51 protein-coding genes and 1 pseudogene (2 of these 52 running past the window's edge) are annotated in these 57,671 nt (G+C 48.8%); 35 read left to right on the top strand and 17 right to left on the bottom strand.

The features are described from left to right. From mnmG to ACJHXB_RS17690, 20 genes and pseudogenes are all read left to right on the top strand, one after another. Positions 1–1,645 carry the 3' portion of a tRNA uridine-5-carboxymethylaminomethyl(34) synthesis enzyme MnmG gene (mnmG, locus tag ACJHXB_RS17785; RefSeq protein WP_000499761.1) on the top strand. 245 nt of this gene lie to the left of the window's left edge, so only the last 1,645 of its 1,890 coding nucleotides appear in the window; the start codon falls outside the window, past its left edge; its stop codon occupies positions 1,643–1,645. Between the two features lie 63 nt (positions 1,646–1,708). Continuing rightward, entirely contained in the window at positions 1,709–2,332 is a 624-nt protein-coding gene (rsmG, locus tag ACJHXB_RS17780) for a 16S rRNA (guanine(527)-N(7))-methyltransferase RsmG (protein WP_000932863.1), read from the top strand. A 616-nt stretch (positions 2,333–2,948) separates the two neighbouring features. Beyond that, positions 2,949–3,329 (top strand): F0F1 ATP synthase subunit I, encoded by a 381-nt coding sequence (gene atpI / locus ACJHXB_RS17775; RefSeq protein WP_000116695.1) that lies wholly within the window; start codon positions 2,949–2,951, stop codon positions 3,327–3,329. Between the two features lie 8 nt (positions 3,330–3,337). Next, a complete protein-coding gene (gene atpB / locus ACJHXB_RS17770; RefSeq protein ID WP_000135618.1) occupies positions 3,338–4,153 on the top strand; it encodes a F0F1 ATP synthase subunit A in 816 nt (271 codons plus the stop codon). A 46-nt stretch (positions 4,154–4,199) separates the two neighbouring features. Further along, positions 4,200–4,439: a F0F1 ATP synthase subunit C gene (atpE, locus tag ACJHXB_RS17765; protein WP_000429386.1), complete on the top strand. Its 240-nt coding sequence runs from the start codon at positions 4,200–4,202 to the stop codon at positions 4,437–4,439. Between the two features lie 61 nt (positions 4,440–4,500). Next, the gene (gene atpF, locus ACJHXB_RS17760; protein WP_001052219.1) at positions 4,501–4,971 is read left to right on the top strand and encodes a F0F1 ATP synthase subunit B; all 471 of its coding nucleotides are present in this window, start codon (positions 4,501–4,503) and stop codon (positions 4,969–4,971) included. A gap of 14 nt (positions 4,972–4,985) precedes the next feature. Beyond that, positions 4,986–5,519 (top strand): F0F1 ATP synthase subunit delta, encoded by a 534-nt coding sequence (gene atpH / locus ACJHXB_RS17755; RefSeq protein ID WP_001288587.1) that lies wholly within the window; start codon positions 4,986–4,988, stop codon positions 5,517–5,519. A 12-nt stretch (positions 5,520–5,531) separates the two neighbouring features. Next, a complete protein-coding gene (gene atpA, locus ACJHXB_RS17750) occupies positions 5,532–7,073 on the top strand; it encodes a F0F1 ATP synthase subunit alpha (protein ID WP_001176745.1) in 1,542 nt (513 codons plus the stop codon). Between the two features lie 50 nt (positions 7,074–7,123). After that, positions 7,124–7,987 (top strand): F0F1 ATP synthase subunit gamma, encoded by an 864-nt coding sequence (atpG, locus tag ACJHXB_RS17745; RefSeq protein WP_000896498.1) that lies wholly within the window; start codon positions 7,124–7,126, stop codon positions 7,985–7,987. Between the two features lie 26 nt (positions 7,988–8,013). Continuing rightward, complete coding sequence (gene atpD / locus ACJHXB_RS17740; protein ID WP_000190506.1) at positions 8,014–9,396, top strand: F0F1 ATP synthase subunit beta; 1,383 nt, start codon at positions 8,014–8,016, stop codon at positions 9,394–9,396. Positions 9,397–9,416: 20 nt separating this feature from the next. Then, complete coding sequence (locus tag ACJHXB_RS17735; RefSeq protein WP_001251965.1) at positions 9,417–9,836, top strand: F0F1 ATP synthase subunit epsilon; 420 nt, start codon at positions 9,417–9,419, stop codon at positions 9,834–9,836. Between the two features lie 352 nt (positions 9,837–10,188). Then, positions 10,189–11,559, top strand: a complete 1,371-nt coding sequence (gene glmU / locus ACJHXB_RS17730) for a bifunctional UDP-N-acetylglucosamine diphosphorylase/glucosamine-1-phosphate N-acetyltransferase GlmU (protein ID WP_000933736.1) — start codon at positions 10,189–10,191, stop codon at positions 11,557–11,559. A gap of 161 nt (positions 11,560–11,720) precedes the next feature. Continuing rightward, on the top strand, positions 11,721–13,550 hold the full coding sequence (glmS, locus tag ACJHXB_RS17725) for a glutamine--fructose-6-phosphate transaminase (isomerizing) (protein ID WP_000334086.1): 1,830 nt from the start codon (positions 11,721–11,723) through the stop codon (positions 13,548–13,550). Between the two features lie 313 nt (positions 13,551–13,863). Continuing rightward, positions 13,864–14,904: a phosphate ABC transporter substrate-binding protein PstS gene (pstS, locus tag ACJHXB_RS17720; RefSeq protein WP_000867162.1), complete on the top strand. Its 1,041-nt coding sequence runs from the start codon at positions 13,864–13,866 to the stop codon at positions 14,902–14,904. Between the two features lie 86 nt (positions 14,905–14,990). Next, the gene (gene pstC, locus ACJHXB_RS17715) at positions 14,991–15,950 is read left to right on the top strand and encodes a phosphate ABC transporter permease PstC (protein ID WP_000741620.1); all 960 of its coding nucleotides are present in this window, start codon (positions 14,991–14,993) and stop codon (positions 15,948–15,950) included. Then, positions 15,950–16,840: a phosphate ABC transporter permease PstA gene (gene pstA, locus ACJHXB_RS17710; RefSeq protein ID WP_001251991.1), complete on the top strand. Its 891-nt coding sequence runs from the start codon at positions 15,950–15,952 to the stop codon at positions 16,838–16,840. Before pstC ends, pstA begins: the two co-directional genes overlap by 1 nt. Positions 16,841–16,930: 90 nt before the next feature. Further along, entirely contained in the window at positions 16,931–17,704 is a 774-nt protein-coding gene (gene pstB / locus ACJHXB_RS17705; RefSeq protein ID WP_000063125.1) for a phosphate ABC transporter ATP-binding protein PstB, read from the top strand. Between the two features lie 14 nt (positions 17,705–17,718). After that, complete coding sequence (gene phoU, locus ACJHXB_RS17700) at positions 17,719–18,444, top strand: phosphate signaling complex protein PhoU (protein ID WP_000377785.1); 726 nt, start codon at positions 17,719–17,721, stop codon at positions 18,442–18,444. A 426-nt stretch (positions 18,445–18,870) separates the two neighbouring features. Continuing rightward, positions 18,871–19,006, top strand: a pseudogene (locus ACJHXB_RS17695) (hypothetical protein). Beyond that, positions 18,973–21,393: a type III effector protein gene (locus tag ACJHXB_RS17690; RefSeq protein ID WP_077636485.1), complete on the top strand. Its 2,421-nt coding sequence runs from the start codon at positions 18,973–18,975 to the stop codon at positions 21,391–21,393. The pseudogene ACJHXB_RS17695 and the gene ACJHXB_RS17690 overlap by 34 nt, the downstream one beginning before the upstream one ends. A gap of 472 nt (positions 21,394–21,865) precedes the next feature. On the opposite strand, the gene ACJHXB_RS17685 is transcribed toward ACJHXB_RS17690, so the two are convergent. Continuing rightward, entirely contained in the window at positions 21,866–23,053 is a 1,188-nt protein-coding gene (locus tag ACJHXB_RS17685) for a pentapeptide repeat-containing protein (RefSeq protein WP_000369291.1), read from the bottom strand. Between the two features lie 305 nt (positions 23,054–23,358). Between ACJHXB_RS17685 and espY4 the strand changes: the two genes are divergently transcribed. Further along, complete coding sequence (gene espY4, locus ACJHXB_RS17680; RefSeq protein WP_000279310.1) at positions 23,359–25,767, top strand: T3SS effector EspY4; 2,409 nt, start codon at positions 23,359–23,361, stop codon at positions 25,765–25,767. Between the two features lie 136 nt (positions 25,768–25,903). Here the strand turns inward: espY4 and yieH are convergent, their stop codons facing one another. Beyond that, positions 25,904–26,569, bottom strand: coding sequence for a 6-phosphogluconate phosphatase (gene yieH / locus ACJHXB_RS17675; protein WP_000078045.1), 666 nt, complete (start codon positions 26,567–26,569; stop codon positions 25,904–25,906). A 166-nt stretch (positions 26,570–26,735) separates the two neighbouring features. On the opposite strand from yieH, the gene adeP reads away from it, so the two are divergent. After that, entirely contained in the window at positions 26,736–28,073 is a 1,338-nt protein-coding gene (gene adeP, locus ACJHXB_RS17670; RefSeq protein ID WP_000082693.1) for an adenine permease AdeP, read from the top strand. Positions 28,074–28,126: 53 nt separating this feature from the next. On the opposite strand, the gene yieF is transcribed toward adeP, so the two are convergent. The 7 genes from yieF to tnaC form a co-directional block, all read right to left on the bottom strand. Next, positions 28,127–28,693: a class I chromate reductase YieF gene (gene yieF, locus ACJHXB_RS17665; RefSeq protein WP_001291117.1), complete on the bottom strand. Its 567-nt coding sequence runs from the start codon at positions 28,691–28,693 to the stop codon at positions 28,127–28,129. A 21-nt stretch (positions 28,694–28,714) separates the two neighbouring features. After that, positions 28,715–29,464, bottom strand: a complete 750-nt coding sequence (locus tag ACJHXB_RS17660; protein ID WP_001469005.1) for a 4'-phosphopantetheinyl transferase family protein — start codon at positions 29,462–29,464, stop codon at positions 28,715–28,717. 156 nt (positions 29,465–29,620) lie between these two features. Then, entirely contained in the window at positions 29,621–30,580 is a 960-nt protein-coding gene (gene yidZ / locus ACJHXB_RS17655; protein WP_001469006.1) for an HTH-type transcriptional regulator YidZ, read from the bottom strand. Beyond that, entirely contained in the window at positions 30,555–31,730 is a 1,176-nt protein-coding gene (mdtL, locus tag ACJHXB_RS17650; protein WP_000086006.1) for a multidrug efflux MFS transporter MdtL, read from the bottom strand. The genes yidZ and mdtL overlap by 26 nt, the downstream gene beginning before the upstream one ends. Positions 31,731–31,861: 131 nt before the next feature. Continuing rightward, positions 31,862–33,109, bottom strand: a complete 1,248-nt coding sequence (gene tnaB / locus ACJHXB_RS17645) for a low affinity tryptophan permease TnaB (protein ID WP_000131908.1) — start codon at positions 33,107–33,109, stop codon at positions 31,862–31,864. A 90-nt stretch (positions 33,110–33,199) separates the two neighbouring features. Continuing rightward, entirely contained in the window at positions 33,200–34,615 is a 1,416-nt protein-coding gene (gene tnaA, locus ACJHXB_RS17640) for a tryptophanase (protein ID WP_001469007.1), read from the bottom strand. Positions 34,616–34,835: 220 nt separating this feature from the next. Continuing rightward, entirely contained in the window at positions 34,836–34,910 is a 75-nt protein-coding gene (gene tnaC / locus ACJHXB_RS17635) for a tryptophanase leader peptide (RefSeq protein WP_001364348.1), read from the bottom strand. A 399-nt stretch (positions 34,911–35,309) separates the two neighbouring features. Between tnaC and ACJHXB_RS17630 the strand changes: the two genes are divergently transcribed. Beyond that, on the top strand, positions 35,310–37,487 hold the full coding sequence (locus ACJHXB_RS17630) for a ShET2/EspL2 family type III secretion system effector toxin (protein WP_000228229.1): 2,178 nt from the start codon (positions 35,310–35,312) through the stop codon (positions 37,485–37,487). 147 nt (positions 37,488–37,634) lie between these two features. Here the strand turns inward: ACJHXB_RS17630 and mnmE are convergent, their stop codons facing one another. From mnmE to ACJHXB_RS17600, 6 genes are all read right to left on the bottom strand, one after another. Continuing rightward, entirely contained in the window at positions 37,635–38,999 is a 1,365-nt protein-coding gene (gene mnmE / locus ACJHXB_RS17625) for a tRNA uridine-5-carboxymethylaminomethyl(34) synthesis GTPase MnmE (protein ID WP_001282361.1), read from the bottom strand. 105 nt (positions 39,000–39,104) lie between these two features. After that, on the bottom strand, positions 39,105–40,751 hold the full coding sequence (yidC, locus tag ACJHXB_RS17620; RefSeq protein ID WP_000378258.1) for a membrane protein insertase YidC: 1,647 nt from the start codon (positions 40,749–40,751) through the stop codon (positions 39,105–39,107). A 2-nt stretch (positions 40,752–40,753) separates the two neighbouring features. Continuing rightward, a complete protein-coding gene (yidD, locus tag ACJHXB_RS17615) occupies positions 40,754–41,011 on the bottom strand; it encodes a membrane protein insertion efficiency factor YidD (protein WP_001307474.1) in 258 nt (85 codons plus the stop codon). After that, a complete protein-coding gene (gene rnpA / locus ACJHXB_RS17610) occupies positions 40,975–41,334 on the bottom strand; it encodes a ribonuclease P protein component (RefSeq protein ID WP_000239730.1) in 360 nt (119 codons plus the stop codon). The genes yidD and rnpA overlap by 37 nt, the downstream gene beginning before the upstream one ends. A 16-nt stretch (positions 41,335–41,350) precedes the next feature. After that, positions 41,351–41,491: a 50S ribosomal protein L34 gene (rpmH, locus tag ACJHXB_RS17605; RefSeq protein WP_000831330.1), complete on the bottom strand. Its 141-nt coding sequence runs from the start codon at positions 41,489–41,491 to the stop codon at positions 41,351–41,353. Between the two features lie 229 nt (positions 41,492–41,720). After that, positions 41,721–41,801, bottom strand: a complete 81-nt coding sequence (locus tag ACJHXB_RS17600) for a hypothetical protein (protein ID WP_122134670.1) — start codon at positions 41,799–41,801, stop codon at positions 41,721–41,723. Between the two features lie 296 nt (positions 41,802–42,097). Between ACJHXB_RS17600 and dnaA the strand changes: the two genes are divergently transcribed. The 6 genes from dnaA (at position 42,098) to yidA (ending at position 49,687) form a co-directional block, all read left to right on the top strand. Next, the gene (gene dnaA / locus ACJHXB_RS17595; RefSeq protein WP_000059111.1) at positions 42,098–43,501 is read left to right on the top strand and encodes a chromosomal replication initiator protein DnaA; all 1,404 of its coding nucleotides are present in this window, start codon (positions 42,098–42,100) and stop codon (positions 43,499–43,501) included. Between the two features lie 4 nt (positions 43,502–43,505). Next, positions 43,506–44,606 carry a DNA polymerase III subunit beta gene (gene dnaN, locus ACJHXB_RS17590; RefSeq protein ID WP_000673464.1) on the top strand — a complete coding sequence of 367 codons (1,101 nt, stop codon included), beginning with the start codon at positions 43,506–43,508 and terminating at the stop codon, positions 44,604–44,606. Next, positions 44,606–45,679: a DNA replication/repair protein RecF gene (gene recF, locus ACJHXB_RS17585; RefSeq protein ID WP_000060112.1), complete on the top strand. Its 1,074-nt coding sequence runs from the start codon at positions 44,606–44,608 to the stop codon at positions 45,677–45,679. The genes dnaN and recF overlap by 1 nt, the downstream gene beginning before the upstream one ends. A gap of 28 nt (positions 45,680–45,707) precedes the next feature. Beyond that, a complete protein-coding gene (gene gyrB, locus ACJHXB_RS17580) occupies positions 45,708–48,122 on the top strand; it encodes a DNA topoisomerase (ATP-hydrolyzing) subunit B (protein WP_000072067.1) in 2,415 nt (804 codons plus the stop codon). A gap of 239 nt (positions 48,123–48,361) precedes the next feature. Then, positions 48,362–48,760: a YidB family protein gene (locus ACJHXB_RS17575; RefSeq protein ID WP_000522208.1), complete on the top strand. Its 399-nt coding sequence runs from the start codon at positions 48,362–48,364 to the stop codon at positions 48,758–48,760. Positions 48,761–48,874: 114 nt separating this feature from the next. After that, entirely contained in the window at positions 48,875–49,687 is an 813-nt protein-coding gene (gene yidA / locus ACJHXB_RS17570) for a sugar-phosphatase (RefSeq protein WP_410233522.1), read from the top strand. A gap of 43 nt (positions 49,688–49,730) precedes the next feature. Here yidA and ACJHXB_RS17565 read toward each other — a convergent pair whose 3' ends face one another. Beyond that, positions 49,731–50,387 carry a hypothetical protein gene (locus tag ACJHXB_RS17565; protein ID WP_000772949.1) on the bottom strand — a complete coding sequence of 219 codons (657 nt, stop codon included), beginning with the start codon at positions 50,385–50,387 and terminating at the stop codon, positions 49,731–49,733. Between the two features lie 277 nt (positions 50,388–50,664). Between ACJHXB_RS17565 and dgoR the strand changes: the two genes are divergently transcribed. The 5 genes from dgoR to ACJHXB_RS17540 all read left to right on the top strand — a co-directional run bounded on the left by dgoR (position 50,665) and on the right by ACJHXB_RS17540 (position 55,387). After that, positions 50,665–51,354 (top strand): D-galactonate utilization transcriptional regulator DgoR, encoded by a 690-nt coding sequence (dgoR, locus tag ACJHXB_RS17560; protein WP_000174306.1) that lies wholly within the window; start codon positions 50,665–50,667, stop codon positions 51,352–51,354. Further along, positions 51,351–52,229, top strand: a complete 879-nt coding sequence (dgoK, locus tag ACJHXB_RS17555; RefSeq protein ID WP_000127073.1) for a 2-dehydro-3-deoxygalactonokinase — start codon at positions 51,351–51,353, stop codon at positions 52,227–52,229. The genes dgoR and dgoK overlap by 4 nt, the downstream gene beginning before the upstream one ends. Then, on the top strand, positions 52,213–52,830 hold the full coding sequence (gene dgoA, locus ACJHXB_RS17550) for a 2-dehydro-3-deoxy-6-phosphogalactonate aldolase (protein WP_001198714.1): 618 nt from the start codon (positions 52,213–52,215) through the stop codon (positions 52,828–52,830). Before dgoK ends, dgoA begins: the two co-directional genes overlap by 17 nt. Beyond that, positions 52,827–53,975: a galactonate dehydratase gene (dgoD, locus tag ACJHXB_RS17545; protein WP_000705001.1), complete on the top strand. Its 1,149-nt coding sequence runs from the start codon at positions 52,827–52,829 to the stop codon at positions 53,973–53,975. Before dgoA ends, dgoD begins: the two co-directional genes overlap by 4 nt. Positions 53,976–54,049: 74 nt before the next feature. Further along, positions 54,050–55,387 (top strand): MFS transporter, encoded by a 1,338-nt coding sequence (locus tag ACJHXB_RS17540; RefSeq protein WP_410233521.1) that lies wholly within the window; start codon positions 54,050–54,052, stop codon positions 55,385–55,387. On the opposite strand, the gene cbrA is transcribed toward ACJHXB_RS17540, so the two are convergent. Continuing rightward, entirely contained in the window at positions 55,384–56,448 is a 1,065-nt protein-coding gene (cbrA, locus tag ACJHXB_RS17535; RefSeq protein ID WP_001604976.1) for a colicin M resistance lipid reductase CbrA, read from the bottom strand. The genes ACJHXB_RS17540 and cbrA overlap by 4 nt on opposite strands. A 100-nt stretch (positions 56,449–56,548) precedes the next feature. Between cbrA and ACJHXB_RS17530 the strand changes: the two genes are divergently transcribed. Next, positions 56,549–57,671, top strand: the 5' portion of a protein-coding gene (locus tag ACJHXB_RS17530) for a DUF3748 domain-containing protein (protein ID WP_001469008.1). 92 nt of this gene lie beyond the right edge of the window; the window shows 1,123 of its 1,215 coding nt (coding positions 1–1,123); the start codon lies at positions 56,549–56,551; its stop codon lies beyond the right edge, outside the window.

Here is a 57,671-nt window from a genome sequence, read left to right as displayed (position 1 = left end):
GATACTAAACGCAAGCAAGGGACCAGCGGTTCGCGCTACCCGTGCTCAGGCGGATCGTGTGCTCTACCGGCAGGCGGTACGTACGGCGCTGGAGAACCAACCGAACCTGATGATCTTCCAGCAGGCGGTTGAAGATCTTATTGTCGAAAACGATTGCGTGGTTGGTGCTGTTACCCAAATGGGACTGAAGTTCCGTGCCAAAGCCGTCGTGCTCACCGTTGGGACGTTCCTCGACGGTAAAATTCATATCGGTCTGGATAACTACAGCGGTGGTCGTGCTGGTGATCCGCCGTCCATTCCGCTCTCTCGCCGTTTGCGTGAACTGCCGCTGCGCGTTGGTCGTCTGAAAACCGGGACACCGCCGCGTATTGATGCGCGTACTATCGACTTCAGCGTGCTGGCGCAACAGCATGGCGATAACCCAATGCCGGTATTCTCGTTTATGGGTAATGCGTCCCAGCATCCACAGCAGGTGCCGTGTTATATCACCCATACCAACGAGAAAACCCATGATGTGATCCGCAGTAACCTCGATCGTAGCCCAATGTATGCAGGGGTGATCGAAGGTGTCGGCCCACGCTACTGCCCGTCGATCGAAGACAAAGTCATGCGCTTCGCCGACAGAAATCAGCATCAGATCTTCCTTGAACCGGAAGGGCTGACCTCAAACGAAATTTATCCGAACGGTATCTCCACCAGCCTGCCGTTCGATGTGCAGATGCAAATCGTCCGCTCCATGCAGGGGATGGAAAACGCGAAGATCGTGCGTCCGGGTTATGCCATTGAGTATGACTTCTTCGATCCACGCGACCTGAAACCGACGCTGGAGAGCAAGTTTATCCAGGGGCTGTTCTTTGCTGGTCAGATTAACGGCACTACCGGTTACGAAGAAGCCGCTGCGCAAGGTTTGCTGGCTGGTCTTAACGCTGCCCGTCTGTCTGCTGACAAAGAAGGTTGGGCTCCGACGCGTTCTCAGGCGTATCTCGGCGTACTGGTTGATGACCTGTGCACTTTAGGAACCAAAGAACCGTATCGTATGTTTACCTCGCGCGCAGAATATCGTCTGATGCTGCGCGAAGATAATGCAGATCTGCGTTTGACTGAAATCGGTCGTGAACTGGGCCTGGTGGATGACGAACGTTGGGCGCGCTTTAACGAGAAACTTGAGAATATCGAGCGTGAGCGTCAGCGCCTGAAATCGACCTGGGTAACCCCGTCGGCGGAAGCTGCAGCCGAAGTGAATGCTCACCTGACTGCGCCGCTTTCCCGTGAAGCCAGTGGTGAAGATCTGCTGCGTCGTCCGGAAATGACTTATGAAAAATTAACCACGCTGACGCCGTTTGCCCCTGCGTTGACAGACGAACAGGCGGCGGAACAGGTTGAGATTCAGGTTAAATACGAAGGTTATATCGCGCGCCAGCAAGATGAGATCGAAAAGCAGCTGCGTAACGAGAACACCCTGCTACCAGCGACGCTGGATTACCGCCAGGTATCCGGTCTTTCTAACGAAGTGATCGCCAAACTTAACGATCACAAACCGGCCTCTATCGGTCAGGCTTCGCGTATTTCTGGCGTCACGCCTGCGGCCATCTCCATTCTGCTGGTGTGGCTGAAAAAACAGGGTATGCTGCGTCGTAGCGCATAACGCATTAAAAATGCCTGGTAAGCACCCGCTTACCGGGCAACGCATCAAGAACAGGTAATCACCGTGCTCAACAAACTCACCTCTCTGCTGAAAGACGCAGGAATTTCGCTTACCGATCACCAGAAAAACCAGCTAATTGCCTACGTGAATATGCTGCATAAATGGAATAAAGCGTACAACCTGACTTCGGTCCGCGATCCTAATGAGATGCTGGTACGCCATATTCTCGATAGCATTGTGGTGGCACCGTATCTGCAAGGTGAACGGTTTATCGATGTCGGCACCGGACCAGGACTGCCTGGCATTCCACTCTCTATCGTACGTCCTGAAGCCCACTTCACGTTGTTGGATAGCCTTGGTAAACGCGTGCGTTTCCTTCGTCAGGTGCAACATGAGCTTAAACTGGAGAATATTGAGCCAGTACAGAGCAGGGTAGAAGAGTTTCCTTCTGAGCCGCCATTTGATGGCGTAATTAGCCGCGCTTTTGCCTCTCTGAACGATATGGTGAGCTGGTGCCACCATCTTCCTGGTGAGCAAGGTCGTTTCTACGCGCTGAAAGGCCAAATGCCGGAAGATGAAATCGCTTTGTTGCCCGAAGAATATCAGGTCGAATCAGTGGTTAAACTTCACGTTCCGGCCCTGGATGGCGAACGTCATCTGGTGGTGATTAAAGCAAATAAAATTTAATTTTTATCAAAAAAATCATAAAAAATTGACCGGTTAGACTGTTAACAACAACCAGGTTTTCTACTGATATAACTGGTTACATTTAACGCCACGTTCACTCTTTTGCATCAACAAAGTAACGTGGCTTTTTTTGGTAAGCAGAAAATAAGTCATAAGTGAAAATATCAGTCTGCTAAAAATCGGCGCTAAGAATCATCATTGGCTGTTAAAGCATTATTAAAAATGTCAATGGGTGGTTTTTGTTGTGTAAATGTCATTTATTAAAACAGTATCTGTTTTTAGACTGAAATATCATAAACTTGCAAAGGCATCATTTGCCAAGTAAATAAATATGCTGTGCGCGAACATGCTCAATATGTGATCTGAAGCACGCTTTATCACCAGTGTTTACGCGTTATTTACAGTTTTTCATGATCGAACATGGTTTGCAGAAAAGTCGCAATTGTATGCACTGGAAAAATATTTAAACATTTATTCACCTTTTGGCTACTTATTGTTTGAAATCACGGGGGCGCACCGTATAATTTGACCGCTTTTTGATGCTTGACTCTAAGCCTTAAAGAAAGTTTTATACGACACGCGGCATACCTCGAAGGGAGCAGGAGTGAAAAACGTGATGTCTGTGTCGCTCGTGAGTCGAAACGTTGCTCGGAAGCTTCTGCTCGTTCAGTTACTGGTGGTGATAGCAAGTGGATTGCTGTTCAGCCTCAAAGACCCCTTCTGGGGCGTCTCTGCAATAAGCGGGGGCCTGGCAGTCTTTCTGCCTAACGTTTTGTTTATGATATTTGCCTGGCGTCACCAGGCGCATACACCAGCGAAAGGCCGGGTGGCCTGGACATTCGCATTTGGCGAAGCTTTCAAAGTTCTGGCGATGTTGGTGTTACTGGTGGTGGCGTTGGCGGTTTTAAAGGCGGTATTCTTGCCGCTGATCGTTACGTGGGTTTTGGTGCTGGTGGTTCAGATACTGGCACCGGCTGTAATTAACAACAAAGGGTAAAAGGCATCATGGCTTCAGAAAATATGACGCCGCAGGATTACATAGGACACCACCTGAACAACCTTCAGCTGGACCTGCGTACATTCTCGCTGGTGGATCCACATAACCCCCCAGCCACCTTCTGGACAATCAATATTGACTCCATGTTCTTCTCGGTGGTGCTGGGTCTGTTGTTCCTGGTTTTATTCCGTAGCGTAGCCAAAAAGGCGACCAGCGGTGTGCCAGGTAAGTTTCAGACCGCGATTGAGCTGGTGATCGGCTTTGTTAATGGTAGCGTGAAAGACATGTACCATGGCAAAAGCAAGCTGATTGCTCCGCTGGCCCTGACGATCTTCGTCTGGGTATTCCTGATGAACCTGATGGATTTACTGCCTATCGACCTGCTGCCGTACATTGCTGAACATGTACTGGGTCTGCCTGCACTGCGTGTGGTTCCGTCTGCGGACGTGAACGTAACGCTGTCTATGGCACTGGGTGTATTTATCCTGATTCTGTTCTACAGCATCAAAATGAAAGGCATCGGCGGCTTCACGAAAGAGTTGACGCTGCAGCCGTTCAATCACTGGGCGTTCATTCCTGTCAACTTAATCCTTGAAGGGGTAAGCCTGCTGTCCAAACCAGTTTCACTCGGTTTGCGACTGTTCGGTAACATGTATGCCGGTGAGCTGATTTTCATTCTGATTGCTGGTCTGTTGCCGTGGTGGTCACAGTGGATCCTGAATGTGCCGTGGGCCATTTTCCACATCCTGATCATTACGCTGCAAGCCTTCATCTTCATGGTTCTGACGATCGTCTATCTGTCGATGGCGTCTGAAGAACATTAATTTACCAACACTACTACGTTTTAACTGAAACAAACTGGAGACTGTCATGGAAAACCTGAATATGGATCTGCTGTACATGGCTGCCGCTGTGATGATGGGTCTGGCGGCAATCGGTGCTGCGATCGGTATCGGCATCCTCGGGGGTAAATTCCTGGAAGGCGCAGCGCGTCAACCTGATCTGATTCCTCTGCTGCGTACTCAGTTCTTTATCGTTATGGGTCTGGTGGATGCTATCCCGATGATCGCTGTAGGTCTGGGTCTGTACGTGATGTTCGCTGTCGCGTAGTAAGCGTTGCTTTTATTTAAAGAGCAATATCAGAACGTTAACTAAATAGAGGCATTGTGCTGTGAATCTTAACGCAACAATCCTCGGCCAGGCCATCGCGTTTGTCCTGTTCGTTCTGTTCTGCATGAAGTACGTATGGCCGCCATTAATGGCAGCCATCGAAAAACGTCAAAAAGAAATTGCTGACGGCCTTGCTTCCGCAGAACGAGCACATAAGGACCTTGACCTTGCAAAGGCCAGCGCGACCGACCAGCTGAAAAAAGCGAAAGCGGAAGCCCAGGTAATCATCGAGCAGGCGAACAAACGCCGCTCGCAGATTCTGGACGAAGCGAAAGCTGAGGCAGAACAGGAACGTACTAAAATCGTGGCCCAGGCGCAGGCGGAAATTGAAGCCGAGCGTAAACGTGCCCGTGAAGAGCTGCGTAAGCAAGTTGCTATCCTGGCTGTTGCTGGCGCCGAGAAGATCATCGAACGTTCCGTGGATGAAGCTGCTAACAGCGACATCGTGGATAAACTTGTCGCTGAACTGTAAGGAGGGAGGGGCTGATGTCTGAATTTATTACGGTAGCTCGCCCCTACGCCAAAGCAGCTTTTGACTTTGCCGTCGAACACCAAAGTGTAGAACGCTGGCAGGACATGCTGGCGTTTGCCGCCGAGGTAACCAAAAACGAACAAATGGCAGAGCTTCTCTCTGGCGCGCTTGCGCCAGAAACGCTCGCCGAGTCGTTTATCGCAGTTTGTGGTGAGCAACTGGACGAAAACGGTCAGAACCTGATTCGGGTTATGGCTGAGAATGGTCGTCTTAACGCGCTCCCGGATGTTCTGGAGCAGTTTATTCACCTGCGTGCCGTGAGTGAGGCTACCGCTGAGGTAGACGTCATTTCCGCTGCCGCACTGAGTGAACAACAGCTCGCGAAAATTTCTGCTGCGATGGAAAAACGTCTGTCACGCAAAGTTAAGCTGAATTGCAAAATCGATAAGTCTGTAATGGCAGGCGTTATCATCCGAGCGGGTGATATGGTCATTGATGGCAGCGTACGCGGTCGTCTTGAGCGCCTTGCAGACGTCTTGCAGTCTTAAGGGGACTGGAGCATGCAACTGAATTCCACCGAAATCAGCGAACTGATCAAGCAGCGCATTGCTCAGTTCAATGTTGTGAGTGAAGCTCACAACGAAGGTACTATTGTTTCTGTAAGTGACGGTGTTATCCGCATTCACGGCCTGGCCGATTGTATGCAGGGTGAAATGATCTCCCTGCCGGGTAACCGTTACGCTATCGCACTGAACCTCGAGCGCGACTCTGTAGGTGCGGTTGTTATGGGTCCGTACGCTGACCTTGCCGAAGGCATGAAAGTTAAGTGTACTGGCCGTATCCTGGAAGTTCCGGTTGGCCGTGGCCTGCTGGGCCGTGTGGTTAACACTCTGGGTGCACCAATCGACGGTAAAGGTCCGCTGGATCACGACGGCTTCTCTGCTGTAGAAGCAATCGCTCCGGGCGTTATCGAACGTCAGTCCGTAGATCAGCCGGTACAGACCGGTTATAAAGCCGTTGACTCCATGATCCCAATCGGTCGTGGTCAGCGTGAATTGATCATCGGTGACCGTCAGACCGGTAAAACCGCACTGGCTATCGATGCCATCATCAACCAGCGCGATTCCGGTATCAAATGTATCTATGTCGCTATCGGCCAGAAAGCGTCCACCATTTCTAACGTGGTACGTAAACTGGAAGAGCACGGCGCACTGGCTAACACCATCGTTGTGGTAGCAACCGCGTCTGAATCCGCTGCACTGCAATACCTGGCACCGTACGCTGGTTGCGCAATGGGCGAATACTTCCGTGACCGCGGTGAAGATGCGCTGATCATTTACGATGACCTGTCTAAACAGGCTGTTGCTTACCGTCAGATCTCCCTGCTGCTCCGTCGTCCGCCAGGACGTGAAGCATTCCCGGGCGACGTATTCTACCTCCACTCTCGTCTGCTGGAGCGTGCTGCGCGTGTTAACGCCGAATACGTTGAAGCCTTCACCAAAGGTGAAGTGAAAGGGAAAACCGGTTCTCTGACTGCGCTGCCGATTATCGAAACTCAGGCGGGTGACGTTTCTGCGTTCGTTCCAACCAACGTAATCTCCATTACCGATGGTCAGATCTTCCTGGAAACCAACCTGTTCAACGCCGGTATTCGTCCTGCGGTTAACCCGGGTATTTCCGTATCCCGTGTTGGTGGTGCAGCACAGACCAAGATCATGAAAAAACTGTCCGGTGGTATCCGTACCGCTCTGGCACAGTATCGTGAACTGGCAGCGTTCTCTCAGTTTGCATCCGACCTTGACGATGCAACACGTAAACAGCTTGACCACGGTCAGAAAGTGACCGAACTGCTGAAACAGAAACAGTATGCGCCGATGTCCGTAGCGCAACAGTCTCTGGTTCTGTTCGCAGCAGAACGTGGTTACCTGGCGGATGTTGAACTGTCGAAAATCGGCAGCTTCGAAGCCGCTCTGCTGGCTTACGTCGACCGTGATCACGCTCCGTTGATGCAAGAGATCAACCAGACCGGTGGCTACAACGACGAAATCGAAGGCAAGCTGAAAGGCATCCTCGATTCCTTCAAAGCAACCCAATCCTGGTAACGTCTGGCGGCTTGCCTTAGGGCAGGCCGCAAGGCATTGAGGAGAAGCTCATGGCCGGCGCAAAAGAGATACGTAGTAAGATCGCAAGCGTCCAGAACACGCAAAAGATCACTAAAGCGATGGAGATGGTCGCCGCTTCCAAAATGCGTAAATCGCAGGATCGCATGGCGGCCAGCCGTCCTTATGCAGAAACCATGCGCAAAGTGATTGGTCACCTTGCACACGGTAATCTGGAATATAAGCACCCTTACCTGGAAGACCGCGACGTTAAACGCGTGGGCTACCTGGTGGTGTCGACCGACCGTGGTTTGTGCGGTGGTTTGAACATTAACCTGTTCAAAAAACTGCTGGCGGAAATGAAGACCTGGACCGACAAAGGCGTTCAATGCGACCTCGCAATGATCGGCTCGAAAGGCGTGTCGTTCTTCAACTCCGTGGGCGGCAATGTTGTTGCCCAGGTCACCGGCATGGGGGATAACCCTTCCCTGTCCGAACTGATCGGTCCGGTAAAAGTGATGTTGCAGGCCTACGACGAAGGCCGTCTGGACAAGCTTTACATTGTCAGCAACAAATTTATTAACACCATGTCTCAGGTTCCGACCATCAGCCAGCTGCTGCCGTTACCGGCATCAGATGATGATGATCTGAAACATAAATCCTGGGATTACCTGTACGAACCCGATCCGAAGGCGTTGCTGGATACCCTGCTGCGTCGTTATGTCGAATCTCAGGTTTATCAGGGCGTGGTTGAAAACCTGGCCAGCGAGCAGGCCGCCCGTATGGTGGCGATGAAAGCCGCGACCGACAATGGCGGCAGCCTGATTAAAGAGCTGCAGTTGGTATACAACAAAGCTCGTCAGGCCAGCATTACTCAGGAACTCACCGAGATCGTCTCGGGGGCCGCCGCGGTTTAAACAGGTTATTTCGTAGAGGATTTAAGATGGCTACTGGAAAGATTGTCCAGGTAATCGGCGCCGTAGTTGACGTCGAATTCCCTCAGGATGCCGTACCGCGCGTGTACGATGCTCTTGAGGTGCAAAATGGTAATGAGCGTCTGGTGCTGGAAGTTCAGCAGCAGCTCGGCGGCGGTATCGTGCGTACCATCGCAATGGGTTCCTCCGACGGTCTGCGTCGCGGTCTGGATGTAAAAGACCTCGAACACCCGATCGAAGTCCCGGTAGGTAAAGCGACTCTGGGCCGTATCATGAACGTACTGGGTGAACCGGTCGACATGAAAGGCGAGATCGGTGAAGAAGAGCGTTGGGCAATTCACCGCGCAGCACCTTCCTACGAAGAGCTGTCAAACTCTCAGGAACTGCTGGAAACCGGTATCAAAGTTATCGACCTGATGTGTCCGTTCGCTAAGGGCGGTAAAGTTGGTCTGTTCGGTGGTGCGGGTGTAGGTAAAACCGTAAACATGATGGAGCTTATTCGTAACATCGCGATCGAGCACTCCGGTTACTCTGTGTTTGCGGGCGTAGGTGAACGTACTCGTGAGGGTAACGACTTCTACCACGAAATGACCGACTCCAACGTTATCGACAAAGTATCCCTGGTGTATGGCCAGATGAACGAGCCGCCGGGAAACCGTCTGCGCGTTGCTCTGACCGGTCTGACCATGGCTGAGAAATTCCGTGACGAAGGTCGTGACGTTCTGCTGTTCGTTGACAACATCTATCGTTACACCCTGGCCGGTACGGAAGTATCCGCACTGCTGGGCCGTATGCCTTCAGCGGTAGGTTATCAGCCGACCCTGGCGGAAGAGATGGGCGTTCTGCAGGAACGTATCACCTCCACCAAAACTGGTTCTATCACCTCCGTACAGGCGGTATACGTACCTGCGGATGACTTGACTGACCCGTCTCCGGCAACCACCTTTGCGCACCTTGACGCAACCGTGGTACTGAGCCGTCAGATCGCGTCTCTGGGTATCTACCCGGCCGTTGACCCGCTGGACTCCACCAGCCGTCAGCTGGACCCGCTGGTGGTTGGTCAGGAACACTACGACACCGCGCGTGGCGTTCAGTCCATCCTGCAACGTTATCAGGAACTGAAAGACATCATCGCCATCCTGGGTATGGATGAACTGTCTGAAGAAGACAAACTGGTGGTAGCGCGTGCTCGTAAGATCCAGCGCTTCCTGTCCCAGCCTTTCTTCGTGGCAGAAGTATTCACCGGTTCTCCGGGTAAATACGTCTCCCTGAAAGACACCATCCGTGGCTTTAAAGGCATCATGGAAGGCGAATACGATCACCTGCCGGAGCAGGCGTTCTACATGGTCGGTTCCATCGAAGAAGCTGTGGAAAAAGCCAAAAAACTTTAACGCCTTAATCGGAGGGTGATATGGCAATGACTTACCACCTGGACGTCGTCAGCGCAGAGCAACAAATGTTCTCTGGTCTGGTCGAGAAAATCCAGGTAACGGGTAGCGAAGGTGAACTGGGGATCTACCCTGGCCACGCACCGCTGCTCACCGCCATTAAGCCTGGTATGATTCGCATCGTGAAACAGCACGGTCACGAAGAGTTTATCTATCTGTCTGGCGGCATTCTTGAAGTGCAGCCTGGCAACGTGACCGTTCTGGCCGACACCGCAATTCGCGGCCAGGATCTCGACGAAGCGCGAGCCATGGAAGCGAAACGTAAGGCTGAAGAGCACATTAGCAGCTCTCACGGCGACGTAGATTACGCTCAGGCGTCTGCGGAACTGGCCAAAGCGATCGCGCAGCTGCGCGTTATCGAGTTGACCAAAAAAGCGATGTAACACCGGCTTGAAAAGCACAAAAGCCAGTCTGGTAACAGGCTGGCTTTTTTTTACGCGTATTGACCCGTCCTGAAGAGCGTTCACATAGATCCTGCTGATATAAAACACCCTGTTTTCCCGTTTATTCATTGATCGAAATAAGAGCAAAAACATCCACCTGACGCTTAAATGAAGGTACTGCCTTAATTTTCTGCAGACAAAAGGTGTGACGATGGTCGAAAATGGCGCTTTCGTCAGCGGGGATAATCCGTTATTGAACAATTTATCCTCTGTCCATTTCACGATGAAAAAAATGTAGTTTTTTCAAGGTGAAGCGGTTTAAATTCGTTCTCAAATTACAGTCAGGACGCGTATGTTGAATAATGCTATGAGCGTAGTGATCCTTGCCGCAGGCAAAGGCACGCGCATGTATTCCGATCTTCCGAAAGTGCTGCATACCCTTGCCGGGAAAGCGATGGTTCAGCATGTCATTGATGCTGCGAATGAATTAGGCGCAGCGCACGTTCACCTGGTGTACGGTCACGGCGGCGATCTGCTTAAACAGGCGCTGAAAGATGACAACCTGAACTGGGTGCTTCAGGCAGAACAGCTGGGTACAGGTCATGCGATGCAGCAGGCCGCACCTTTCTTTGCCGATGATGAAGACATTTTAATGCTCTACGGCGACGTGCCGCTGATCTCTGTCGAAACACTCCAGCGCCTGCGTGATGCTAAACCGCAGGGTGGCATTGGCCTGCTGACGGTAAAACTGGATGATCCGACCGGTTATGGACGTATCACCCGTGAAAACGGCAAAGTTACCGGCATTGTTGAGCACAAAGACGCCACCGACGAGCAGCGTCAGATTCAGGAGATCAACACCGGCATTCTGATTGCCAACGGCGCAGATATGAAACGCTGGCTGGCGAAGCTGACCAACAATAACGCTCAGGGTGAATACTACATCACCGACATTATTGCGCTGGCGTATCAGGAAGGGCGTGAAATCGTCGCCGTTCATCCGCAACGTTTAAGCGAAGTAGAAGGCGTGAATAACCGCCTGCAACTCTCCCGACTGGAGCGCGTTTACCAGTCCGAACAGGCTGAAAAACTGCTGTTAGCAGGCGTTATGCTGCGCGATCCGGCGCGTTTTGATCTGCGCGGTACGCTTACTCACGGGCGCGATGTTGAAATTGATACTAACGTTATCATCGAGGGCAACGTGACTCTCGGTCATCGCGTGAAAATCGGCACCGGTTGTGTGATTAAAAACAGCGTGATTGGCGATGATTGCGAAATCAGTCCGTATACCGTTGTGGAAGACGCGAATCTGGCAGCGGCCTGTACTATTGGCCCGTTTGCCCGTCTGCGTCCTGGTGCTGAGTTGCTGGAAGGTGCACACGTTGGTAACTTCGTTGAGATGAAAAAAGCGCGTCTGGGTAAAGGCTCGAAAGCCGGGCATCTGACTTACCTGGGCGATGCGGAAATTGGCGATAACGTTAACATCGGCGCGGGAACCATTACCTGCAACTACGACGGTGCGAATAAATTTAAGACAATTATCGGCGACGATGTGTTTGTCGGTTCCGACACTCAGCTGGTGGCCCCGGTAACAGTAGGCAAAGGCGCGACCATTGCTGCGGGTACAACTGTGACGCGTAATGTCGGCGAAAACGCCCTGGCGATCAGCCGTGTGCCGCAGACTCAAAAAGAAGGCTGGCGTCGTCCGGTAAAGAAAAAGTAATTCTGGCTGGGAAATCCGGTCATATGGGATGAGGAGATAACATAATCTCCCGCCCACAAGCAGTAACTATAAAAATAACCCCACTCTCTACAAGGCTCGGGGCGCCCGAAAAAACGGGCATACAGGTTGACCGACAACGATATAAATCGGAATCAAAAACTATGTGTGGAATTGTTGGCGCGATCGCGCAACGTGATGTAGCAGAAATCCTTCTTGAAGGTTTACGTCGTCTGGAATACCGCGGATATGACTCTGCCGGTCTGGCCGTTGTTGATGCAGAAGGTCATATGACCCGCCTGCGTCGCCTCGGTAAAGTCCAGATGCTGGCTCAGGCAGCGGAAGAACATCCTCTGCATGGCGGCACCGGTATTGCTCACACTCGCTGGGCGACCCACGGTGAACCTTCAGAAGCTAACGCGCATCCGCATGTTTCTGAACACATTGTGGTGGTGCATAACGGCATCATCGAAAACCATGAACCGCTGCGTGAAGAGTTAAAAGCGCGTGGCTATACCTTCGTTTCTGAAACCGACACCGAAGTGATTGCACATTTGGTGAACTGGGAGCTGAAACAAGGCGGTACTCTGCGTGAGGCTGTTCTGCGTGCTATCCCGCAACTGCGTGGTGCGTACGGTACAGTGATCATGGACTCCCGTCACCCGGATACCCTGCTGGCGGCACGTTCTGGTAGCCCGCTGGTGATTGGTCTGGGCATGGGCGAAAACTTTATCGCTTCTGACCAGCTGGCGTTGCTGCCGGTGACCCGTCGCTTTATCTTCCTTGAAGAGGGCGATATTGCGGAAATCACTCGCCGTTCGGTAAACATCTTCGATAAAACTGGCGCGGAAGTAAAACGTCAGGATATCGAATCCAATCTGCAATATGACGCGGGCGATAAAGGTATTTACCGCCACTATATGCAGAAAGAGATCTACGAACAGCCGAACGCGATCAAAAACACCCTTACCGGGCGCATCAGCCACGGTCAGGTAGATTTGAGCGAGTTGGGACCGAACGCCGACGAACTGCTGTCGAAGGTTGAGCATATTCAGATCCTCGCCTGTGGTACTTCTTATAACTCCGGTATGGTTTCCCGCTACTGGTTTGAATCGCTGGCAGGTATTCCGTGCGACGTCGAAATCGCTTCTGAATTCCGCTATCGCAAATCTGCCGTGCGCCGTAACAGCCTGATGATCACCTTGTCACAGTCTGGCGAAACCGCGGATACCCTGGCGGGCCTGCGTCTGTCAAAAGAGCTGGGTTACCTTGGTTCACTGGCAATCTGTAACGTTCCGGGTTCTTCTCTGGTGCGCGAATCCGATCTGGCGCTCATGACCAATGCCGGTACGGAAATTGGCGTGGCGTCCACTAAAGCATTCACCACCCAGTTAACCGTGCTGTTGATGCTGGTGGCGAAGCTGTCTCGTCTGAAAGGTCTGGATGCCTCCATTGAACATGACATCGTGCATGGTCTGCAGGCGCTGCCGAGCCGTATTGAGCAGATGCTGTCTCAGGACAAACGCATTGAAGCACTGGCAGAAGATTTCTCTGACAAACATCACGCGCTGTTCCTGGGCCGTGGCGATCAGTACCCAATCGCGCTGGAAGGCGCATTGAAGCTGAAAGAGATCTCTTACATTCACGCTGAAGCCTACGCTGCAGGCGAACTGAAACACGGTCCGCTGGCACTGATTGATGCCGATATGCCGGTTATCGTCGTTGCACCGAACAACGAATTGCTGGAAAAACTGAAATCCAACATTGAAGAAGTTCGCGCGCGTGGCGGTCAGTTGTATGTCTTCGCCGATCAGGATGCGGGTTTTGTAAGTAGCGATAACATGCACATCATCGAGATGCCGCATGTGGAAGAGGTGATTGCACCGATCTTCTACACCGTTCCGCTGCAGCTGCTGGCTTACCACGTTGCGCTGATCAAAGGCACCGACGTTGACCAGCCGCGTAACCTGGCAAAATCGGTTACGGTTGAGTAATAAATGGATGCCCTGCGTAAGCGGGGCATTTTTCTTCCTGTTATGTTTTTAATCAAACATCCTGCCAACTCAATGTGACAAACCGTCATCTTCGGCTACTTTTTCTCTGTCACAGAATGAAAATTTTTCTGTCATCTCTTCGTTATTAATATTTGTAATTAACTGAATATAAACGCTTATTTAAATCAGACTGAAGACTTTATCTCTCTGTCATAAAACTGTCATAAACCTTACATATAACTGTCACCTGTTTGTCCTATTTTGCTTCTCGTAGCCAACAAACAATGCTTTATGAATCCTCCCAGGAGACATTATGAAAGTTATGCGTACCACCGTCGCAACTGTTGTCGCCGCGACCTTATCGATGAGTGCTTTCTCTGTGTTTGCAGAAGCAAGCCTGACAGGTGCAGGTGCAACCTTCCCTGCGCCGGTGTATGCCAAATGGGCTGACACTTACCAGAAAGAAACCGGTAATAAAGTTAACTACCAGGGTATCGGTTCTTCCGGTGGCGTAAAACAGATTATCGCTAATACCGTTGATTTTGGTGCCTCTGACGCGCCGCTGTCTGACGAAAAACTGGCTCAGGAAGGCCTGTTCCAGTTCCCGACCGTGATTGGCGGCGTGGTACTGGCGGTTAACCTGCCGGGTCTGAAATCAGGCGAGCTGGTGCTGGATGGTAAAACCCTTGGTGACATCTACCTCGGCAAAATCAAGAAGTGGGATGATGAAGCCATCGCCAAACTGAATCCGGGTCTGAAACTGCCGTCACAGAACATTGCTGTAGTACGCCGCGCAGATGGCTCCGGGACGTCCTTCGTCTTCACCAGCTACCTGGCGAAAGTGAACGAAGAGTGGAAAAACAACGTTGGTACGGGCTCTACCGTAAAATGGCCGATTGGTCTGGGCGGTAAAGGTAACGACGGTATCGCCGCGTTCGTTCAGCGTCTGCCGGGTGCAATTGGTTACGTTGAATATGCTTACGCGAAGCAGAACAACCTGGCGTATACCAAACTGATCTCCGCTGATGGTAAACCGGTTAGTCCGACCGAAGAAAACTTCGCTAATGCAGCAAAAGGCGCAGACTGGAGCAAAACATTCGCTCAGGATCTGACTAACCAGAAAGGCGAAGATGCATGGCCTATTACCTCAACCACGTTCATTCTGATCCACAAAGATCAGAAGAAACCAGAACAAGGCACCGAAGTGCTGAAGTTCTTCGACTGGGCATACAAAACCGGGGCTAAACAGGCGAACGACCTGGATTACGCCAGCCTGCCGGATAGCGTAGTTGAACAGGTTCGTGCTGCGTGGAAGACCAATATTAAAGACAGTAGCGGTAAGCCGCTGTACTAATAAAACTCCAGGCCGGGTACGGTGTTTTACGCCGCATCCGGCATTACAAAATGACTTTGTAAACGCGTTTAACTGAAGAGTAACTTATGGCTGCAACCAAGCCTGCTTTTAACCCACCGGGTAAAAAGGGCGACATAATTTTCAGCGTGCTGGTAAAACTGGCGGCGCTGATTGTGCTATTGATGTTGGGTGGCATTATTGTCTCTCTGATCATCTCCTCCTGGCCGAGCATTCAGAAATTTGGTCTGGCTTTCCTGTGGACCAAAGAGTGGGATGCGCCGAACGATATCTACGGGGCGCTCGTGCCGATCTACGGTACGCTGGTGACCTCGTTTATCGCGCTGCTGATCGCCGTCCCGGTGAGTTTCGGTATCGCCCTGTTCCTGACCGAGCTTGCGCCTGGCTGGCTGAAGCGCCCGCTGGGTATCGCCATTGAGCTGCTGGCAGCCATTCCAAGTATCGTTTACGGCATGTGGGGCCTGTTTATCTTTGCGCCGCTGTTCGCCGTTTACTTCCAGGAGCCGGTTGGCAATATCATGTCGAATATCCCGATTGTTGGCGCGCTGTTCTCCGGCCCGGCCTTTGGTATCGGTATCCTCGCGGCAGGCGTGATCCTCGCCATCATGATTATTCCGTACATTGCGGCGGTAATGCGCGATGTGTTCGAGCAAACCCCGGTAATGATGAAAGAGTCGGCCTACGGTATCGGTTGCACCACCTGGGAAGTTATCTGGCGTATCGTTCTTCCGTTCACCAAAAATGGTGTTATCGGCGGCATTATGCTGGGTCTGGGGCGCGCGCTCGGTGAAACCATGGCGGTGACCTTTATCATCGGTAACACCTACCAGCTCGACAGCGCCTCGCTGTACATGCCGGGCAACAGTATCACCTCTGCGCTGGCCAACGAATTTGCGGAAGCGGAATCCGGTCTGCACGTTGCCGCACTGATGGAACTGGGCCTGATCCTGTTTGTGATTACCTTCATCGTCCTCGCCGCATCGAAGTTTATGATTATGCGCCTGGCTAAGAATGAGGGGGCACGTTAATGGCTATGGTTGAAATGCAAACCACTGCGGCGCTGGCAGAATCCCGCCGCAAAATGCAGGCGCGTCGTCGCCTCAAAAACCGTATTGCACTGACGCTCTCAATGGCGACGATGGCCTTCGGCCTGTTCTGGCTGATCTGGATTTTAATGTCCACCATCACTCGCGGTATCGATGGTATGTCGCTGGCGCTGTTCACCGAAATGACGCCGCCGCCAAATACGGAAGGCGGTGGTCTGGCGAACGCCCTGGCGGGTAGCGGCCTGTTAATTTTGTGGGCCACGGTATTCGGTACGCCGCTGGGCATTATGGCGGGGATTTATCTGGCGGAATATGGTCGTAAATCCTGGCTGGCAGAAGTGATTCGCTTCATTAACGACATTCTGCTCTCCGCACCGTCGATTGTGGTTGGTCTGTTTGTTTACACCATCGTGGTGGCGCAGATGGAGCACTTCTCCGGCTGGGCGGGCGTGATTGCGCTGGCGCTGTTGCAGGTGCCGATTGTTATCCGCACCACCGAGAACATGCTGAAACTGGTGCCAGACAGCCTGCGTGAAGCGGCTTATGCGCTGGGTACGCCGAAGTGGAAGATGATCTCCGCGATCACGCTGAAAGCGTCGGTGTCCGGGATCATGACCGGTATTCTGCTGGCGATTGCCCGTATTGCCGGTGAAACCGCGCCGCTGCTGTTTACCGCGCTCTCCAACCAGTTCTGGAGCACGGACATGATGCAGCCGATCGCCAACCTGCCGGTGACGATCTTTAAGTTTGCGATGAGCCCGTTTGCGGAATGGCAACAACTGGCCTGGGCCGGGGTGTTGATCATTACCCTGTGCGTCCTGCTGCTGAACATTCTGGCGCGCGTTGTTTTTGCGAAGAATAAACACGGTTAACACTTTGCTGGATGCGGCGTAAACGCCTGATCCGGCCTACGGTAAGCCTGATTAGCGAAGAGCATCAGGCACGATGAGGAAAAGATTGCAATGAGTATGGTTGAAACTGCCCCGAGTAAAATTCAGGTTCGTAATTTGAACTTCTACTACGGCAAATTCCATGCCCTGAAAAACATCAACCTGGATATCGCCAAAAACCAGGTTACGGCGTTTATCGGGCCGTCCGGCTGCGGTAAATCGACGCTGCTGCGTACCTTCAATAAGATGTTTGAACTGTACCCGGAACAGCGTGCGGAAGGTGAAATTCTGCTCGATGGCGACAACATCCTGACCAACTCTCAGGATATCGCCCTGCTGCGTGCGAAAGTGGGCATGGTGTTCCAGAAACCGACGCCGTTCCCGATGTCCATCTATGACAACATCGCCTTTGGTGTGCGTCTGTTTGAGAAGCTCTCCCGTGCCGACATGGACGAGCGCGTGCAGTGGGCATTGACCAAAGCCGCATTGTGGAACGAAACCAAAGATAAATTGCACCAGAGCGGTTACTCTCTCTCTGGTGGTCAGCAACAGCGTCTGTGTATTGCGCGTGGTATCGCCATTCGCCCGGAAGTGCTACTGCTCGACGAACCATGTTCGGCGCTCGACCCTATCTCTACCGGGCGTATTGAAGAGCTGATCACCGAACTGAAGCAGGATTACACCGTAGTGATCGTCACCCACAACATGCAGCAGGCTGCGCGTTGTTCCGACCACACGGCGTTTATGTACCTGGGCGAATTGATTGAGTTCAGCAACACGGACGATCTGTTCACCAAGCCAGCGAAGAAACAAACAGAAGACTACATCACCGGTCGTTACGGTTGATTCAGGAGTGCGTTATGGACAGTCTCAATCTTAATAAACATATTTCCGGCCAGTTCAATGCCGAACTGGAAAGCATCCGCACGCAGGTGATGACCATGGGCGGCATGGTGGAGCAGCAGCTTTCTGACGCGATCACCGCAATGCACAACCAGGACAGCGATCTGGCGAAGCGCGTCATCGAAGGCGACAAAAACGTCAACATGATGGAAGTGGCGATCGATGAAGCCTGTGTGCGCATTATCGCCAAACGTCAGCCGACGGCGAGCGACCTGCGTCTGGTTATGGTGATCAGTAAAACCATTGCCGAACTGGAGCGTATTGGCGATGTGGCGGACAAAATCTGCCGTACTGCGCTGGAGAAATTCTCCCAGCAGCATCAGCCGTTGCTGGTAAGTCTGGAGTCGCTGGGCCGTCATACCATCCAGATGCTGCACGACGTGCTCGACGCGTTCGCGCGGATGGACATTGACGAAGCGGTACGTATTTATCGTGAAGATAAAAAAGTCGATCAGGAGTACGAAGGTATTGTTCGTCAACTGATGACCTACATGATGGAAGATTCGCGCACCATTCCAAGCGTACTTACCGCGCTATTCTGCGCACGTTCAATCGAACGTATCGGCGACCGCTGCCAGAATATCTGTGAGTTTATCTTCTACTACGTGAAAGGTCAGGATTTCCGTCATGTAGGCGGTGATGAGCTGGATAAACTGCTGGCCGGAAAAGACCCGAAAGAGTAACGCTAACTGTAGGTCAGATAAGGCTTTTACGCCGCATCTGGCAATCAGCCCGGTCATACATAGTTACCGGGCTGATAAACTTTCTCCCTGAAATATTGCCACACAAACTCACCTCGAAACTCTCCCCAGTGCAATGCAAATATATTATTTCATTTGGATTATTTTACTTTTAATGTAGTGCCCCGCTATAAAAACATTTTTATTATTCCTTTCATTTATATCGCTGCCTGCACAGAGAATGGAAAAGAAAACAAAAACCAGGGTAAAAGCCCTATATCGAAACATAAAAAATGAGCGATTTTTTACAGTATTCATAGGTGGTTTAGTCATAATCGTAGCAAACCAACACCCAAGTATGCTTTTTTAAGACAAATCGGCAATGTGTTGTGCTCGGGCGAATAAATATTGTGTTCAGGAGAAATGATTATGGCTATATCATCATATAATACAGTTACAGATAATTTTTCTACGCTGACTAAAATGACAGATGAAAATAATAGATTACAAAAAAAGTCAGAAAAATTTTGTTTGTCTGTTGGTAATGAGGAGAAGTATTCAATAACCCATAAAGATATAACAAACCTTATAACTGGTGATAGACAATCTTTTCTTAAACTCACTCTTTGGGAATTTATACTCGATCTCTTTCCCATGTATCATATTAAGGAGGCTAAAGAAACAATTGTAGAATTTGTAACGAAAACTGAGGACAAAGTTAAGAGATTTGAGAGAATTAAATATCTCGCCATTCCAGAAGAAAAATGGCGCTTTAGTGCGACTACAGAATTTACAGTAGATGAGAATAAAGATATTATTGTTAGTAGAGTATTTAAAATAAATATTAACTCGAAAGATCATCATAATGAAGCTGAAGAAAATAAAATACATTCTGTATTTTCAGAAGTACTCAGCTTGGATATTTATAAGCATGATATACAATTTGACGAGAAGGCTTTACAATCAGGGATATTGAAAATGCAGTTCCCTAATGATAATGAAAAGCTAAGCGTATATTTAAAAAATAAAATCCCCTTTGAAAATATGACAATTGATTTATCTGCACTGAAAAAAGATGTTCTGGTATCGCTAAAACAGTGTCACTTTAAAAATATGACATTCACTGGTAATATATCTTACGAGAACCTTAATGGCCCAGTATTTGAAAATTGTTTTTTTGATAGTTGTAATTTCGAGAATGTGTCCCTTGTTGGCTTTGATAAAGTGACCTGTGAAAGCTATGACGTTCTTTGTAACGTAAGACCAAATAATAAAATACCGATTTACGGTATGTTTAAAGGGTGTTTTTTGTATCAATGCGAAATGAAAAATTTCAAGATAGAGACATCAAAAATATACTCTATAAATCAAGATCCCCAAAAAGGGGGTAAGAAAGTCGGTGCATATCTGTTTATGCAGTCATTTGTATATGAAAGCAATCTTCAAGATGGAGACTGTAAAGAAGCAAGTGTTATTGCAAGTGGATTATTATCTTGCAAGATAGCAAAGCTTAATGGTGCTGGAATGGATTTCATAGAAACTTCGTTTTATAGAAACACTAGAGATCGTTTTAGTAATAGTAATAATTTTTATGATTGTAATTTTCGTGATGTTAATATGACATGCAAACGAGATGGAATTCGTGAAGATTTACGAGATTATGATCCCAGAAAATATTTCGGAAAAAGTGAAAATAAACTTAATCTGGATAAACATCTTTTAGATGTAATCCAAGAAAATATTTTCCAAAATATGAAGACTCATTATAATATAAATGACGATATAGATAATCATCTAGAACTTAATAATTGCTGTTTATATGGTGCTTGTTTGGGCGAGTTAACCGGTGGAAATCCATTGCATGATTGTGCTATTAATCTTTATACCAGGTTAAGTGGTAATCTTGCTGCAAACACTCAGGTTAAAATTCCTGTTTATATGTCCTATAGAGGAGCTATAGCTGAAAATGATATTTTACCTTTCATGAAAAAGTTAACGAACATTTATTCACGGATAGAAGATATTAATGAACATAGCGATAATTTGAAGAATAATTACAAAAAGGCACTAGCCGATTTACAATCCTTATTAGTTAATCTGCATAACATCATGCCTGGTGATGATGTAAAAGATTTTCAACTTAATGATGAAACTATAAAATATATTATAGATAATGTTTTGTACAATAGAAAAAAAGATATAGCTAGTGAAATAGATACTAATAAAGTGAATTTCATGCAGAAAATCTATAATAACCTTGATTGGTATAGACGTTTCGATGAAAATGGGAAAATAAAAACATATCGTTCTATTAATCCAAATGGCAATAGATTTTACTTTGATTTTAATGATTTGCAATTTCTTTACTACGATCATGAGAGGAAGAATGGTCATAAAGTGGAGGATTTTGTGAAAATGCAAAATGTTTTTTTAACGGTGAAAAACTTTAAGGCAGAAGAAAAAATAAACCAGGAGCAGTATACAGAAAAACCAGCAGATGTAGCCCGTGAAATTGCGTCATTCTTTGACATTGAACAATATTTACTGGGGGTCATTGATGACTATTATAATTATATAAATGAAGTGTTTACTTATAAAATGAAAGATTTAGCCAATCTTTCTGATGCAAGAAATACTCAACTCAAAATAAAGCTTGATTTGGACGGAAAGAAGATTAATTTAAATGATAATGATATAAAAGGAAAAGGCAAAATCCAAAATGAGATAGAGGAAATAGATGAGGAAATAAAAAAAATAGATGAGGCGATCCGGGTTCTTAATAATGAAATAGAGAGCTTTAAGTTAAACTATGAACCAGGAAATATACTTAATGATGTAATTACAGGTATCAGTCGTTGGCTAAAAGAAAATAAAAATATGGTGGAGGCTATTAAGGGAATTTTTCCAGAGGTAATAAATAAAAATATAGAAAATATAGATAAAACGGTTTGAATTCTTAATGATGTAATTTAATGTATCAGTCGTTCCTGTGACAATGATGTTATACGAAAAAGACGCTTACGCATTAGAAATCTGGTGTGCTTTAATTAAACCAGTGTAGCTGATGTGTAAGCGTTGACGTTAGGAGACGATAAAATTGTTATATCACTGCTACGCCCTTTCCAGACGGCGTATAATAGTGCAATATGTTGAGTTTTCCGAGTGAATGGTGCATTTTACTAACCGGGTCAGTTGAATGATTCAACGCAATAAAACAGACTGGAATAATAAGTCTGTATTTATTATTCATCGCAATCGCACTCTACGGTTTTATCCTGCTGAAATGAGACTGCTTCCAGCGGTTGTGGATTATCCTTGGGCGATAGTCATTGTCTGGTGTCAGGATTCACAAATGACCTGTTTCCTGACATGGGTATAAACACAACATAGAGTGCGGTAGTTAATCTGAATAATCTATAGTCGGCTATTCAACACAAAACAACACTATTGATTCTTTATAATAAAGAATCTCGCCATCATTTTTATATAAATCATTATTAAGAAAATCCAGAAGCTCTTGCCTTACACTATAAATATTAGCCTTATGGTCTACCAACGACAATAAAATATCCTTGACGCCTTTTAATTTTATATCTCTATCAGATATTGTATTAAAGGTGAAGATGATATTACGTTTATTAGAACTGGAGAACCAATATTTTAGAATGTTATTCGTCCACTTTGTTGGTGTCTTAATTAGTTGCGCTGTTGTTGTTTTTACATTATTAAATGTAGAACCGCTAAAATTTGTCCCGACACATGAAATGAAATTCATTTCTGAATTGTCAAAATTGCAATTCTTTATCTCACACATATCAAGATTAACATCATGAAATGTCGAATATTTCATGTTTGCATGTGAAAATAAACATGCAATAAACGTTATATATTGCAACCTGGCATTACAAAAAGATTTATTTTTAAAATCAAAACAACAGGTTTTTTTGATTTTGAAATTGTTATTATATCTGCAATGTAAAGAAATCATGTTTTTTATTAACTGATAACACCATTGTGATGATTCTGGTAATTCATAGGGATGTAAATGGATGTTTTCATCGAATATAACCTGTGAGTTATGGTTGTTTATTGAAGATATATGGAAGCTATCATTTGTTAAAGCTATGGTTGTGCTAAAATTATGGTGGTGATCAGCGCTCATGAAATCAAATGTAACAATGTCGTTGTTTCCTTTCTTTTCTTTGTGATATGCGTTTAAAAAAGAAATATTTTCGATCTGTTCATCAGTTAATGTAAATGGCATTTCGTCATCAAAGAAAGCGTAATCGGCATTTGGGAGTGGAATACTCTCAATTGAGCATAGTTTTAATAAAAAAACATGAAAACAATGAAACATGTTTTTATGCATAAGAGAACTTAATCTCTGTTGTATCTTCTGTAGTTCTCCTTTGGGGAATAAATGCTGCTCATTTGAAAATGAGCCATCTAAAATAAATTTATATGTAAAAAGGTCCTCTCTCTGACCAGTTATCAAAAAATCGTCAGGTAATTTAGAAAAACGATTGAGATGACATAAATATTCCATTTGCTCCATGTCTATATACTTATGGGGAAGTGCGTGGTTTGGTGGTGTGCCAATAAGATTATCCATAAATCACCTTGATAAAATTTAATAAAATCTCTTTATTTTAACCTCGACAATAAAAGCGGCTATAAAAAAACGCTCATTTTCTGATGCTGCGGTTAACCCGTGGAATGTACCGTTAACCCCCTAAAAATTGCAAATCCAGGGTGAACACCCTGGGTTAAAATGGAAATAATGAGCTATTTTTTACAGTATTCACCGGTAATATAAGTAACACTTGTTGCTAACCTAACTAGCAGTACAGTTAATTAACAACATAGAAGTTATTATTTTTCAAACAAAACAACTCAATATTGCACGCCGGAGGGTTTATGGCCGTTAAATTAAAACCAGATGTTTTTGTTAATACTAATCCTTTTTTAGAAGCAATGAATAAGGAGAAACTTAATCATAAAGGATATTGTGATAAAATTGCTGTAAGTATTAATAATAAGAAATATAATGTAAACTCTAAGGATATTGAAAATATTCTTGATGGCAAAGGGGATTTATTTAAAAAACGTACGCTGTGGGAGTTTGTCCGCGATCTTTTTCCCGGCTCTCATATTAAAGAAGTTAAAGGCTTAATTTACGAATTTGTCACGAAAGTTGATAATAAAGCTGAGGTGTTCGATAAGATTAAATCTCTGGCAAAAATAGAACAACAATGGCGATTTAGTACTAAGACAGACTTCACTACAAATGAAAATAATGAAGTTATTGTGAGTAGATCCTTTAATCTCTACACGGGGGCTACTCCGAATGATGACGAAAAGAAACAGGTTTCTTCAGAGAGATTAACTCTTGATAATTATCTCGATGATTCACATTTTGATAATTCTCCCTTGAAGAGATTAACGTTTGATGATTATTCTGTAAAACTTAAGACGCTGATTAAAAATAGAATCCCTATTATTAATACAACAATCGATTTATCATCGTTGTCTAAGGATGTTTTAAATTCATTAAAATATTGTAGTTTTAAAAATGTAATTTTTTCAGGAGTGATAAACAGTCCTAACCTTGAAGGTCCGGTTTTTGAAAATTGTTATTTCGAGGATTGTCAATTCAACAATATACAGCTTTATGAGACTGTTAATAATACTGTGGGGTCCGAAAACAATAAACCAATAATAGGTATGTTTAAAGGTTGTTTTATTTCTAAATGCGAAATTGAAAATTATAGATGTGAGACGTCTAAAGTCTACAACGTTACACAACCTGTAAGTATTAATGAAAAATTAGGTTCTTATCTTTTTATGCAGTCTTTTGTTCATGATTGCATAATTCAGGGTGGATATTGTCCAGATTCGAGTATACTTTTAAGTCATTTTTATAACTGTAATATAGCAGGACTTGATGCTCATAGAATGGATTTTTTAGCAAATTCGTTCAACAAGTCTAACTATGATGAAACCAGGGAGCAGGATACCGGAACTGTCTTTTATAATTGTAATTTGAACCATATTAAAATAAACAGTGGTCTTAGTGAAGATGGTTCAGATAAATATATGTTTAACCCCGATGAGTATTTTTCTGATTATATTGAAAGAAGATCGAGAAATCTTAGGTTAGATGATAATTTTTCGAAATGTATAGATAATATAAAGAAAGGAATTAACTCTTCATTTAGCAAGAACAATACAGAGAACAATAATGTTTTCTTTAAAAATAGTAATTTGATTGGGGCAAGTTTAGGCGGTTATTACAGTAGAGATAGGTGCAAAGACTGTGCTATTGATACAAATACAAATTATTCAATAAATGGTCTTACAGCGCGAAAATACACTTATATGGATCTGGACGGAGCTATAAGTAAAGAACAGATACCTGATTTCTTAAAAAATGTAAGTGCTATCAATATCGATATAATAAATTTTTACAATTCCGAGTCAAAGGCTAATAAAAAATATAGAAACGCATTTTTAGAGTTAGAGTCGTTTTTGTCTACACTTTATGGTGAAAATAAATCGTACGAGGGAAAATATCATTTTGATAATAGTAGGGTTGATTTTTTTATTTTTAAAGATATGCAGGAAAATGCACAAAATATCATTAACAATATGATAGAAAGTGACCGGATTAAGTTTGTTGAATCTATAATAAATAAAATGATTCTGTCGCCAGATGGAACAATACTTACTGAGAATCTAAAAGAATATGTCCAAAAGCAAATAAAGGCGTCTTATAAAGAATCTGCTACAAATGTAACATTTGATTATAAGGGACTTGCATCCATTTTTGAAGGTGTTGAAGAAAAACAAATTGAAGCGCTATCAAACCAACTGGAACATATTAAATCTTTTAAGACAGATTACGACTCAAGGCTAAATAAGTTTTCTCGCGATTTTCAATATTTATCCAGTGCATTTGCAATTAACAGGCAGGATTTATTAAAAAACTATCAGGAAATAAATGCTTCCATTAAAAATTACGATGACTTATTGCGAGAAATTAAAGATTCAACCATAAGGCGTGATAAATCAGTAGATGATAAAAGGACTTTATTTGATAACAAAAGGGACAGTTGGAATACTAAAGAAGTACAGGATGAAGTAGAGGCGTTAAATAAGAAGATTGCTGACTGTGACAATGAGATACGTTCTAAGCTTACTATTGTTCGAAATAATAGACTTGAGAATCAATATAAAGATGATAAAAACATCAGTGACGCGATGCGTAATATTCTGGATTGGTTCGAACGGTATCCCGATATTGTAAAAAATATAACCCAGGCTTAACTATACTGAGGGTGGATGACAGGACGAATAACGACATAAATTATTCATAGGGAATAGACGCTTACTCATCAGACACCTGGTATTCTTTATCTCAAACCAGCGTGACTGATGTGTAAGCGTTGAAGTAAGGAGGCGATTATCGCGTTATATTCCAGCCGCGTGCCTTCCAGAGCGCAGGCAGCTGCGACAGCTCGGTAAAGGTGGTGACTTTCGGGTGAACGATCGGTTTATTGTGCGGGTCAGCGCAGAAGTAAAACACTTCCAGTCCGGCATCAATCCCTGACTGCGCGCCGGCGCTGGAGTCATCGACCAGAATGCAGTTTTCAACGTTCACATTCATCGCTTTTGCCGCATGGAACATTAACGCCGGGTCGGGCTTCCAACGCTGAATATCGTAGCCGCTGAACAGTTTTTCCGGGAAGTAGTGCAGCATATTGAGCTTACCAAGCGAATGCTGCATTTTGCTGACCGGACCGTTAGAGACGACGCACATCGGCACGTTAATGCTCGCCAGCAATTCGTTCGCTCCTGCGATGTCCTCAAGTTCGGTATCAAACAGACGTGCTACTTCTGCGCGGTAAACGTGCTCGGCATCGGCCTGGACCATCGTCACGCCCTGTTCTTTACTGATGATGTCGATGATTTCGTAGAGTTTTACGCCTTTAAAACGGGAAAAAATTTCTTCCAGGTCAACGTGAATGCCAAATTCCCTGAACATCGTGACATAGGCGCGAGAGCAAATGACCTCGCTATCGACCAGCGTACCGTCGCAGTCGAAAAATACCGCTTCTATCTGGGACATGTCTTTCCTTTATCGTTAGTTTAACGTTTTCGTCATGCCAATTCGCATCACGCAATCGTTGCCGTATAAGCAAATACAATGAAAAAAAGTTATCTTCAGCCGTCCATATTGTCTCATTTTGGTATACGATAGCGACGGATTTTCCCTCCTTGTTCGGAAATAGATAATGAGTCAACAACACACAACCCAGGCTTCTGGCCAGGGGATGCTGGAACGCGTGTTTAAACTGCGCGAACATGGCACGACGGCACGGACCGAAGTGATCGCCGGTTTTACCACCTTCCTGACGATGGTTTACATCGTTTTTGTTAACCCGCAAATTCTTGGCGTTGCTGGCATGGATACCAGCGCCGTCTTCGTTACTACCTGTCTGATTGCTGCATTCGGCAGTATTATGATGGGACTGTTTGCTAACCTGCCAGTTGCACTGGCACCCGCTATGGGCCTGAATGCGTTCTTCGCTTTTGTGGTTGTGCAGGCAATGGGCTTGCCGTGGCAGGTCGGGATGGGCGCAATCTTCTGGGGCGCGATTGGTCTGCTGTTACTGACGATTTTCCGCGTTCGTTACTGGATGATAGCCAACATTCCTGTGAGTCTGCGTGTGGGCATTACCAGCGGTATCGGTCTGTTCATTGGTATGATGGGGCTGAAAAACGCAGGTGTGATTGTCGCTAACCCGGAAACGCTGGTCAGCATCGGTAATCTAACTTCTCACAGCGTGCTGCTGGGGATCCTCGGCTTCTTCATCATCGCCATTCTGGCCTCGCGCAACATTCACGCGGCGGTGCTGGTTTCCATCGTGGTGACGACGCTGCTGGGCTGGATGCTGGGTGATGTCCACTACAATGGCATCGTTTCTGCGCCGCCGAGCGTAATGACTGTCGTGGGTCATGTAGATTTAGCCGGGTCGTTTAACCTCGGGCTGGCAGGGGTGATTTTCTCTTTCATGCTGGTCAACCTGTTTGACTCCTCCGGTACGCTGATTGGCGTGACCGATAAAGCAGGTCTGGCGGATGAGAAGGGGAAATTCCCGCGTATGAAGCAGGCGCTGTATGTCGACAGTATCTCTTCGGTGACCGGTTCGTTTATCGGTACTTCTTCTGTCACGGCGTATATTGAGTCCTCTTCCGGCGTTTCCGTTGGCGGTCGTACCGGTCTGACGGCAGTGGTTGTTGGTCTGCTGTTCCTGCTGGTTATCTTTCTGTCGCCGCTGGCGGGGATGGTGCCGGGATATGCTGCAGCTGGTGCGTTGATCTACGTTGGCGTCTTGATGACCTCAAGTCTTGCTCGCGTGAACTGGCAGGATCTAACTGAATCTGTTCCGGCGTTTATTACCGCCGTGATGATGCCGTTCAGCTTCTCGATTACCGAAGGTATCGCGCTGGGCTTTATCTCCTACTGCGTGATGAAAATCGGTACCGGACGTCTGCGTGATCTAAGCCCGTGCGTAATCATCGTTGCGCTGCTGTTTATCCTGAAGATTGTCTTTATCGACGCCCATTAAAATCGACAGCGCGTTAAAAACCCGCCATGCATGATTGCTGGCGGGTTTTTTATTTAGATCTTAACTCGCTGAATAAACTCACCAAATGCGGTCAATTGCCCGGTCAGGTGGTCCAGCGTACCCTGATCAATCACTTCTCCGGTTTGCGGCTCAACTTTGTTCTGAATCACGCCGCCCATAAATTCCGGCTTGTTCATCACCATTGCATCGAGGAAAACCAGAATCTGGCGCAGGTGATACTGACAGCGCGCGCCGCCAATCACGCCCATTGAGCTGGTCTGAATCAACACCGGTTTACCGGCCAGCGGTTGATCCGGCAAGCGGGAAAGCCAGTCGATGGCATTTTTCAGCCCGCCCGGTACCGAGTAGTTATATTCCGGCGTGACGATCACCACACCGTCAGCCTGACGGATCTGTTCCGCCAGAGCTTCAACCGTTGCTGGAAAACCGTCTTCCTGCTGTACGTCAGCGTCATACAGAGGAATGTCGGCAATGGAAGGTAACGCATTAACTTCCATGTTCGCCGGAGCAATTTTCGGCAGGGTACGTGCAACCATGCCATTAAATGAGCCTTTGCGCAGACTCCCCAGTAACGTAACCACCTTCAATTTTTCAGACATGATGACTCCTGTGGTTGTCTATCAATTTGGCGAAAAAGACTTCACGGTAGAGAGTTGGGCAAAACGCATCATCCGGCTGGTAGGATTGTTGGCGCGGCTGTGAATATCTGGTAGGCTTTTCCAGCCGTGTTTGCCATCTAACTCCCAGACACTGAGCTTTTCAATCGTGGGCGTGACCGCCACGGACCACACCAGCACGTCCTCCGCGTCGCATAACGCTTCTACATGATTTACATGAGCACATTTCAGGCGTCCGGCAATGGGCAGCAGTTGCAGATCGCGCGGATCGTCATTCAAAACATCACCGGTTAGTTTTAGCATGCTTCGGCGCAGCGTGATGAGCTGCGCCCGCGCTTCGTTTGGATCGTTTTGTTTACTGATCCATAGCGATTCATTGCTGGAAAAGGTGTGGTTATCGGGCGCGTGTGGGCTATGAAACCCGCGCGTCGCACGCTGTAGTTCCATATCGAGGCCACATTCACCTTCGGTTGTTAACGCCACGCCAACCATATTCCCGGCATAGGAAATAGAAAACGAAGGCAAATTTTTATCGCTGAAAACCGGTTTACCTTTCGGCAGGGTGACGATTTCCGGCAATTCGCCAATGCCATACAGCATGAACATCAGTTCTGCGAGTAAACCTCTGGACGCCAGAAAACGGCTTTGACGATGAGGGGGAATGTTTCGGGCTTCTTGATGACACTGGGAGGGGAGACGAACAGAAATCAGATGTCCTTCCGTTAAAATCCCTCGGGCAAAGTGAGTCGCCATTTTTCGCTCCATGCTTAATGGTCCATTATGAATACAAGAGTAATCATTTACTGGAATGATGGACAGACTAAAGCGGCTAAAAGTTCGATTCAGATAAGCTTATTACAACTTTTTTACATTTTATTGTGAAATTGGGTCGCGTTTCATACGATTCGGTTATGCCATCGACGCGTAAAGATTTTTAATGGTTTCCCGTAACCAGACGATCTTCGGATTATGGCTGTTCCGTTTATGCCACAGCAGGGTAAAAGGGACTTCCAGCTTTTTTTGCTGACTTTCGTCAAACGGGAGAGGAAGAGCAACCAACGGCAGTTGATGGAGTTGATTGTAGTACTGACAGTAGCGCGGCGCGGTCGCCAGTAGCAGATTGTCGGGTTGCGCTGCCATAAACAGTGACTGCTCGAATTCCGGCAGGCTCATAGCAATCGTGCGTTCGCGCCCCAGCTCCTGTAACACATTGTCCAGCGCCCAGGTATCGCTCTGTTCCCAGCAAATGCTGATATGCGGATAACGTAAAAAGGTGTCCAGATTCCACGTTTCATGCAGTGCCGGATGATCTTTGCGTAACCAGACGCAGGGCACATCACTAAACAGCACTTCATAATCAATGGCTAACGGTAGCGAGCTTAACAGCTCCCGCGAACGGGGATGACTTTCGCGACCGGAAAAACCAATATCCACTTCACCACGAGTAATGGCATCTAAGGAATCGTAATCCCAGTTACGTAATTTGATGGTCGCCTGCGGGTAACGTTGGTAGATCCGTTTCGACAGCGCATTAAGCATGATCATCATCAGCGGCGATTCCGCCGCTAGCTCAAACTTCAGGCCGCGCGGCGTTTCGTGGTGCGGTTTATCCAGCAGCAGGTTGCTGATTTGCATCCATTCCGCCAGATTTTGCTCCATGCTGACCATTAGCGGTGTGGGCGACAGGCCCAGCGGTGAGTTCACAAAGAGTGGGTCGTCAAACCACGCTCTTAACTTTGCCAGCGACTTACTCACCGCCGAAGGTGTCACGTTCATCCGCTTCGCCGCTTTGGTCACGCTGCGCTCCTGCATCAGCAGTTGCAGACAGAGCAGCAGATTGAGATCAAGCGTGGTGATGGATTTCTTCATGAGCGGCAACGGGGCGTCCAGGCGCGACGAACATAATCAGCAACAGGCTCACTATGCTACAGGCAATCAGAATCCCGATCAGCATATTCCATGCGCCAATACCAACCACCGCTGCCAGCCAAATCCACAGTGACGAACCGCAAACCTGCGCAATACCTAAGGTCGAGCTGGCTACGCCCGCGCGTAATGAAAACGGCCCTAACGCCTGACTCATCGCTACGCCAAAACCTACCGAGAAACCGGCGCAAATCAGCGTAATACCAAACAGAGAAACCGCATGGGAAGGTGAAACGGCAAGGGTGATCCCCGCCGCCAAGAATAACACCTGCGAGGTGATCATCAAGGTACGCGGCTTAAAGATCCCCAGGGCAAATGGTGTGGAAAATGAAACGGTCATGCTGACGCCAGCGGTCAGCGCCATAATGGTGGCGTATTCCCCGCGCTCAAAACCCATGATTTCCATCAGCAATACCGGCGACGTGTTGACGAAGGTGAGGATCACCGAAACGCTGAGGGTGGTGATAACAACACGGCTGAGGAAAAACCGGTTAAGCAGCGACTCGCTATTTTCTCGTGGTTTGTCAGAAGCTGCGGGGGCCGCAGGGCGCGTTTCTTTTAAAATAAACAAAGACAACATCAGTACCGCGATGCCCATCGTTGCCATCGTCCAGAACAGACTCTGCCACGGGAATTTAAGCATAATCAGGTGTCCGAGCACCGGCGCTAACACCGGAATGATGCAGGTAATGCCGTTGAGTAGCGACAGTACCTTTGCCCGACGTCGATCATCCAGTGTGTCGCGTAAAATGGCGAACGCCACCACGTAACAACAGCCCGCGCCCAGCCCCTGTAGAAAGCGCCCTGCAAGAAATAACGTGCTGGTTTCAGCCAGTGAACAGAACACCGAGGCGATAATAAATAGCGCCGCGCCGGGTATGGCGACAGGCTTTCTCCCTGAACGATCGGCCACTTTACCGGCAAATAACATCGCAGCTGCCATGCCCGCCAGATAAACGGAGAACGCAATATGCAACTGCGCCTCGCTGGCATTGAGATCGGCGGCGATGCGCGGTAAACCAACGAGGTACATATCAATCCCGGCGGGATAAAGTAAAACCAGGGCAAAACTACAAATCAAAAAGCGGGACATGGGCTAAAGCGTCCTGATAGTAAGGTGACGCAAAGCATACGTGGTGAAGGAGAATCAGGCGAGTTGCCATTTGGACATAAGTGATTTCCTGACAGGCAAGAAGCCAGCGAATGGCTGGCTTCTTGAAGGATTTAGCCAAATTTAGGTAACACGTTAAAGACGTTACCGAACCAGCATAAAATTACGGTTATACCAAAGAGAATGACAATCGCCGGAATAAGATTGCCGCCCCAGACCGTGAACATCTGATTGGGAAACTTCTTGCGAGCTTTGATTGCCAGCACCGCGGGGATAATGACCGCCCAGATGGTGGCACACAGTCCGGCACCGCCGATCCCGTAAATGAAGCCGTTCGGGAAGATCAGATACAACAAAGCAGGTGGCAGGAAGGTTAACAGCACGGTTTTGAAACGCCCGGCGTGGGAGTTATCAATCTTAAACAGATCCGCCAGATAATCGAACAATCCCAGCGTGACACCAAAGAACGAACTGGCAACAGCTAAGTTGGAGAACACCAGCAGGCAAAACTCGATAATGCCATGCTGTTTGGTGCCGAGGAACGATTTCACCAGCGAATCAACGTTGCCGCCTGAAGAGATAATCGCCTTAAAGCTTTCTCGCGGGATATTTCCCATGGTGCAATAGAGCCAGAAGAGATAAATCACCAGCGCCAGCAGCGAACCGAAGACCACGCTTTTGATTAGCTTATCTTTGCGTTTGCCATAGCAAATAATCAGGCTGGGAATATTGCCGTGGAAACCAAATGACGCCAGACACACCGGCAAAGCCATAAAGATATACGGGAAGTAAGACGTTCCCGCAGTGGTGCTGGTGGCATCGCGCAGAATGGAATAATCGACCTGGAAGAAGAAAGAACCAAACACGATCACAAAGGAGATAATCTTCAACCCGAGGAACAACGAGGTAATACGACTGGCGGCTAACGAACTTATCCACAATACGCTGGCAACGAAAATGGCTGTGCAGATCCCGACAATACGTGGATTAGCGTGATAACCCAAATTCATTGATATCGTTTCACTAATGATCGCACCATTAGCAGAGATATAGGCATAAGTGAGGATATAGAGAACGAAGGCAACGGTAATACCGCTGATAATGTTCCAGGTGTTACCGATTAAATCTTTGGTGATGGTGTTAAAACTGGAGCCGACGGGATAATTTAAATTTGCTTCTAATAACAATAACCCGGAATGAAGCATTGAAAACCAGGCAATGATAAGGATAAAGGCACCCCAGAAAAACCAGGCACCGGCAAGATCAACAGGTAAAGCAAACATACCTCCACCAATTACTGTACCTGCTATAACCATAACACCCCAAAATGCAGAGTGCTTTTTTTCAGCTTGATCAGTCATGATGCCACCTTTAGAGGAAGGCTATTTTTGTTATTGAGGATGTAGGGTAAGAGAGTGGCTAACATCCTTATAGCCACTCTGTAGTATTAATTAAACTTCTTTCAGTTTTGCGGTGAAGTGACGCAATACTTTCGGTTCGTAGGTAAAGGTTAACCCTTTAATATTCGCCGCGTTCTCTTTCACATGTTTAAAGGCTTCAATGATGAAGTCCATATGTGTTTGAGTATATGTTGCGCGCGGAATGGTTAAACGCAGCAGTTCAGCCGGGCATGGCAGTTGTTTACCGGTTTTCGGATCGCGGCCTAACAGGAAAGAGCCAATTTCTACCGCACGGATACCGGCGACTTTATACAGCTCGCACGCCAGCGCCTGTGCCGGGAATTGATCTGCCGGGATATGCGGTAGCAGTTTACCGGCATCAACGAATGCCGCGTGACCGCCCGCCTGCTGGCAGACAACGCCAATCTCTTCCAGGCCATCGACCAGATACTGTACCTGCGCGATACGATAAGCCAGCCAGTCCAGATTCATGCCGTCATACAGACCTACCGCCAGACGCTCCATCGCGCCGCCTTCCAGGCCGCCATATGTCGGGAAGCCTTCCTGTACCACGCAAAGGGTTCTGCATTCGGTGTACACATCAAAGAAGCTGTCGTCTTTCATGCACAGCAAGCCGCCCATCGGCACCATCGCATCTTTCTTGGCGGACATCGCCAGCATATCGGCATATTTGTAGGTTTCGCGGGTGATCTGCTCGATGGTCCAGTCTTTATATTCTGCTTCACGCTGCTTGATGAAATAGGCGTTTTCTGCAAAGCGTGCGGAATCCATTACCACCGGAATATCGTATTTCTTCGCGATGCTGTACATCGCTTTTAAGTTTGCCAGTGAAACCGGCTGACCGCCTGCGGAGTTACTGGTGATGGTTGCAACGATATACGGCACGTTATTCGGGCCAACTTCTTCAATGCCGCGTTCTAATCCCTCAAGGTCAAAGTTGCCTTTAAAGTCGTAACGCACGCCCGTATCGAAGGCTTCTTTGATATAGACGTTACGCACGGTACAGCCGTTGATCTGGCTATGGCCCTGCGTGGTATCAAAGAAATAGTTAGAGAATGCCACCATTTTGCTGCGATCCAGGCCTTTTTCCTGCTCGCGTTTTTTAATCAGTACCGGAATATAAATTTGCTCTGCGCCACGGCCCTGGTGTGTCGGAATGGTGTATTGATAACCAAAGATATTTTTCACTGACTCGGCTAAAGCATAGTAGCTGCGGCTGCCGCTGTAGGCTTCGTCGCCGCGCATCATCGCGGCCTGCATGCTCTGCGTCACCGCCCCGGTGCCGCTGTCGGTCAGTAAATCGATAAACACATCTTCGCTATCCAGCAGGAACGGGTTCATACCGGATTTAATAATTGCTTCTTCACGATAAGTGCGAGTGGTACGTTTTACTGGCTCAATAACACGAATGCGGAACGGTTCAGGGAGATGTTTAAAGTTTTCCATTACATAATCCTTCATTTATTTTAATTACAGTGATCCCTGTGAATATTACATCTGCAATATCCATTAATTCGCCAGATATATATGCAAGCACCATCATTTACTAAAATAATTAAATAAATGAGACATGAGCTTTGCAAAAGGCAAAATTAAGATATAGCAAACAAATAGATCACATTGAATCTAATCGGTTTGGCTCTGGTGATGGCTACAGAAGGGCAAATCAAGGGCGGTGATCGACAATCTTGTTGTCAATATTGAACCATTTTGAGGTCACACATATATGTAAGATATTCATAATGCACTTATCCTCGAAAGACACGAGGCTACAGTATAATACTCAAGAATTTTGTCTATTCTAAAATTGTTTAAATGTGAATCGAATCACAATTAGATATTGTCTGTGTTTGTGATGGCTGGCCCATGCAAAATATTAGCAAAAATCCATAAATGGATAAATTTTTTAATTTTTATCATTATTGTTGAAGATGATGGCATTGATTATAGGGGTTCCATTACAAGGAGCTGTTTCCCTCATTGACGTCGCGGTTTACTCACTTCATTACCAGGTTGATGACCTGATGGGGTAATGACGTAAAAAGACAAATAACTCTATAAATGAGCGAAATTTGATAGTTGGTTTTTAAATAGTAACCTTATTATTACTACAACTTTCATATGAATGAGGGGAAAGAAAATGGTTGATAACGTAACTGTTGGCAGTGTATGTGCACAATCTCCTTCTTTCATGCCTGAGTTGGATGGAGGAAAAAATAAAACTCAATTGATCATTGATGATATAGTGGCGTATCTTAAAAATCCTTCAGTTTATTCGCTTGGAAAAGAAGGTCCGTTAAATCATTTTTTTAATAATTGTAGCGAGATTGAACCATGGGTTTTAATCGGTGGTGGACTTATTATTATTGTCTCCACATCTGAGCAAGACCCTGAAAGTCTGATTGTAACTGTGGGGGATATTGAAGGAAAGTGTGCTACACAGATTCCCGTACCACCCGCGCTTACAACATCCCTCAAAGATATTTTTATTCGCCCTCATACGAACGCAGATGATGAGAGTTTTACTAAAGAGCAGATAAAAGCTAATAGTAAATATGATATTGTAGATTATAACTGTAAGGTTTATTTTTATGAAAAACCGGAAGATTTAGTCGTATGCAGGCATATTTCTCTGCAGTATTGTATAGATTCATTGAATGAAAATACAGGGAAAGTTCCATTGAAGGAATGCTATTCAACTCCAGAAGGGATACAGCAACATATTCCATACGAGCTTGATCAGCAATTTGAAAATCTAATAAACAATCCACCACCCGGTACATTCGTCGTTGCCAGTGACAAGTTTGGGGAGACATTATCTGTCTTTTTTCATAGGATGGAAAAAGAGAAGTTAACGCATATGGCGGCAATCATTAAATCTCATACACACGCTATGGCCGTCCGCTTGAGGATAAAACAAACGCCTGCAGGAGAAACAGAATATGTTGTATCCTTTTATGATCCTAATGCAACCAATACTGCAGTACGCTATAAAGCAAAAAACTGTGATTCTTTTGGGTCATTACAAACATTTATAAATATTGAGTTGGCGAATATAAAATGGGTAAAAACAGAGATTTGCTCCGAGTGTGTAGGTATAATTCCTTATCTTCCTCGAGAACAGGCCCATTTATTAAGTGGTATAGAAAATGAATTGCAACCACCATTATCACCATCAGCATTATATCTATTAATGCAAATGGGGACGTATGAAAACATTGTTCTTTTTTTCGATAAGTTGCAAAATTCCCAAGAAATGACAGTATCAAAGGTTCTTGAGATTCTTGCTGCTAAAGGACCTGGAGGAACATATGGGTTATGTATGTTACTGCAATACGATAATCTTAATAAGATTAATGAATATATAAAAAATTTAAAAGAGTTGACCAGGAAATTTAATTTTAGCCAGGAAGACCTGGAAACTCTACTCCTTGCGAAAGATAACCGTGGTGTGAGCGCGATTTCTGTAGCTTTATCAAAAAATAAAAATGAGAATGAAAGTGTCAAGGCATGGTTGTCAGCGATAGATGACTTTGAGAAAGAATTTGGGGTAAATAAAAATGAAATACTTCTTAGTATAGGAAATGAAATAGACTCAACTTATGATTTAAATAGCGCTATTAGGACCAATAATTATAATGTTGTTAATATATTGCTCGCCAATATAAAAGCCAAAATGTTTAAAAATGAAATGAATAAAGAAGATATATTGAAACTGATGGCAGCAAGAGAAAAATGGACGGGGGAGTCAGACAAATGGACGAAGGCATCAGGCTTATATTCTGCGATAGTGAAAGGGTATACGGAGATTGTTGCCGCCTGGATGGAGACAGCTGATGTGATAGCCAGCCATTATGAAAATGATAAAGATGTGGTGAGAGAACTACTGTCGCTGAGCAGAAATAATGCCGTCTGCTCTTTGCATATTGCAAGCTTTAAGAAAATGAGTAAACAGGTCATTGACGTATATCTGAATGCGGCGATTCGCCTGGCGTTGCAACACGGGTTCACTTTCGATGAAATTGTGGAGCAGTTTACCCGTGACTTTGATGGCAAGCCATTCTCTCATGTGGTAAATAACGGGGATGATATACATATGGGACTCTGGCTGAAAATATTCAAAATTGTGGTTGGTGAAAATGAAAATTACCTTAAAGATGTGATGATGCAGCTGGAAGAAAAGAATAATGAAGGTAAATCTGTAATAAGTCTGGCAAATGGCAATCCTGTACTTAAAGAACTATTCTGGAAAGCAGTAGACGAATTTAACTTTCCGCAAGAGGAGCTTAATAGGTTAAAGCAATATCGTTCTCTGTAAAGACAGGACTGCAAGGTGTTTAAAGTCGCTCCAGCCAGTAGCAAAGGCAGTTTTGGTGCAGGATGCTCATAAAAAACAAGCGCTGTTCCGTTCTGATAGTTAGTTTCCCCAGAACGGAACAGTGCCCTTTATATCAATTTAGACGAGTTACTTACCAATACAGAAGCTGGAGAAAATCCGCCCCAGCAGGTCATCAGAAGTAAATTCCCCGGTGATCTCGCTTAAGTTCTGCTGTGCCAGGCGCAACTCTTCCGCCAGCAGTTCACCTGCCCAGGCTCCCAACAGTTGCGCTTTGCCCTGTTGTAGATGTTCCGCCGCTTGTTCCAGCGCCTGTAGGTGACGACGACGCGCCAGGAAGCCGCCTTCCATGTTGGTGTCAAAGCCCATGCTCTGTTTGAGATGGTTACGCAGCACGTCCACGCCTTCGCCAGTCCTTGCCGAGAGACGAATTAACGCGTGACCGTTCACTTCACTCATTCCCAGCGTTTCGCCGGTGATATCGGCTTTATTGCGCACCACGGTGATCGGCAGTTTCGCTGGCAGACGGGCGATAAATTCCGGCCAGATCTCTGCCGGATCAACGGCGTCTGTCGTGGTGCCATCGACCATAAACAGTACGCGGTCGGCCTGTTCAATTTCCTGCCACGCACGCTCGATACCAATACGTTCCACTTCGTCACTGGCTTCACGTAGCCCGGCGGTATCGATGATATGCAGCGGCATTCCGTCAATGTGGATATGCTCACGCAGCACGTCACGTGTGGTTCCGGCGATATCAGTTACGATTGCTGCTTCACGCCCCGCCAGCGCGTTTAACAGGCTCGATTTACCGGCGTTAGGACGTCCGGCAATCACCACCTTCATCCCTTCGCGCAACAAACTACCCTGACGTGCTTCAGCACGCACTGCATCAAGATCGGCAATCACGTCATTGAGCTGGGCTTCAATTTTGCCGTCGGAGAGGAAATCGATCTCTTCATCAGGGAAATCAATTGCCGCTTCGACGTAAATGCGCAAGTGGGTGAGGGCTTCCACCAGATGGTTGACCCGTGCGGAGAATGCGCCTTGCAGCGAGTTAAGTGCCGAACGGGCCGCCTGTTCCGAACTGGCGTCGATAAGATCCGCAATCGCCTCGGCCTGGGCTAAGTCGAGTTTATCGTTAAGAAACGCGCGTTCGGAAAACTCACCAGGGCGGGCAATCCGCAGGCCGGGAATGGTCAGAATGCGTTTTAACAGCAGGTCGAGGATCACCGGACCGCCATGACCCTGCAGTTCAAGCACATCTTCGCCGGTGAACGAGTTCGGGCCAGGGAACCATAGCGCAATCCCCTGATCGAGCACGCTGCCGTCGGCGTCTTTAAACGGAAGATAATCGGCGTAGCGCGGCTTAGGCAGTTTACCCAGCACGGTTTCGGCAACTTCACGGGCTTTGAGGCCGGAGATGCGCAGGATGCCAACGCCGCCACGTCCCGGAGGCGTGGCCTGGGCTACGATAGTGTCATTATCGCTCATGATGTTCCTGTTGCTTTGTGTGGCGGATGCGCGGTGCTTATCCGCCCTACGAAAAGAAAAAAGGCGGTCAACTGACCGCCCTTATTTTAGCGAAAACTCACCGAATCAGGATTTTTTCTTCTCGCGGCTATGCAGGCCACGTTTTTCCAGACCACGGTAAATCAGCTGCTGCTGAATAATGGTTACCAGGTTGCTGACGATATAGTACAGCACCAGACCTGACGGGAACCACAGGAAGAACACGGTGAAGATGACCGGCATAAAGGTCATGATCTTCTGCTGCATCGGGTCGGTCACGGTGGTCGGCGACATCTTCTGAATGAAGAACATCGTTACGCCCATCAGGATCGGCAGGATGTAGTACGGGTCCTGTGCAGACAGGTCGTGGATCCACAGTGCAAACGGTGCCTGACGCAGTTCAACGGAACCCATCAGCATGTAGTACAACGCCAGGAAGATTGGCATCTGGATCAGCAGCGGGAAGCAGCCGCCCAGCGGGTTAACCTTCTCAGCTTTGTACAGCGCCATCATTTCCTGACTGATACGCTGTTTGTCATCGCCCAGACGCTCACGCATTGCCTGAATCTTCGGCTGCAGCATACGCATCTTCGCCATGGAGGTGTACTGCGCTTTGGTCAGCGGGTACATGATGCCACGAACGATAAAGGTGATGATGATAATGGAGAAGCCCCAGTTACCCACAAAGCTATGGATCCATTTCAGCAGTTTGAACAGCGGCTGAGAGATGAACCACAACCAACCGTAATCAACGGTCAGATCCAGGTGCGGAGCAACAGCTGCCATTTTGTCCTGGATTTCCGGGCCAACCCACAGGGTGCTGTTCATCGCGCCAGTCTGACCAGGCTGAACCAGTACCGGCTGAGACTTGTAGCCGATAGCGGCGATGCCATTACCCAGATTAGCGGTATAGAAGTTATTGGTTCCGTCGTTATGCGGGATCCACGCCGTCGCGAAATACTGTTGCAGCATTGCCACCCAACCACCTTTCGAAGAGATGTTCAGGTTTTCGTTATCGGCAATGGTATCGAACTTGTATTTCTCGTACTTCTCGTCAGGCGTGGAGTACGCCGCGCCGCGGAAGGTGTGCAGTGCGAAGTTGCTGCTTCCGGTATCGAGATGCGGTGGCAGAGTGATGGATTGCTTCAACTGACCAAAGGTGGAGATCTCCAGCGGTTTCTCGCCAGCGTTCTGCACGTTGTAGTTGACGTTGACAGCGTAATCACCACGTTTCAGGACAAACGTTTTGGTAAACGTGTTGCCTGCCGCGTCGGTATACGTCATCGGCACCTGCAGTTCGTTTTGACCTTCAGCCAGCACATAAGCGTCTTTTTCAACGTTATACAGCGGACGCGGGCCGTTAGCCGGATTATCCGGGCCATCACGACCGGTCAGACCGCTCTGTGCCTGATAAATAAACTGCGGTGAAGTTTCCAGCAGCTGGAACGGCTGGGTAGAGTTCAGCTCTTTCGGGTAAGCAGGCAGCAGAGCTTGCTCAACATCACCACCACGGGTGTTGATGGTCAGATCAAGCACGTCGGTCTTAACCGAGATCAGTTTCCCCTGGCCACTGGCCGGTACGCCCTGGTCGGCGGCGCTACCCGCTGCGGTGGTCGTTGTCTGCGTGGTCTGTTGGGCCTGAGGTTGCGGGTTTTTATCCTGCTCCCAGGCTTGCCAGATCATGAAAGACACGAACAGCAAAGCGATGACTAAAAGATTGCGTTGCGAATCCATCGTTAGTGTTCTCTGGTATCAAATGGTCCGGGCGGGACGGGATCGTCACCACCAGGGTGTAAAGGGTGGCATTTTAATACGCGTTTCACCGTCAACCAACTGCCTTTTATCACTCCAAACCTGCGCAATGCCTCAATTCCGTAGCTTGAACAGGTTGGAGTGAAACGACAATGCGGCCCGAGTAGCGGACTAATCAGGCGTTGATAGACCCGAATGAGGGCTATCAGGACCCGCGAGCCAGGCGACAGTGGCGGCGCCATAATTTTTCCAACGCTTCCGAGAGAGCACGGTTATCGAGGTCGGCAACCCCTTTTTTCGCCACCACCACGAAATCCATAGCCGGGAGTTCATGTTGGCGCAGACGGAAGCTTTCACGCGTCAGACGTTTAATCCGATTGCGTTCATGGGCGCGTCGAACGTTTTTCTTGGCGACTGTAAGACCGATACGGGGATGCCCCAGCGAATTCAGGCGGCCGAGAATGGTAATTTGCGGCGTGCCAGCCCGTTGTGGCTGCTGGAAGACGAATGTGAATTGACTGGGAGTTAACAAGCGTAACTCCCTGGGAAATGCGAGCTTAACCACTCAGGGGTTAGCTTTATTACTTAGAAACGGTCAGACGAGCGCGGCCTTTAGCACGACGACGTGCCAGAACCTGACGACCATTTTTAGTAGCCATACGAGCACGGAAGCCGTGAGAACGGTTGCGCTTCAGTACAGACGGTTGAAAAGTGCGTTTCATGGCGATTTCTACCTAAACTTGAATAAATTCAATGGCTTTATTGGATATCCGCCGAAAAATGAAACGATGGACACCGAAGCCATGGGTGATTAAAGAGGCCGGATTGTAATAATTGTACACTCCGGAGTCAATTCTCTTTCCTTATTTACCGCGCTTTTCCGCACCTTTTCGCGTGGAAAACGTACGGCCTCACACCAGTGAAAACCAGCATGGCGCGCCGGGTGGAGGATTATACGGGCTGACGGGTAAAGCGCAAGGATCGTCCTGGATCTTTATTAGATCGATTAAGCCAATTTTTGTCTATGGTCATTAAATTTTCCAATATGCGGCGTAAATCGTGCCCGCCTCGCGGCAGGATCGTTTACACTTAGCGAGTTCTGGAAAGTCCTGTGGATAAATCGGGAAAATCTGTGAGAAACAGAAGATCTCTTGCGCAGTTTAGGCTATGATCCGCGGTCCCGATCGTTTTGCAGGATCTTGATCGGGCATATAACCGCAGACAGCGGTTCGTGCGTCACCCTCATGCAGGGTCTTTTCGACGTACGTCAACAATCATGAATGTTTCAGCCTTAGTCATTATCGACTTTTGTTCGAGTGGAGTCCGCCGTGTCACTTTCGCTTTGGCAGCAGTGTCTTGCCCGATTGCAGGATGAGTTACCAGCCACAGAATTCAGTATGTGGATACGCCCATTGCAGGCGGAACTGAGCGATAACACGCTGGCCCTGTACGCGCCAAACCGTTTTGTCCTCGATTGGGTACGGGACAAGTACCTTAATAATATCAATGGACTGCTAACCAGTTTCTGCGGAGCGGATGCCCCACAGCTGCGTTTTGAAGTCGGTACCAAACCGGTGACGCAAACGCCACAAGCGGCAGTGACGAGCAACGTCGCGGCCCCTGCACAGGTGGCGCAAACGCAGCCGCAACGTGCTGCGCCTTCTACGCGCTCAGGTTGGGATAACGTCCCGGCCCCGGCAGAACCGACCTATCGTTCTAACGTAAACGTCAAACACACGTTTGATAACTTCGTTGAAGGTAAATCTAACCAACTGGCGCGCGCGGCGGCTCGCCAGGTGGCAGATAACCCTGGCGGTGCCTATAACCCGTTGTTCCTTTATGGCGGCACGGGTCTGGGTAAAACTCACCTGCTGCATGCGGTGGGTAACGGCATTATGGCGCGCAAGCCGAATGCCAAAGTGGTTTATATGCACTCCGAGCGCTTTGTTCAGGACATGGTAAAAGCCCTGCAAAACAACGCGATCGAAGAGTTTAAACGCTACTACCGTTCCGTAGATGCACTGCTGATCGACGATATTCAGTTTTTTGCTAATAAAGAACGATCTCAGGAAGAGTTTTTCCACACCTTCAACGCCCTGCTGGAAGGTAATCAACAGATCATTCTCACCTCGGATCGCTATCCGAAAGAGATCAACGGCGTTGAGGATCGTTTGAAATCCCGCTTCGGCTGGGGGCTGACTGTGGCGATCGAACCGCCAGAGCTGGAAACCCGCGTGGCGATCCTGATGAAAAAGGCCGACGAAAACGACATTCGTTTGCCGGGCGAAGTGGCGTTCTTTATCGCCAAGCGTCTACGATCTAACGTACGTGAGCTGGAAGGCGCGCTGAACCGCGTTATTGCTAACGCTAACTTTACCGGACGGGCGATCACCATCGACTTCGTGCGTGAGGCGCTGCGCGACTTGCTGGCATTGCAGGAAAAACTGGTCACTATCGACAATATTCAGAAGACGGTGGCGGAGTACTACAAGATCAAAGTCGCGGATCTCCTTTCTAAGCGTCGATCCCGCTCGGTGGCGCGTCCGCGCCAGATGGCGATGGCGCTGGCGAAAGAGCTGACTAACCACAGTCTGCCGGAGATTGGCGATGCGTTTGGTGGTCGTGACCACACGACGGTGCTTCATGCCTGCCGGAAGATCGAGCAGCTGCGTGAAGAGAGCCACGATATCAAAGAAGATTTTTCAAATTTAATCAGAACATTGTCATCGTAAACCTATGAAATTTACCGTAGAACGTGAGCATTTATTAAAACCGCTACAACAGGTGAGCGGTCCGTTAGGTGGTCGTCCTACGCTACCGATTCTCGGTAATCTGCTGTTACAGGTTGCTGACGGTACGTTGTCGCTGACCGGTACTGATCTCGAGATGGAAATGGTGGCACGCGTTGCGCTGGTTCAGCCACACGAGCCAGGAGCGACGACCGTTCCGGCGCGCAAATTCTTTGATATCTGCCGTGGTCTGCCTGAAGGCGCGGAAATTGCCGTGCAGCTGGAAGGTGAGCGGATGCTGGTGCGCTCCGGGCGTAGCCGTTTTTCGCTGTCTACCCTGCCAGCGGCAGATTTCCCGAACCTCGATGACTGGCAGAGCGAAGTCGAATTTACCCTGCCACAGGCGACGATGAAGCGTCTGATTGAAGCGACCCAGTTTTCTATGGCGCATCAGGACGTTCGCTATTACTTAAACGGTATGCTGTTTGAAACCGAAGGTGAAGAACTGCGCACCGTGGCGACCGACGGCCACCGTCTGGCAGTCTGTTCAATGCCAATTGGTCAATCTTTGCCAAGCCATTCGGTGATCGTGCCGCGTAAAGGCGTGATTGAACTGATGCGTATGCTCGACGGCGGCGACAATCCGCTGCGCGTGCAGATTGGCAGCAACAACATTCGCGCCCACGTTGGCGACTTTATCTTCACCTCGAAACTGGTGGATGGTCGCTTCCCGGATTACCGACGCGTTCTGCCGAAGAACCCGGACAAACATCTGGAAGCAGGTTGCGATCTCCTCAAGCAGGCGTTTGCTCGCGCGGCAATTCTCTCTAACGAGAAATTCCGCGGCGTACGTCTGTATGTCAGCGAAAACCAGCTGAAAATCACCGCCAACAACCCGGAACAGGAAGAAGCGGAAGAGATCCTCGACGTTACCTATAGCGGTGCGGAGATGGAAATCGGCTTCAACGTCAGCTATGTGCTGGATGTTCTGAACGCGCTGAAATGCGAAAACGTCCGCATGATGCTGACCGATTCGGTTTCCAGCGTGCAGATTGAAGATGCCGCATCACAGTCGGCTGCCTATGTTGTCATGCCAATGAGACTGTAATGTCCCTCACCCGCTTGTTGATCCGCGATTTCCGCAATATCGAAACCGCGGATCTCGCTTTATCTCCCGGCTTTAACTTTCTGGTAGGTGCCAACGGCAGTGGCAAAACCAGCGTGCTGGAAGCTATCTATACGCTCGGCCATGGTCGGGCGTTTCGCAGTTTGCAGATTGGTCGCGTCATTCGCCACGAGCAGGAGGCGTTTGTTCTCCACGGGCGATTACAGGGCGAAGAGCGCGAGACAGCGATTGGCTTAACCAAAGACAAACAGGGCGACAGCAAAGTCCGCATCGACGGTACTGACGGGCATAAAGTCGCGGAACTGGCGCACCTGATGCCGATGCAACTGATAACGCCTGAAGGGTTTACTTTACTCAACGGCGGCCCCAAATACAGAAGAGCATTCCTCGACTGGGGATGCTTTCACAACGAACCCGGATTTTTCACCGCCTGGAGCAATCTCAAGCGATTGCTCAAGCAGCGCAATGCGGCGCTGCGCCAGGTGACACGTTACGAACAGCTACGCCCGTGGGATAAAGAACTGATCCCGCTGGCGGAGCAAATCAGTACCTGGCGCGCGGAGTATAGCGCCGGTATCGCGGCCGATATGGCTGATACCTGTAAGCAATTTCTCCCTGAGTTTTCTCTGACTTTCTCTTTCCAGCGCGGCTGGGAGAAAGAGACAGAATATGCTGAGGTGCTGGAACGTAATTTTGAACGCGATCGCCAGCTAACCTACACCGCGCATGGCCCGCACAAAGCGGACTTACGCATTCGCGCCGACGGTGCGCCGGTGGAAGATACCTTATCGCGTGGGCAGCTTAAGCTGTTGATGTGCGCCTTACGTCTGGCGCAAGGAGAGTTCCTCACCCGTGAAAGCGGGCGGCGGTGTCTCTACCTGATAGATGATTTTGCCTCTGAGCTTGATGATGAGCGTCGCGGGTTGCTTGCCAGCCGCTTAAAAGCGACGCAATCACAGGTCTTTGTCAGCGCGATCAGTGCTGAACACGTTATAGACATGTCGGACGAAAATTCGAAGATGTTTACCGTGGAAAAGGGTAAAATAACGGATTAACCCAAGTATAAATGAGCGAGAAACGTTGATGTCGAATTCTTATGACTCCTCCAGTATCAAAGTCCTGAAAGGGCTGGATGCGGTGCGTAAGCGCCCGGGTATGTATATCGGCGACACGGATGACGGCACCGGTCTGCACCACATGGTATTCGAGGTGGTAGATAACGCTATCGACGAAGCGCTCGCGGGTCACTGTAAAGAAATTATCGTCACCATTCACGCCGATAACTCTGTCTCTGTACAGGACGACGGGCGCGGCATTCCGACCGGTATTCACCCGGAAGAGGGCGTATCGGCGGCGGAAGTGATCATGACCGTTCTGCACGCAGGCGGTAAATTTGACGATAACTCCTATAAAGTGTCCGGCGGTCTGCACGGCGTTGGTGTTTCGGTAGTAAACGCCCTGTCGCAAAAACTGGAGCTGGTTATCCAGCGCGAGGGTAAAATTCACCGTCAGATCTACGAACACGGTGTACCGCAGGCCCCGCTGGCGGTTACCGGCGAGACTGAAAAAACCGGCACCATGGTGCGTTTCTGGCCAAGCCTCGAAACCTTCACCAATGTGACCGAGTTCGAATATGAAATTCTGGCGAAACGTCTGCGTGAGTTGTCGTTCCTCAACTCCGGCGTTTCCATTCGTCTGCGCGACAAGCGCGACGGTAAAGAAGACCACTTCCACTATGAAGGCGGCATCAAGGCGTTCGTTGAATATCTGAACAAGAACAAAACGCCGATCCACCCGAATATCTTCTACTTCTCCACTGAAAAAGACGGTATTGGCGTCGAAGTGGCGTTGCAGTGGAACGATGGCTTCCAGGAAAACATCTACTGCTTTACCAACAACATTCCGCAGCGTGACGGCGGTACTCACCTGGCAGGCTTCCGTGCGGCGATGACCCGTACCCTGAACGCCTACATGGACAAAGAAGGCTACAGCAAAAAAGCCAAAGTCAGCGCCACCGGTGACGATGCGCGTGAAGGCCTGATTGCGGTCGTTTCCGTGAAAGTGCCGGACCCGAAATTCTCCTCCCAGACCAAAGACAAACTGGTTTCTTCTGAGGTGAAATCGGCGGTTGAACAGCAGATGAACGAACTGCTGGCGGAATACCTGCTGGAAAACCCAACCGACGCGAAAATCGTGGTTGGCAAAATTATCGATGCTGCCCGTGCCCGTGAAGCTGCGCGTCGCGCGCGTGAAATGACCCGCCGTAAAGGTGCGCTCGACTTAGCGGGCCTGCCGGGCAAACTGGCAGACTGCCAGGAACGCGATCCGGCGCTCTCTGAACTGTACCTTGTGGAAGGGGACTCCGCGGGCGGCTCTGCGAAGCAGGGGCGTAACCGCAAGAACCAGGCGATTCTGCCGCTGAAGGGTAAAATCCTCAACGTCGAGAAAGCGCGCTTCGATAAGATGCTCTCTTCCCAGGAAGTGGCGACGCTTATCACCGCGCTTGGTTGTGGTATCGGTCGTGACGAGTACAACCCGGACAAACTGCGTTATCACAGCATCATCATCATGACCGATGCGGACGTCGACGGCTCGCACATTCGTACGCTGCTGTTGACCTTCTTCTATCGTCAGATGCCGGAAATCGTTGAACGCGGTCACGTCTATATCGCTCAGCCGCCACTGTACAAAGTGAAGAAAGGCAAGCAGGAACAGTACATTAAAGACGACGAAGCGATGGATCAGTACCAGATCTCTATCGCGCTGGACGGCGCAACGCTGCACACCAACGCCAGTGCACCGGCATTGGCTGGCGAAGCGTTAGAGAAACTGGTGTCTGAGTACAACGCGACGCAGAAAATGATCAACCGCATGGAGCGTCGTTATCCGAAAGCAATGCTGAAAGAGCTTATCTATCAGCCGACGTTGACGGAAGCTGACCTCTCTGATGAGCAGACCGTTACCCGCTGGGTGAATGCGCTGGTCAGCGAACTGAACGACAAAGAACAGCACGGCAGCCAGTGGAAGTTTGATGTCCACACCAATGCCGAACAAAACCTGTTTGAACCGATTGTTCGCGTGCGTACCCACGGTGTGGATACTGACTATCCGCTGGATCACGAATTTATCACCGGCGGCGAATATCGTCGTATCTGCACGCTGGGTGAGAAACTGCGTGGCTTGCTGGAAGAAGATGCATTTATCGAACGTGGCGAGCGTCGTCAGCCGGTAGCGAGCTTCGAGCAGGCGCTGGACTGGCTGGTGAAAGAGTCCCGTCGCGGTCTCTCCATCCAGCGTTATAAAGGTCTGGGCGAGATGAACCCGGAACAGCTGTGGGAAACCACTATGGACCCGGAAAGCCGCCGTATGTTGCGCGTTACCGTTAAAGATGCGATTGCTGCCGACCAGTTGTTCACCACGCTGATGGGCGACGCCGTTGAACCGCGCCGTGCGTTTATTGAAGAGAACGCCCTGAAAGCGGCGAATATCGATATTTAATGACGTTAACAATGCGAGCGTGCCTGATGCGCTACGCTTATCAGGCCTACGAGACTCGTGCAATATATTGAATTTGCATGATTTTGTAGGCCGGATCAGACGTTAACGCCGCATCCGGCAAGAAGCTATAAGAAAAGGGCGGAGATCATCTTCGCCCTTTTTATTTCTGCAATCCGCAATTATCATCCCGCAGATCTATACTTTTTGAGTCAACACGTAACGCTTTACAGGTGATTATCATGGGGCTTTTTGATGAAGTTGTCGGTGCCTTTCTGAAAGGCGATGCGGGGAAATATCAGGCCATTTTGAGCTGGGTTGAGGAGCAGGGCGGCATTCAGGTGCTGCTGGAAAAACTGCAAAGTGGCGGCTTAGGGGCCATTCTCTCAACCTGGCTGAGTAATCAACAGGGCAATCAATCGGTTAGCGGCGAGCAACTGGAATCGGCGCTCGGCACAAATGCGGTGTCCGATCTCGGGCAAAAACTGGGCGTGGATACCAGTACGGCTTCCAGTTTACTGGCAGAACAATTGCCGAAGATTATTGATGCACTCTCACCGCAAGGTGAAGTGTCACCACAAGCCAATAACGATCTGCTTTCCGCAGGCATGGAACTGCTGAAAGGGAAACTCTTCCGCTAAGCAAATGGGGAGCACGCAACGCGCGTTGCATCCCCCTTTTCCCCAGGGTGTTGTACTGATTTTTGAGCGGAATCGCGTTAGCATGGGTCAGGAACCAATCTACCTGGGGAACTCATGGCTATCAAACTCATTGCTATCGATATGGATGGCACCCTTCTGCTGCCCGATCACACCATTTCACCCGCCGTTAAAAATGCGATTGCCGCAGCTCGCGCCCGTGGCGTAAATGTCGTGCTGACGACGGGCCGCCCTTATGCAGGTGTTCATAATTACCTGAAAGAGCTGCACATGGAACAGCCGGGCGACTACTGCATTACTTATAACGGCGCGCTGGTACAGAAGGCCGCCGATGGTAGCACCGTGGCGCAAACCGCTCTCAGCTATTACGACTACCGTTTCCTGGAAAAACTCTCCCGCGAAGTCGGTTCTCATTTCCACGCGCTGGACCGCACCACGCTGTACACCGCCAACCGTGATATCAGCTACTACACGGTGCATGAATCCTTCGTTGCCACTATTCCGCTGGTGTTCTGCGAAGCGGAGAAAATGGACCCCAATACCCAGTTCCTGAAAGTGATGATGATTGATGAACCCGCCATCCTCGACCAGGCTATCGCGCGTATTCCGCAGGAAGTGAAAGAGAAATATACCGTGCTGAAAAGTGCGCCGTACTTCCTCGAAATCCTCGATAAACGCGTTAACAAAGGTACGGGTGTGAAATCACTGGCCGACGTGTTAGGTATTAAACCGGAAGAAATCATGGCGATTGGCGATCAGGAAAACGACATCGCAATGATTGAATATGCAGGCGTCGGTGTGGCGATGGATAACGCTATTCCTTCGGTGAAAGAAGTGGCGAACTTTGTCACCAAATCCAACCTTGAAGATGGCGTCGCGTTTGCTATTGAGAAGTTTGTGTTGAATTAATCTGTGGGCGGGCAAACAGTATAAACGCGTTTGCCCGCAGCGATTAACAATTTCTGGTAGTGCATAAAATCACGAACTGCAGTGGTGACGTTACTATATCCAGCGTAAGAGTGACTGGTAGCAGCGCATTAACGAGGCCGCGCGGAACGCCATCTGATGCTTTGTACTCATAAAATCCCACCGTAAAGGGTTGATGGAAAACCATCACGTTTGAGTAATCCGCTTTTTTATTTTTCTGGTGGATAGAGCCTTTCAGGCCGTCCAGCATCCATGTACAACGGCTGGTATCACAAATAAAACCATATTGTGTTGCCAGTGCCTTATCTTCTTCGTTGTTCCAGTCGTAATAGAGCGTAATAGCACCAGAGAAATTCTTATTACTGCTGCTTAAAATAAATTTCGCGTTATCAGAAACGGTGATTCTTTCACCATGAATTGCCGGATCGTTCAGCATTTTAACCACCTCACCGCCGCCGGTGGTCAACAGATAGTCCAACGATTCACCAACAAAAACATAGCCTTTCGTACCGTTACTATCCTCTGCCAGCGATAAACCCTTAATCGTATCTGACCGCCATTGCTCGGCATGTGGACGGCTTGCAGTATTGGAAACCAATCCCCAGGTGATACATCCGGTCAACGCAAATGCCAAAGAACACAAACTGGCAGCCTTAAAAAATCCCTTAAAATTCAACTTCATGATTAATCCTTTAAACGAGTAGCTAAGCCGTTGAAAGCATACTCTTCTTTCCCTCCTGTTTAGCGTCTGACATCCCTTTTCAGATTTCTGCCCGACGCATGTCATTTTTTTATGCATTGTTCTTTTTGTGATCTAAATTGTAGTACAACAATATAAATTTGTACTACATTACACGCACAGCAAACGCGAACGTCATCACGCTGGTACTACAAAGTTGCCGCGTTATGCATCGATCGGGGTAAAGTAGAGAAGAACATACAGAGCACAAGGACTCTCCATGACTCTCAATAAAACCGATCGCATTGTCATTACGCTGGGTAAACAGATCGTTCACGGCAAATACGTACCAGGCTCTCCACTTCCGGCTGAGGCGGAGCTCTGTGAAGAGTTTGCAACCTCGCGCAACATCATCCGTGAGGTGTTCCGTTCGCTGATGGCGAAGCGGCTGATTGAAATGAAACGTTATCGCGGCGCGTTTGTGGCACCGCGTAACCAGTGGAATTACCTCGACACTGACGTACTGCAATGGGTGCTGGAAAACGACTACGACCCACGGCTTATCAGTGCCATGAGCGAAGTGCGAAACCTGGTGGAACCGGCGATTGCCCGTTGGGCGGCAGAACGCGCGACTTCCAGCGATCTGGCGCAGATTGAATCGGCGCTGAACGAGATGATTGCCAACAATCAGGACCGCGAAGCGTTTAACGAAGCGGATATTCGCTACCACGAGGCGGTGCTGCAGTCGGTGCATAACCCGGTGTTACAGCAACTTAGCATTGCGATCAGTTCGTTGCAGCGGGCGGTTTTTGAACGAACCTGGATGGGCGATGAGGCCAACATGCCGCAAACGCTCCAGGAACATAAGACGCTGTTCGATGCAATACGGCATCAGGACGGCGATGCGGCAGAGCAGGCGGCGCTTACCATGATCGCCAGCTCGACACGAAGGTTAAAGGAAATCACATGACAGCTCGCTACATCGCAATTGACTGGGGATCGACCAATCTGCGCGCCTGGCTTTATCAGGGCGACCACTGCCTGGACAGCAGGCAATCAGAAGCAGGCGTCACGCGTCTGAACGGAAAATCTCCGGCTGCGGTGTTAGCAGAAGTGACGACCGACTGGCGTGAAGAGAATACGCCAGTGGTAATGGCAGGAATGGTCGGCAGCAATGTCGGCTGGAAAGTCGCGCCGTATTTATCCGTTCCTGCCCGTTTTTCGTCTATTAGCGATCAATTAACGTCGGTTGGCGACAATATCTGGATTATTCCCGGATTATGCATCTCTCATGACGATAACCATAATGTGATGCGCGGCGAAGAAACACAATTGATCGGCGCGCGTGCTCTGGCTCCTTCCTCTCTTTATGTCATGCCCGGTACGCATTGCAAATGGGTGCAGGCCGATAGCCAGCAAATCAACGATTTTCGCACCGTGATGACCGGTGAATTACATCATTTACTGTTAAATCACTCATTGATTGGCGCAGGTTTGCCGCCGCAGGAAAACTCTGCCGATGCCTTCGCGGCTGGCCTTGAGCGTGGCCTTAATGCGCCCGCCATATTGCCGCAGCTTTTTGAAGTTCGCGCCTCGCATGTGCTGGGAACGCTTCCCCGTGAACAGGTCAGCGAATTTCTCTCTGGTTTGTTGATTGGCGCAGAGGTCGCCAGTATGCGCGACTATGTGACCCATCAACACGCCATCACCCTTGTCGCCGGAACATCGCTGACCGCGCGCTACCAGCAAGCCTTTCAGGCGATGGGGTGCGACGTGACGGCGGTAGCGGGCGACACGGCATTTCAGGCTGGTATAAGGAGCATCGCTCATGCAGTGGCAAACTAAACTCCCGCTGATCGCCATTTTGCGCGGTATTACGCCCGACGAGGCGCTGGCGCATGTTGGCGCGGTGATTGACGCCGGGTTCGACGCGGTTGAAATCCCGCTGAATTCCCCACAATGGGAGCAGAGCATTCCCGCCATCGTTGATGCGTATGGCGACAAGGCGTTGATTGGCGCAGGTACGGTACTGAAACCTGAACAGGTCGATGCACTCGCCAGGATGGGCTGCCAGCTCATCGTTACGCCCAATATCCATAGTGAAGTGATCCGCCGTGCGGTGGGCTACGGTATGACCGTTTGCCCCGGCTGCGCGACGGCGACCGAAGCCTTTACAGCGCTCGACGCGGGCGCGCAGGCGCTGAAAATATTTCCGTCATCGGCTTTTGGTCCGCAATACATCAAAGCGTTAAAAGCGGTATTACCACCGGACATCGCAGTCTTTGCCGTTGGCGGCGTGACGCCAGAAAACCTGGCGCAGTGGATAGACGCAGGTTGTGCAGGAGCAGGTTTAGGCAGCGATCTCTATCGCGCCGGGCAGACCGTAGAACGCACCGCGCAGCAGGCAGCAGCATTTGTTAAGGCGTATCGAGAGGCAGTGCAATGAAAATCACCAAAATTACCACGTATCGTTTACCTCCCCGCTGGATGTTCCTGAAAATTGAAACCGATGAAGGCGTGGTCGGTTGGGGCGAGCCCGTGATCGAAGGCCGCGCCCGTACGGTGGAAGCGGCAGTTCACGAGCTGGGTGACTATTTGATTGGTCAGGATCCATCGCGCATCAATGACTTATGGCAAGTGATGTATCGCGCCGGATTTTATCGTGGCGGTCCGATCCTGATGAGCGCCATTGCCGGGATCGACCAGGCGTTATGGGATATCAAAGGTAAAGTGCTGAACGCGCCGGTCTGGCAACTGATGGGCGGCCTGGTTCGCGACAAAATTAAAGCCTACAGTTGGGTCGGCGGCGATCGTCCGGCGGATGTTATCGACGGCATTAAAACGCTGCGCGAAATCGGCTTCGATACCTTCAAACTGAACGGTTGTGAAGAACTGGGGCTAATTGATAACTCCCGCGCGGTAGATGCGGCAGTCAACACAGTGGCACAAATTCGTGAAGCTTTTGGCAATCAGATTGAGTTTGGTCTTGATTTCCACGGTCGCGTCAGCGCGCCGATGGCGAAAGTGCTGATTAAAGAACTGGAGCCGTATCGCCCGCTGTTTATTGAAGAGCCGGTGCTGGCGGAACAGGCCGAATACTACCCGAAACTGGCGGCACAAACGCATATTCCACTGGCGGCGGGTGAACGCATGTTCTCACGCTTCGATTTTAAACGCGTGCTGGAGGCGGGCGGTATTTCGATTCTGCAACCGGATCTCTCTCATGCAGGCGGTATTACCGAATGCTACAAAATTGCCGGAATGGCAGAAGCCTATGACGTGACCCTTGCGCCGCACTGTCCTCTCGGACCGATTGCACTGGCGGCTTGTCTGCATATCGACTTTGTTTCCTATAACGCCGTACTTCAGGAACAAAGTATGGGCATTCATTACAACAAAGGCGCGGAGTTACTCGACTTTGTGAAAAACAAAGAAGACTTCAGCATGGTCGGCGGTTTCTTTAAACCATTAACGAAACCGGGCTTAGGTGTGGAAATCGACGAAGCTAAAGTTATTGAGTTCAGTAAAAATGCCCCGGACTGGCGTAATCCGCTCTGGCGTCATGAAGATAACAGCGTAGCAGAGTGGTAATTCCTGCCACGTAAGCCCCTCATCGGGCACTAAAACAGCAATACAAAAATATAACCCTCTGTAAATTACAGGGCATGGTGAGCGGCTTCGCTATGCCCAAAATCTGGAGAAAGCTCGCTATGGATATTCCCGTTAATGCAGCAAAGCCGGGGCGTCGGCGTTATCTGACGCTGGTGATGATCTTTATTACGGTGGTCATTTGTTATGTTGACCGCGCTAACCTGGCCGTGGCTTCCGCCCATATTCAGGAAGAGTTCGGTATTACCAAAGCGGAAATGGGCTATGTATTTTCGGCCTTCGCCTGGCTTTATACGCTATGCCAGATCCCCGGCGGTTGGTTTTTAGATCGCGTAGGTTCTCGCGTGACTTATTTTATTGCGATATTTGGCTGGTCAGTGGCGACTTTATTCCAGGGCTTTGCCACGGGATTAATGTCATTAATTGGTCTGCGCGCGATAACCGGTATTTTCGAAGCGCCCGCTTTCCCGACCAATAACCGGATGGTGACCAGCTGGTTCCCGGAACATGAACGCGCTTCCGCCGTTGGTTTTTATACGTCTGGTCAGTTTGTCGGTCTGGCGTTTCTGACTCCGCTGCTGATCTGGATTCAGGAAATGTTGAGCTGGCACTGGGTGTTCATTGTCACTGGTGGTATCGGCATTATCTGGTCGCTGATTTGGTTTAAGGTTTATCAGCCGCCGCGCCTGACTAAAGGTATCAGCAAAGCTGAACTGGATTACATTCGTGATGGCGGCGGTCTGGTGGATGGTGATGCGCCGGTGAAGAAAGAGGCGCGTCAGCCGTTAACAGCCAAAGACTGGAAACTGGTGTTCCATCGTAAACTGATTGGCGTCTATCTTGGGCAATTTGCGGTGGCTTCTACACTGTGGTTTTTCTTAACCTGGTTCCCGAACTATTTAACCCAGGAAAAAGGAATCACAGCGCTGAAAGCAGGATTTATGACCACGGTGCCGTTTCTTGCGGCGTTTGTCGGCGTCCTGCTCTCTGGCTGGGTCGCGGATCTGCTGGTACGTAAGGGCTTTTCACTGGGCTTTGCGCGTAAAACGCCGATTATCTGCGGCTTGCTGATCTCCACCTGCATTATGGGCGCTAACTACACCAACGATCCGATGATGATTATGTGCCTGATGGCGCTGGCATTCTTCGGCAACGGTTTTGCTTCGATTACCTGGTCGCTGGTCTCTTCTCTGGCACCGATGCGCCTGATTGGTTTAACCGGCGGCGTGTTTAACTTTGCCGGTGGTCTGGGCGGCATCACCGTTCCGCTGGTGGTGGGGTACCTGGCGCAGGGTTACGGTTTCGCACCTGCACTGGTTTATATTTCTGCCGTCGCGTTGATTGGCGCGCTCTTTTACATCCTGCTGGTGGGCGATGTGAAGCGCGTTGGCTAATCTTTCAACTGTGGAATATGCGCCACACCACTGCGCATAATCCACTTTCTTAAAGCCGGTGCGGTCAGGCATCGGCTTTTTACTATCTTGCCGAAGAGTTTTAAACGCAGTTTGCGGGTGGCGCGCCAGTAGGCGGCGTTGCTCTTCTCCGGCTGCTTCAGTAACACTGAACGCAGAATCTCTGCGCTATCCAGCGCATAGCTAATTCCCTCCAGCGAGCTGGCGCTGATAAATCCCGCTGCTTCACCAATCAGAAAGGCATTGTCCTTACCGCAGACAAAATCCTGCCAACGTGAGGGAAACAACACGGTACATTTCTCACTTTTCACCGCTTTGCCAAACTGGAACTGAAAGGCGCTCATTTTCTCTTTCAGCGTCGCGAAACGCGTCTGACCGTCTTTCATTGGATAGGCACCGCCAAAGATAAAATAACCGTCTTTGCTGATACTCCATGAGTAACAGTCAGTTATCGCATTATCAAAGATGCAGGAGTAGAACGGCACCGGATGCTTCTCTGCGAACCACTGCTGGATAGCGACATATTTACGAATTTGATGGTCCGGGTAGAGATGTCGCCGCACCATCGAGTTGGCACCATCGGCACCGACCAGATAGCGGGCGGTAATATGCTGCTCCCAACCGTCTGCACGAAAAATGACATGCCATTTATCATCCTCACGCCAGATTTTTCGACACAGGCTATCGTGGTAAACCTCAACGCTGGCGGGGATCAGCGATTTCATCCACAAGTCGAAAGCGTGGCGATTAATATTGATATAGCTTCGCTGGTAGTTACGTGTGAGCGATGCGGCGACGTCGACGGTTTTGACGCTGAAAATCTGCGGGTTGGCGATCACATCGACAGGAAGCGTCAGTCCATCGCGAATAAAAGATCGCTGCGCGTCCGGTGCCAGCAGACCGCCGCAGGGTTTGCTGAAACCTTCAGTACCATGCTGGTGCTTTTTATCCAGCGCGATCACCTGCATTTTGTCTGCTAACTTTCGCGCCAACGCCGAACCTGCTGGACCGAGGCCAATAATCGCCACGTCGAAATGTTCCATCTTTTCACTCACATTCATCACGATGGCAAAAGACTATTGTCTGAAAGTGAAGTCCTTGTGAAGTATGATGGCGGGACCCGTTTTGTATCAGGACCGCGCCATGAAACAGATAACCTTTGCTCCCCGTAATCACCTGCTCACCAATACCAATACCTGGACGCCCGACAGCCAGTGGCTGGTATTTGACGTGCGTCCTTCTGGGGCGTCGTTTACTGGCGAGACCATTGAGCGTGTGAATATCCATACCGGCGAGGTCGAGGTTATCTATCGCGCGTCACAGGGCGCACACGTCGGCGTGGTGACCGTTCATCCGAAGTCAGAGAAATATGTCTTTATTCACGGCCCGGAAAATCCTGATGAAACATGGCATTACGACTTCCATCATCGGCGCGGAGTGATTGCTGAAGGCGGCAAGGTGAGCAATCTCGATGCAATGGATATTACCGCGCCGTACACCCCAGGAGCGCTGCGCGGCGGCAGCCATGTGCATGTCTTTAGCCCGAACGGAGAAAGGGTGAGCTTTACCTATAACGACCATGTAATGCATCAACTCGATTCGGCGCTGGATTTGCGAAACGTCGGTGTTGCTGCGCCGTTTGGCCCGGTCAATGTACAAAAGCAGCATCCGCGTGAATACAGCGGTAGCCACTGGTGTGTGCTGGTGAGTAAAACCACGCCCACGCCGCAGCCTGGCAGTGATGAAATCAATCGTGCTTATGAAGAAGGATGGGTAGGAAATCACGCGCTGGCGTTTATTGGCGACACACTTTCGCCAAAGGGCGAGAAAGTGCCGGAGCTATTTATCGTTGAGTTACCGCAAGATGAAGCTGGCTGGAAAGCGGCAGGTGATGCGCCGTTAAGTGGAACGGAAACAACCCTGCCCGCGCCACCGCGTGGCGTCGTGCAGCGACGTTTAACCTTTACCCACCATCGGGCTTATCCGGGGTTAGTCAACGTCCCGCGCCACTGGGTGCGCTGTAATCCGCAGGGTACGCAAATCGCGTTTTTAATGCGTGATGATAACGGCATTGTGCAACTGTGGCTTATCTCGCCACAAGGCGGCGAGCCGCGCCAGTTAACCCATAATAAAACGGATATTCAGTCTGCATTTAACTGGCATCCGTCAGGAGAATGGTTGGGCTTTGTGCTGGATAATCGAATTGCTTGCGCCCATGCGCAAAGCGGCGAGGTTGAGTATTTAACCGAAAACCACGCCAATCCAC

Source organism: Escherichia sp. WS3227_2 (assembly GCF_046486495.1).
Taxonomy (GTDB): domain Bacteria; phylum Pseudomonadota; class Gammaproteobacteria; order Enterobacterales; family Enterobacteriaceae; genus Escherichia; species Escherichia coli.
Note: the sequence above shows the minus strand (reverse complement) of the source record. Positions and strands in the feature narration are given on the sequence as shown.

Excerpts from the sequence above, each read along its gene's own strand:
- dnaN (WP_000673464.1), top strand. The coding sequence starts at position 43,506 with ATGAAATTTACCGTAGAACGTGAGCATTTATTAAAACCGCTACAACAG.
- dgoK (WP_000127073.1), top strand. The coding sequence starts at position 51,351 with ATGACAGCTCGCTACATCGCAATTGACTGGGGATCGACCAATCTGCGC.
- mdtL (WP_000086006.1), bottom strand. The coding sequence starts at position 31,730 with ATGTCCCGCTTTTTGATTTGTAGTTTTGCCCTGGTTTTACTTTATCCC.
- ACJHXB_RS17735 (WP_001251965.1), top strand. The coding sequence starts at position 9,417 with ATGGCAATGACTTACCACCTGGACGTCGTCAGCGCAGAGCAACAAATG.
- gyrB (WP_000072067.1), top strand. The coding sequence starts at position 45,708 with ATGTCGAATTCTTATGACTCCTCCAGTATCAAAGTCCTGAAAGGGCTG.
- yidA (WP_410233522.1), top strand. The coding sequence starts at position 48,875 with ATGGCTATCAAACTCATTGCTATCGATATGGATGGCACCCTTCTGCTG.
- yidC (WP_000378258.1), bottom strand. The coding sequence starts at position 40,751 with ATGGATTCGCAACGCAATCTTTTAGTCATCGCTTTGCTGTTCGTGTCT.
- dgoR (WP_000174306.1), top strand. The coding sequence starts at position 50,665 with ATGACTCTCAATAAAACCGATCGCATTGTCATTACGCTGGGTAAACAG.
- yidD (WP_001307474.1), bottom strand. The coding sequence starts at position 41,011 with ATGGCGCCGCCACTGTCGCCTGGCTCGCGGGTCCTGATAGCCCTCATT.
- ACJHXB_RS17540 (WP_410233521.1), top strand. The coding sequence starts at position 54,050 with ATGGTGAGCGGCTTCGCTATGCCCAAAATCTGGAGAAAGCTCGCTATG.
- phoU (WP_000377785.1), top strand. The coding sequence starts at position 17,719 with ATGGACAGTCTCAATCTTAATAAACATATTTCCGGCCAGTTCAATGCC.
- cbrA (WP_001604976.1), bottom strand. The coding sequence starts at position 56,448 with ATGGAACATTTCGACGTGGCGATTATTGGCCTCGGTCCAGCAGGTTCG.
- pstA (WP_001251991.1), top strand. The coding sequence starts at position 15,950 with ATGGCTATGGTTGAAATGCAAACCACTGCGGCGCTGGCAGAATCCCGC.
- rpmH (WP_000831330.1), bottom strand. The coding sequence starts at position 41,491 with ATGAAACGCACTTTTCAACCGTCTGTACTGAAGCGCAACCGTTCTCAC.
- pstB (WP_000063125.1), top strand. The coding sequence starts at position 16,931 with ATGAGTATGGTTGAAACTGCCCCGAGTAAAATTCAGGTTCGTAATTTG.
- yieH (WP_000078045.1), bottom strand. The coding sequence starts at position 26,569 with ATGTCCCAGATAGAAGCGGTATTTTTCGACTGCGACGGTACGCTGGTC.
- atpI (WP_000116695.1), top strand. The coding sequence starts at position 2,949 with ATGTCTGTGTCGCTCGTGAGTCGAAACGTTGCTCGGAAGCTTCTGCTC.
- ACJHXB_RS17600 (WP_122134670.1), bottom strand. The coding sequence starts at position 41,801 with ATGACCATAGACAAAAATTGGCTTAATCGATCTAATAAAGATCCAGGA.
- mnmE (WP_001282361.1), bottom strand. The coding sequence starts at position 38,999 with ATGAGCGATAATGACACTATCGTAGCCCAGGCCACGCCTCCGGGACGT.
- atpA (WP_001176745.1), top strand. The coding sequence starts at position 5,532 with ATGCAACTGAATTCCACCGAAATCAGCGAACTGATCAAGCAGCGCATT.
- tnaB (WP_000131908.1), bottom strand. The coding sequence starts at position 33,109 with ATGACTGATCAAGCTGAAAAAAAGCACTCTGCATTTTGGGGTGTTATG.
- ACJHXB_RS17630 (WP_000228229.1), top strand. The coding sequence starts at position 35,310 with ATGGTTGATAACGTAACTGTTGGCAGTGTATGTGCACAATCTCCTTCT.
- atpD (WP_000190506.1), top strand. The coding sequence starts at position 8,014 with ATGGCTACTGGAAAGATTGTCCAGGTAATCGGCGCCGTAGTTGACGTC.
- pstS (WP_000867162.1), top strand. The coding sequence starts at position 13,864 with ATGAAAGTTATGCGTACCACCGTCGCAACTGTTGTCGCCGCGACCTTA.
- ACJHXB_RS17575 (WP_000522208.1), top strand. The coding sequence starts at position 48,362 with ATGGGGCTTTTTGATGAAGTTGTCGGTGCCTTTCTGAAAGGCGATGCG.
- ACJHXB_RS17660 (WP_001469005.1), bottom strand. The coding sequence starts at position 29,464 with ATGGCGACTCACTTTGCCCGAGGGATTTTAACGGAAGGACATCTGATT.
- atpB (WP_000135618.1), top strand. The coding sequence starts at position 3,338 with ATGGCTTCAGAAAATATGACGCCGCAGGATTACATAGGACACCACCTG.
- tnaA (WP_001469007.1), bottom strand. The coding sequence starts at position 34,615 with ATGGAAAACTTTAAACATCTCCCTGAACCGTTCCGCATTCGTGTTATT.
- atpE (WP_000429386.1), top strand. The coding sequence starts at position 4,200 with ATGGAAAACCTGAATATGGATCTGCTGTACATGGCTGCCGCTGTGATG.
- atpG (WP_000896498.1), top strand. The coding sequence starts at position 7,124 with ATGGCCGGCGCAAAAGAGATACGTAGTAAGATCGCAAGCGTCCAGAAC.
- glmU (WP_000933736.1), top strand. The coding sequence starts at position 10,189 with ATGTTGAATAATGCTATGAGCGTAGTGATCCTTGCCGCAGGCAAAGGC.
- glmS (WP_000334086.1), top strand. The coding sequence starts at position 11,721 with ATGTGTGGAATTGTTGGCGCGATCGCGCAACGTGATGTAGCAGAAATC.
- espY4 (WP_000279310.1), top strand. The coding sequence starts at position 23,359 with ATGGCCGTTAAATTAAAACCAGATGTTTTTGTTAATACTAATCCTTTT.
- ACJHXB_RS17685 (WP_000369291.1), bottom strand. The coding sequence starts at position 23,053 with ATGGATAATCTTATTGGCACACCACCAAACCACGCACTTCCCCATAAG.
- yidZ (WP_001469006.1), bottom strand. The coding sequence starts at position 30,580 with ATGAAGAAATCCATCACCACGCTTGATCTCAATCTGCTGCTCTGTCTG.
- pstC (WP_000741620.1), top strand. The coding sequence starts at position 14,991 with ATGGCTGCAACCAAGCCTGCTTTTAACCCACCGGGTAAAAAGGGCGAC.
- yieF (WP_001291117.1), bottom strand. The coding sequence starts at position 28,693 with ATGTCTGAAAAATTGAAGGTGGTTACGTTACTGGGGAGTCTGCGCAAA.
- adeP (WP_000082693.1), top strand. The coding sequence starts at position 26,736 with ATGAGTCAACAACACACAACCCAGGCTTCTGGCCAGGGGATGCTGGAA.
- atpH (WP_001288587.1), top strand. The coding sequence starts at position 4,986 with ATGTCTGAATTTATTACGGTAGCTCGCCCCTACGCCAAAGCAGCTTTT.
- ACJHXB_RS17565 (WP_000772949.1), bottom strand. The coding sequence starts at position 50,387 with ATGAAGTTGAATTTTAAGGGATTTTTTAAGGCTGCCAGTTTGTGTTCT.
- recF (WP_000060112.1), top strand. The coding sequence starts at position 44,606 with ATGTCCCTCACCCGCTTGTTGATCCGCGATTTCCGCAATATCGAAACC.
- dgoD (WP_000705001.1), top strand. The coding sequence starts at position 52,827 with ATGAAAATCACCAAAATTACCACGTATCGTTTACCTCCCCGCTGGATG.
- dgoA (WP_001198714.1), top strand. The coding sequence starts at position 52,213 with ATGCAGTGGCAAACTAAACTCCCGCTGATCGCCATTTTGCGCGGTATT.